Origin of the sequence: Pseudorhodoferax aquiterrae (assembly GCF_014652235.1) — a bacterium.
Classification (GTDB): Bacteria; Pseudomonadota; Gammaproteobacteria; order Burkholderiales; family Burkholderiaceae_C; genus Pseudorhodoferax; species Pseudorhodoferax aquiterrae.
In genome coordinates, this window is record NZ_BMYK01000014.1 from 1 (window position 1) to 55,005 (window position 55,005).

Sequence of the window (55,005 nt, forward strand, 5' to 3'; positions counted from 1 at the left end):
CTCTTGCTTCGCCAAGAGAAAGTAAGCAAAGAGAAGGCGACCCCGGTGCCCCTGTCCCTCCGCTTCGCTCCGGGCAACCTGCGGTGCTCGCGCCATGGGCTGCATTGCGCAACTCGCACCGTTCACTGCGTTCACTCAGCTCGAACAAGCGCAATGAGTCAGTTATTGAAGCGCAAGGTGCCCTTGCGCAGCCCATGGCGCTGCGCTCCTCGGCAGGGGCACAGGGGAAATTCCGATTCGGGCCATCGCTGCGCTTGGCCGCGGACTCGGGCCATTGCTGCGCTCCGCCTGGGGTCACTGCTGCGCTCACGGCGCGCCTCCGCGCGTGCGCTGGCGCATGCGCCACAGCAGGTAGGTGCCGCCCAGCACGGCCGTCAGCACGCCGACTGGCAGCTCCTGCGGCGCGATCAGCCCCCTTGCCAGGATGTCGGCCGCCAGCAGCAGAACGCCGCCCGTGCCGGCGGCCAGCAGGATCAGCCGGCCATGCGTGACCTTGACCAGCGAGCGCGCCAGGTGCGGCGCGGCCAGGCCCACGAAGGCCACCAGACCGGTCTGCGCCACGGCCGCGCCGGTGGCCAGGCCCAGCATGGCGACCAGGGCCATGCGCATGGCCGGCAGCGGCAGCCCCAGGCTGATGGCCGTGGCCTCGCCCAGCGCCAGCGCGTCCAGCGTGGGCGACAGCGCCCAGGCCACCAGCGCAGCCAGCGCCAGCGGCACGGCCATCAGCGCGCAGGCCGACCAGCCCACCGTGCTGGTGTTGCCCAGCATGAAGGCCTGCAGCGCCTGCATGATCTCGGGCGACAGCAGCATCAGGAGCGAGGTGAAGGCGCTCAGCACCACGCCCACGATCACGCCGGCCAGCAGCAGCCGCAGCGTGTGCTGCACGCCCTGCGCGAGCGCCAGCGTGAGCAGCACGCCGGCCACGGCGCCGACGAAGGCCGAACCGGCCAGACCCATGCGCGCGATCCAGGACAACGCGAATGGCGAGCCGCCCAGCGCCGCCATGCTGGCCGCCACGCCCAGCAGTGCGCCCGAGCCGCTGCCGAGCAGGTAGGGGTCGGCCAGCGGGTTGCGGAACAGGCCCTGCGCGATGGCGCCGGCCAAGCCCAGCAGCGCGCCGGCCAGCCAGGTTCCGAGCGTGCGCGGCAGCCGGATGTCCTGCACGATCTGCCAGCCCATGGGGTCGTCACCCAACCGCCAGGGCCAGTCGAAGCCGGTGCTGCCCACGCTGGCGCCCAGCAGCACGAGGGCCGCGGACAACAGTGCCAAGGCGAGCGCGAGCCAGGCGGCGCGGCGCTGGTTCATGGCGGCGCCTTCGCCTTCAGGCAGTCGGCCATCACGCGCGCGGCCTGGTCCATGCGCGGCCCAGGCCGCACCACGATCTCGGCGTCGTCCAGCGAGAACAGGCAGATGCGCTGCTCGCGCACCGCGCGCATGGCGCCCCAGCCCGGGTAGTCGACCTCGGCCTGCATGGTGCGGTTGGCCAGCATGATGAGGTCGGGGTCGGCGCGCACCACGTATTCGGGGTTGAGCTTGGGGAAGGGCCCCAGCTCGGCCGGCACCATGTTGGCCACGCCCAGGCGGGCCAGCGTCTCGCCGATGAAGGAGGCCGCGCTGGCCGCGTAGGGACCGCGGCTGACTTCGATGTAGACGCGGGCGCGCCGTGCCTGGTCGGGCAGCGTGGCGGCGGCCGCGCTCAGCCCCGCATCGATGCGCTGCCACACGGCCGCCGCCGCGCTGTCGGGCAGGCCCAGCAGCTGGCCCACGGTGCCCAGCACGCGGCGCACGTCGGCATGGTTCTTGGGCTCCAGCACCACGACCTTGAGGCCCAGGCCGCGCAGGCGTTCGGCGACGCGGCCGCTGTGCGATACCAGCACCAGATCGGGCCGCGTGCGCAGGATGGCCTCGATGTGAGGGTCCACGCCGCCGCCCAGTTGCGGCAGCTGGCGCACCTCGGGCGGCCAGTTGGAGAAGCGGTCCACGCCGACCAGGCGCGCACAGGCACCGAGCGCGCAGACGGTCTCGGTCAGCGAGGGCAGCAGCGAGACGATGCGCGCGGGCGGCGCGTCCAGCCGCACGCGCGTGCCGGTCTCGTCCACGGTCTCGGCCGCCGCGGCCAGCGTGCTCCAACAGCAGGCCCATGCCAGCAGCAGCGGGCGCAAAAGCTTCATGCGGTTTCGTCCTTCAGCACGAGCGGCAAGCCGGCCGCCATCAGCGTCACGCGCGCGCAGCAGGCGGCCATGCGCTGGTTCAGGCTGCCCAGCGCGTCGACGAAGGCGCGCACCTCGCGGCCCAGCGGGATCAAGCCCAGGCCGATCTCGTTGCCGACCAGCAGCAGCGGCCCGGGGGCCGCGCGCACGGCCTCTTCGAGGGCCCGCTGGGCAGCCTCCAGTTCCGCCGCCGTGCAGGCCGGCCCGGCCAGCGGCATCAGCCGGTTGGTGAGCCACAGCGTGAGGCAGTCCACCACCAACAGCGTGTGCGGCGTGCTGCACGCCCCGATGGTCTCGGCCAGCCGCAGCGGTTCCTCCACGGTGGCCAGGCCCGGCACGCGCGCGGCACGGTCGCTGCGGTGGCGGGCGATGCGCGCGCGCATCTCGTCGTCGTGGCCGGAGGCGGTCGCGATCAGCACGGCGCTGCGGCCGGGTGCGCCGGCCAGCCAGTCGCGCGCCGCCAATTCGGCGCGGCGCGACTTGCCGCTCTTCTGGCCGCCCAGGATCAGTTCGGCCATGTGAACAGGCTCGCGGTCGCCGCCGGGCTGGAGGCGAACCAGGCGTGGAAGTAGCTCGCGCGGATGCTGCCGTGCTGCAGCAGCGCCTCGCCGGCATCCGGCGCAGGCGCCAGGCCCGGACGCGCCGTGCGTGCCACGGGCGCCAGCGGCGTCTCGCAGGTGGAGTAGTGGAAGGTGTGACCGCGCAGCAGGCCGGCCGCCAGCGCCAGCTGCTGCGGGCCCAGCGCCGCGAGCCGCGGCTGCATGCACACGCGCCCGGGCAGCAGCCCCCACAGCGCATGTGCCCGGCCCTGGCCGTCCACCAGCGTGTCGAACAAAGCCATCATGCCGCCGCATTCTGCCCAGACCGGCTTGCCGGCCCGCGCGTGGGCGTGCAGGCTGGCCCGCAGTCCGGTGTTGGCCGACAGGCGTGCCGCATGCAGTTCGGGATAGCCGCCGGGCAGCCACAGCGCATCGCAGGCCGGCAGCGCGGCGTCCTGCAGGGGCGAGAAGAAGCGCAGCTCGGCGCCCAGCGCGCGCAGGCAGTCCAGGTTCGCCGCATAGACGAAGCAAAAGGCCGCATCGCGCGCGATGGCGATGCTGCGGCCGGCCAGCGGCCGCGCCGCCATGGGTGCCGGCTGCGGCGCGGCGAAGTCGACGGCCCAGCCCTGCAGCGCCGCCGCATCCATCCGGCCCAGCGGCGTGGGCGCCAGCGCATCGGCCGCGGCATCGAGCCGGGCCATGGCATCGTCCAACTCCGTCGCCACGGTCAGGCCCAGGTGGCGCTCGGGCAGCGTCAGGCCCGCCTCGCGCGGCAGGCCGCCCAGCCAGTCGGCGGGCGCACGCAGGCCGGCCTGGAGCAGCTGCGCATGGCGCGTACTGGCCACGCGGTTGGCCAGCACGCCGGCCCAGCGCAGACCGGGCTGGTAGTGCTGCAGGCCGAAGGCCAGCGCGCCGAAGGTGCCGGCCATCGCACTGGCGTCGACCACGGCCAGCACCGGCAGGTCGAACCGGCGCGCGAGATCGGCCGCGCTGGGCTCGCCGTCGAACAGGCCCATCACGCCTTCGACGATGACGAGGTCGGCTTCGCGCGCGGCCGCATGCAGGCGGGCGCGGCAGTCGTCCTCCCCCGTCATCCAGAGGTCGAGCTGGTGCACGGGCGCGCCGCTGGCCTGCGCGAGCCAGAACGGGTCGAGGAAGTCCGGCCCGCACTTGAAGGCGCGCACGCGCCGGCCCTGGCGCGCGTGCAGCCGCGCCAGCGCGCAGGCGACCGTGGTCTTGCCCTGGCCCGAGGCCGGGGCGGCGACCAGGAGGGCCGGGCAGCGCTGCGTCAGTGCGGCGCCCACTTGAGGCCGACCCACAGCATGCGGCCACCCGTGTCGTACAGGCGCGCGGTCTGGTAGTCCTTGTCGGTCAGGTTGTCCACGCGCGCGGTCAACAGGAAGTCGCGTGCGACCGGGGTGCTGGCGTACAGGTTCAGGAGCGTGTAGCCGCCCAGCACATTGGTGTTGGCGGCGTTGTCGTAACGCCGGCCCGTGGTCTGCACCTCGGCGCCCAGCGTCCAGCCGGCCAGCTGCGTGTCGGCCCCGAAGCTGGCGTAGCGCTTGGCGCGGCGTGCGAGCTGGCGGCCGGTGATGCGGTCCTTGGGGTCCTGCCAGTCGACCGAGCCGCGCAGCTGCACGTTGCCGACGGCGTGGCTGGCCGACAGCGTGACGCCTTCGTACTGCGCGCGGCCCACGTTCTCGTAGCAACCGTACTGATCGGCACAGGGCCCCGCTGCACCAAACAGGATCATGTTGCGCACGCGGTTGCGGTAGACCACCACGCCAGCGCTGCTGGCGCCCTGGGTCCAGCGCAGGCCGGCCTCCAGGTTGCGGCCTTCCTCGGGCTCCAGGCTGCCGATGCCGTATTCGCTGAAGCGCTGGTACAGCGTGGGCGCACGGAACGAGGTGCCGGCCGACACCGTGGCGCGCCAGGCCGGTGTGATGGCGTAGCCATAGGCCGCGCTGCCCGTGGTGTGGCCGCCGAACTCGCTGTCGTCGTCGCGGCGCAGGTTCAGCTGCAATGCGTGCGGGCCGGTGTTCAGGCCATAGCCCAGGGCCAGCGCGTTCTGGCTGCGGTCCCGGTCGATGCTGCCGTTGACCAGCGCGTCCTCGCGGCGCTCCAGCGTGGCGCTCAGCAGGTGCGCGCCGATGCGGTATTCGTTCTGCCACAGGTAGCCGCGCAGGTCGGTCTCGGTGCGGTAGACGGACGGCGTGGTGGCATAGCGCGAGTGCGAATCCGTGACCTGCAGGCGCGTGCTGTAGGCCTCGGTCCATTGGCCGGACCAGGTCAGGCCCGCCGTGCGCAGGCGGTTGTGGTTGCGGTCGTCGCGCGGATTGGCCGCGCTGTACGAACCGTCGTATTGCGATTCGAGCTGGCTGGCCAACAGCGTGGCGTCGATCCGGTGCGCCTTGTTGATCTGCAGGCCCAGGCGCGCGTTGCCCGACAGGCGCGCGTAGCCATCGTCATCCGGGTTCCGCGCAGCGTCGCTCGGGCCACGCAAGCGCGCAGGCTGGGCGTTGAAGCCATCGCTGCGCTCCTTGCTCACCCCCAGGGAATAGTCGATCGCATCGTCGGTGCCGGTGCGCCCGCTGATGCCGGCTTCGAGCTGCCAGCTGCGGTGGCTGCCCACGCCCACGCCGGCGTACGGCGCGGGCTTGCCCGCCTCGCCCTTCTTCGTGAACAACTGGATCACGCCGCCGACCGCGTCGGAACCATAGACGGCCGCGGCCGGGCCGCGCAGCACCTCGATGCGGTCGATCTGCGACAGCGGGATCTGCTCCCAGGCCACGCCGCCCGTGGCCTGCGAATCCAGGCGCACGCCGTCCAGGTAGACGGCGGTGTAGCGCGACTCGGTGCCGCGCACGAACACGCTGGCATTGGAGCCCAGGCCGCCGTTGCGGCTCATCTGGATGCCGGGCAGGCGGGCCAGCAGGTCCGGCACGCCGGTGGCGCCGCTGCGTTCGATCGCCGTACGGTCCACGATGGACACGTCGGCCACGAGATCGGCCAGCGGCTGCGCACTGCGCGTGGCGGTGACCACGGTGTCGTCCAGCCTGTGCGTGGTCTGCGCCAAGCCGGCCACAGGCCAGCAGGCAGACAGCGTCAGGGGCAGCGCAGCGAGGCGCCAGCGGGGTTTGCGAATCTTCATGGGATGGAGCACCCGAAAAACCGCCCGCGCCAGCTTCCCCGCCGGCGATGGGCACACAGGCCGCGCGCGCGCAGCCGCCTCGTTGGCCGGTATCCGGGCTGGCGGCGCACACTCCAATGCCTTCCCACGAGCAGGGCTCGCAGTGGCGTCGTGATGGAGGAGAAGCTTGTCGAAGGCTTCGGCCGCTTACCGTTGCGGGGGCAGCGCAGGTTAGATGGCCCGTGCGGGGCGGCACCCTCCTGCTTCCCGTTGAACCGCGGCGCGTGAACCACGCCGCGAGCACCAACGGCGCGGATTCTACGGGCGTGGCGCGCCGGCAGGCTCCTACAATGCGCGCGCCATGGACCAAGCCACGCAAATCCAGCAGATCGCCGAGCGCACCGAGCGGTTGCTGGTTCGCTACCGCGAACTGCAGCGCACCAACGCCTTGCTGAGCGAACAGGTGTCGCTGCTCACGCAGGAGCGCGACTCGCTCAAGTCGCGCCTGGGCGCGGCCCGCGCGCGCATCGACGCACTGCTGGAGCGCCTGCCCGACTCCATCACGGTCGCGCCCGCGCCGGCCTACCGCAAGGACGACAAGGGCCTGGAGGACACGCCATGAAGCAGATCGAAGCCAAGATCCTGGGCCAGAGCTACCTGCTCGGCTGCCCCGACGGCGGCGAGCAGCGCATGCTCGAAGCGGTGCAGCGCGTGGACAGCGCCATGTGCGCGATCCGCGACGCCGGCAAGGTCCGCGCGCGCGACCGCATCGCCGTGCTGGCCGCGCTGAACCTGGCCTTCGACCAGACCGAGCCGCCCGCGGCCGGTGCCGCCACGGCCCCGGGCCTGCCCGCCGATGCGCAGCTGGCCGCCATCCTCGCCCAGCTCGATGCGGCACTGGGTGACGACGGCCGGCTTTTGTAAAGCATCACCACTTCGGTCCGTGCGTCCTTTGCGCAGCCGGACCGGCGCATTCGTCCTAGAATGAAAGCGTCTGCGGTGCGCACCGGGCTTTTATGTCCTTGAACCAATGCTCATATGAGCACGGGCTTGGAACATTTCCTGGGGAGCGTGAACGTCTCGCGTCAGATGATCCCAACTTCAGGCTGACCTCGCCCACCTGAACCCCCGGTTCAGGCTGCGGCCCGGTGGCACTTGCAGACACCTTTTTCCGCCCCCTCTCCCCCTCCCCGCATCTTTTTCATGTCGCTTGTGCTGGTGATCGAGCTCGTGCTGCTGGGCGTGGGCAGCGGCTTCCTGGCCGGCCTGCTGGGCATCGGCGGCGGCATGCTGATGGTGCCGTTTCTGACCTTCCTGCTGTCCAAACAGGGCGTGGAGGCCGACCTGGCCGTGAAGATGGCGATCGCCACCTCCATGGCCACCATCATGTTCACGGCGATCGCCAGCGTGCGCGCGCACCACAAGCGCGGCGCCGTGCGCTGGGACATCGTCCGGACGCTGGCCCCCGGCATCGTGCTGGGCAGCCTGCTGGCCAGCCTCGGCGTGTTCGCACTGCTCAAGGGCAGCTACCTCGCCATCTTCTTCGGCTTGTTCGTCGGTTTCTCGGCCACGCAGATGTTCCTGGACAAGAAGCCCAAGCCCACGCGCCAGCTGCCCGGCACGCCGGGCCGGCTCGCAGCCGGCGTCGCCATCGGCTTCCTGTCCGGCCTGGTGGGCGCCGGCGGCGGCTTCGTCAGCGTGCCCTTCATGACCTGGTGCAACGTGGCCATCCACAACGCGGTGGCCACCAGCGCGGCACTGGGTTTTCCGATCGCCGTGGCCAACGTGGTGGGCTACGTGGTGGCCGGCCAGGGCGTGGCCGGCCTGCCAAGCGCCACGCTGGGCTATGTCTGGCTGCCCGCGCTGGCCGTGGTCGCGCTGGCCAGCTTCTTCACCGCGCCGTTCGGCGCCCGCGCCGCGCACGCGCTGCCAGTGGCCATGCTCAAACGCGTGTTCGCCAGCGTGCTGTACCTGCTGGCCGCCTACATGCTCTACAAAGGTCTGACCGCTTGAACGCCCTGCTCCGTTCCCGCACCGCGCTGGTCTGCGCGGCCTGGCTCGTGGCGTTGGCCACACCGGCCCGCGCGCTCGAGGAGGTACCCTTCGTCACCTCGCCCGACAACGTCACGCTGGAGATGCTGCGCATCGCGCAGGTCGGACCGCAGGACCGCCTGATCGACCTGGGTTCGGGCGACGGCCGCATCGTGATCGTGGCCGCGCAGCGCTTCGGCGCGCGCGGCCTGGGCGTGGAGATCGTGCCCGACCTGGTGCGCCAGAGCCAGGAGAACGCGCGCATCGCCGGCGTGGCCGAGCGCGCGCAGTTCCGTGTGGAAGACATCTTCCAGACCGACCTGTCCGGTGCCAGCGTGATTACCATGTACCTGCTGCCCGACGTGAACCTGGCGCTGCGCCCGCGCCTGCTCGCGCTCGAGCCCGGCACGCGCATCGTCTCGCACGACTGGGACATGGGCGACTGGAAGCCCGACCAGACCACGGTGCTGCCCGTGCCGGACAAGAAGGTCGGCCTGGAGAAGACCAGCAAGGTGCAGCTGTGGACCGTGCCGGCCCAGGTGCAGGGCCTGTGGTGCGGCGCCGGCATGCTGCAGGGCACGCAGTTCGCCGTGCAGCAGAAGTTCCAGGAATTCAAGGCGACCATGACGCGCGGCCAGCGCGTGCGCGAATACGAAGGCCGCATCCAGGGCGACACCCTGCATTCGCTGCCCGGCGCCCGCACCCAGATGCAGCTGCGGCTGCAAGGCGATCAGCTGGTGCTGGCGCAGGCCGATGGCGCCCTGGGCCTGCTCAAGGGCGCGGCCCTCACGCGCGCCAGCGGCACCAGCTGCGCCGACTGAGCGCGGCCGCTCGCCCGGCTGTTGCGTCCCAACCGCAGCACCAACTGTGACGTAGTTGCGCAAAACGCGGGCCATTCGCATCGCGCCGTGAAGTACTCGGCAGTTTTGCCGCGGGCCCGTACGAGGCGCCGAAACTTGCGCCAATTGCTGAACACAATCCTGCTCACTCGCTCAGTTTTACGCCGATTTCGGCGTGAGTTTCAGGATTCAGAATGTTCAAATCGTCCCGTTTTCTGCTCGGCTTCGCCACCCTCCTCGGCGCCTCGACGGCATTCGCGGCACCGGTCGAGCTGGGTCTGGCCAGCGCCTACAACCTGGTCAGCTTCGGCGACTTCAAGAGCAACAGCAACAGCATCGGCGGCAACGTCGCCGTCGCGGGGGACTTCTCGGCCAACGGCTTCGCGCTGAACGGCAAGAGCCTGGTCGTCGGCGGCGATCTCGCTTACCGCAACGGCTCCATCGCCGGCAATGCCTATGTCGGTGGCACCCGCAGCACCAAGGGCATGAGCATCAACGGCCAATGGCTGGACGGTGCGTCGCCGCTGGACTTCACGGCCCTGGCCCAGCAGATGGGCAAGCTGTCCAGCGGCCTGGCCGGGCTGGGTGCCACGGGCAGCAGCCAGAGCCAGTGGGGTGGCCTGCACCTGGCGGGCACGCAGAGCGCAGTCGAGGTGTTCCAGCTCACGGCCAGCGACTTCACGGGCAACGGCTGGAGCAATCTGTCCAACTTGGCGTACGGCAGCACGCTGATCTTCAACATCGGCGGCAGCCACCTGACGCTGTCCAATGGCATGCTGGGTGGCCTGTCCGGCTACAACGTGCTGCTGAACTTCTACGAGGCCGAGAGCATCACCTTCGCCGGCATCGCGCTGGACGCCAGCATCCTCGCGCCCCACGCGACCGTGAAGGGCGGCAACGGCACCATCGGCGGCAACGTGGTGGCCGCCGACTGGCAGGCGCAGCTGACGCTGCTGGGCACGCGCAGCTTCCAGGGCACCGAAGTGGCGGCCTACGGCGTGCCCGAGCCGATCCAGCCCGAGCGCCCCGACCTGGCGCCGCAGCTCACGCTGCCCGGCGAGGCCGCGGCCGAAGTGCCGGAACCCAGCCAACTGGCCCTGTTCGGGGTCGGCCTGGCCATGCTCTGCCTCGCCACGCGCCGGCGCAAGCTGGCGGCCTGAAGCCCTGGGGGGAGGCGTGCCCTAACATGGGGCCATGCGAACTCCCCTGGTTTCCCGCCGCACCGCCATGGCGCTGGCCGCGGCCAGCTGCCTGCCGGTGCACGCCGAGCGCAAGCGGCGCTGGCCCACACGCGACGGCGCAGCCCCGCTGGTGATCGCCCACCGCGGCGCCTCGGGCTACCTGCCCGAACACACGCTGGCCGCCTACGAGCTGGCCGTGCGCATGGGCGCCGACTGCATCGAACCCGACCTGCATCTCACGCGCGATGGCCAGCTGGTGGCCATGCACGACGCGACACTGGAGCGCACCACCGATGCCGCCACCCGCTTCGCGGCGCGCAACGGCGGCTGGCGGGTGGCCGATTTCTCGCTCGAGGAGATCCGCCAGCTGGAAATGCGTCCGCAAGGCACTGCGGCGCTCAGCGTTCCCGGCTTCAGGCCCAGCAGCGCCCACCCGCTGCGCGTGCCCACGCTGGAGGAGATCATCGGGCTGGCCCGCCGGCTGGAAGCCGAGGGCGCGCGCGCCATCGGCCTGTACCCCGAGGCCAAGCAGGCCGGCCCGCGCCTGGCCAGCCATTTGCTCAACGTGCTCTCGGCGGCCGGCTACGTGGGCAGCGACAAGGTCTTCCTGCAGTCCTTCGACCTCGACACCGTGCGCAACCTCGCGCGGCGCCAGCAGGCACTGGGCCTGGGCTACCGCCTGGTGCTGCTGAGCGGCTCGGCCAACCGCCTGCTGGCCATGGACCTGGACCGGATCGCCGGCTTCGCGAGCGGCGTCGGCGTCAACATCCGCGGCGAGGGCATGTCGCGCAGCTTCATCGCCATGGCGCATGCGGCCGGCCTCACGGTGCACGGCTACACCTTCAACGAAGCGCGCGCCGCCACCGCCCTGCCCGAGTACCGCAAGTTCATGGGATGGGGCATGGACGGCGTGTTCAGCAACTACCCCGACCTCGCGCTGCAGGCGCGCACAGCGCAGGCCCGGCTGCACTGAGCGGCTGTTGCGCAGGCGCCGAGCGGCCGGCGTTGGATCAGTACAACGATGCGTCTTTGTGCCACCGCGTGTCATGAAGGTGACTTAGGATGGCGCCTTTTTTACAAATGCGAGTGCTTCTTATTGACAGCAGCACTCTGGAAAAGTCCATGCAAGACCATCGTGCCGGCAAGACACGCCGCTTTCCCCTGAACCGCTGCGCAGGCGCCGCGGCGTTGGCGCTGGCGGCGGTCCCGCCCGCATCCTGGGCCCAGGATGCGGCCACGCTGGACTCGATCCAGGTCACCGGGAGCTGGCTCGGCACGGGGTTGCAGAACAGCGTGAAGAACTTCGCGGGGGCACGCACCGTGGTCGACCGCGCGGACATCGCCGATACCGGCGCCACCAGCATCGGCGATGTGCTGCGCCGCATTCCGGGCGTGCAGTCTTCCGACAACTCCGGCACCGCCGGCAGCGCGATCTCGCTCAACGTGGGCGTGCGCGGCCTGACCGGGCGCTACAGCCCCCGCTCCACCATCCTGCTGGACGGCATTCCGCTGGCGGTGGCGCCCTACGGCCAGCCGCAGCTGTCGTTCGCGCCGATCAGCCTGGCCAACATCGAATCGGTGGACGTGGTGCGCGGCGGCGGCGCCGTGCGCTACGGCCCGCAGAACGTGGGCGGCGTCATCAACTTCACGACCCGCCCCGTTCCGTCCAAGCGGGGCTTCAGCGGCGACGCCACGCTGCGGCTGAACCACTACGGCGAAGGCGGCGGCAGCGCGCAGTACAGCACGTACCTCGGCAGCCAGCTCGACAACGGCCTCGGCCTGGCGCTGCTGTACTCCGGCATGACCGGCCGCGGCTGGCGCGAAGGCAGCGACGAGCGTGTGAACGACCTGGCGCTCAAGTGGCGCTACGAGCTGACGCCCTCCTCCGAGCTGTACGGCAAGTTCGCCTACTACGACGTGCGCTCGGACACACCGGGCGGCCTGACGGTGGCACAGTACAACGCCAACCCGTTCCAGAACACGCGGCCCAGCGACTACTGGAGCGGCGAGCGCAAGAGCGTGGACGTGGGCTACGTGAACACGCTGTCCGACGACCAGGAATTCGAGATCCGCGCCTACTACAACGACAGCACGCGGACCAGCGCCCTCATCAACGCCGCCCGCACGCAGATCGGCATGCAGCCGCGCGACTACGAGGTGCTGGGCATCGAGCCGCGCTACACCCACCGGCTGCGCCTGGCCTCGACCACGCACGACGTGACCGTGGGCTACCGCTACCTGCGCGAGCGTGGCAACGACCGCGTCTACAACCTGGCCGTGGCCACCGGCCTGGCCGGCGCGACGACGCGCAACAACAATGCCACCGACGCGCATGCGCTGTACATCGACGACCGCATTGCGCTCGGCGCCTGGCGCATCACGCCGGGCCTGCGCTTCGAGCACATCACATCGGAGCGCGACACGCCGGCTACGGGCCAGGCCTTCGACATCACCAACAACAAGGGCCTGCCCTCGCTGAACGTGGCCTATCTGCTGACGCCGGCGGTCACGCTGTTCGCCAACTACAACACCTCCTACGGCCCGGTGCAGAACCTGCAGCTGAACTCGCAGTCGGCCACCAACCCGCTCAAGCCCGAGGTCGCCAAGACGCTGGAGGCCGGCGCGCGCTGGACGCAAAGCGCGAGCAGCGCCGAGCTGACCGTCTTCAAGATGAAGTTCGACAACCAGATCGCGTTGCTGCCGGGCTCATCGACGGATTTCCGCAACATCGGCGCGACCGACCACGAGGGCATCGAGTCCGCGTTCGAATACGCCTTCGACAAGGGCACGGCGCTGACCGGCATGGCGGTCTACGCCAACTTCACCTACACCCGGGCAATCCAGAAGTCCGGCGCCACGGCCGGCAAGGACGTGCCGTTCTACTCGCGCATCACCGACACGCTGGGGGCGCGCTACGAGCTGGGTGCCTGGCGCTTCAACCTGGCGACCACGCACCAGAGCAAGCAGTATTCCGACACCGCCAACACCGAGGCCGAGGCGGCCAACGCCGGCATCGGTCGCATCCCGGGCTTCCGCCTTTGGAATCTGCATGCCAACTGGAAGGTGCCGGCCGCCAAGGGCACGGAGATCGCGCTGGGCATCAACAACCTGTTCGACAAGCGCTACTACACGCGCAACGTGGACGGCAATGCCGGACGCATGGTCGGCGCGCCGCGCATGTTCTTCGTGCAGGGCCGCTACGCGTTCTGATGAAGCTGCGCCCGTTGTGGCTGAAGACCCACCGCTGGACGGCACTGTCCATCGGCTGGCTGCTGGTCATGTCCGGCTTCACCGGCGCCGTGCTGGTGGCGGCGTTGCCGCTGGACCAATGGTGGCGCGCAGACCTGTTCCAGGCCCGCACGCCGGGGCCGCCGTCCACGCCGCTTCAGCCGCTGGTCGACCGCGCCCGCGCCGAGTTCGGCCCGGCCGCCACTTTCACGGTCCGGCCTGTGCGCGCCAGCGGCGAGAGCCTGCGCATCATGGTGCGCGGCAACTGGAGCGGCACCCTGTTCATCGACCCCGTCACAGGCGAGGAACAAGGCCGGCGCGGCGAGACCGAGGGTTTCCTCAACACCGTGTTCAAGCTGCACAGCGCGCTGTGGCTGCAGGAGATCGGCAAGGCGATCCTGGCCGTCGCCGCGCTGGTCTACCTGCTGCTGCTGTTCACCGGTCTGGTGCTGTGGTGGCCCAAGCGCTGGCCGCCTTCCTGGCGCATCGCGCTGGACCGCGGGCTGCCGCGCGCGCTGTTCGACCTGCACCGCGTCGGCGGCGCCGCGCTGGGGCTGCTGATCGCGGTCAGCGTGGCCAGCGGCGCTTACATGGCCTGGCGGCCCTTGGGCGGCTTCGTCACCATGCTGGCGGGCCAGGACCCCACCGAGCCGCCCAGGCTGGCGAAGCTGCAAACTGCCGGCCCACGGCCAACGCTGGACCAGCTGGCCGCGACGGCGCAGGCCCGCTTTCCGGAGGGCGCCATCGGCTATCTGCAGCTGCCGGCACGGCCCGACCGGCCGGTGCGCATCCGGCTGCAGCTGCCCGATGACCCCCACCCCAACGGCCTGACCTCCGTCTGGCTGCACCCGCAGAGCGGCGAGGTGCTCGCCACCCACCGCTGGAACGAACTCGACCCCGGCGCCAGCGCCGTCGCCTGGGTCTACCCGCTGCACACCGGCGTGCTCGGCGGCGTCTGGCTCGAACTGGCGGTGGCCGGCGGCGGCCTGGTGCTGGCCAGCCTGGGCGTCACAGGCATCTGGCTCTGGTGGCGCCGGCGCAGCCCCCCCCGCGCTGCGCCTGCGGGGGCGCTGCGCCAGAATCCGTAAAAGAAAACTGTTTTTTCATACAGTATCATGGCGCTGCCATGGAACTGGACCGCAAGCTCGCCATCCTCGCCGACGCCGCCAAGTACGACGCCTCCTGCGCGTCCAGCGGCACCACCGCGCGTGATTCGGTCGGCGGGCGCGGCATCGGCTCCACCGAGGGCGCCGGCATCTGCCACAGCTACGCGCCGGACGGCCGCTGCATCTCGCTGCTCAAGGTGCTGCTGACCAACTGGTGCCTGTACGACTGCCTGTACTGCGTCAACCGCGTCAGCAGCAACGTGCCGCGCGCCCGCTTCACCACCGAGGAAGTGGTCCAGCTCACGCTGGATTTCTACCGGCGCAACTGCATCGAGGGGCTGTTCCTGTCCTCCGGCATCATCAAGAGCCCGGACCACACCATGGAACTGGTGGTCGAGGTGGCCCGCAGCCTGCGCGAAGACCATGACTTCCGCGGCTACATCCACTTGAAGACCATTCCGGAAGCCAGCCCGGACCTGCTGGCCCGCGCGGGCCGCTATGCCGACCGCCTGAGCATCAACATCGAACTGCCGACCAGCGAAGGTCTGGTGGCCCTGGCGCCCGAGAAGGACGGGCAGGCGATTCGCCGCTCCATGGCGCGGCTGCGCGTGCACATCGACGACGCCAAGGGCGAGCAGGCGGCCGTGCGGCCCACCACGCTGCCCGCGGCGCGCCCCCGGCCCGCCGCGGCGCCGCGCTTCGCGCCGGCTGGCCAGAGCACGCAGATGATCGTCGGCGCCGACGCCGCCAGCGACCGCAGCATCCTGGCCACGAGCGCCACGCTGTACGGCGCCTACAAGCTGCGCCGCGTGTACTACTCGGCCTTCAGCCCCATCCCCGACGCCTCGCGCCAGCTGCCGCCTGCCGCGCCACCCCTGGTGCGCGAGCACCGGCTCTACCAGGCCGACTGGCTGATGCGCTTTTACGGCTTCGCGCACGACGAGATCGCCGGCGGCAGCGACGGCATGCTGGCGCTGGACATGGATCCCAAGCTCGCCTGGGCGCTGGCGCACCGCGAGCGCTTCCCGGTCGACCTCAACCGCGCGCCGCGCGAGTTGCTGCTGCGCGTGCCGGGCCTGGGCGTGAAGTCGGTCGACCGCCTGCTGGCCGCACGCCGCCTGCGCGTGCTGCGCGTGGACGACCTCGGCCGCCTGGGCGTGCCGCTGCGCAAGCTGCTGCCCTTCGTGAGCGTGCCGGGCGCCACCGCGCGCGGGCTGGACAGCGCGCAGCTCGCCGCCCGGCTGCGCCCGCCGCCGCGCCAGGCCTCGCTGTTCGATGCCCATGCAGACGCTTGAGCGCCGGCACACCGTCCGGCTGGCCGCGCCCGACGACCTGGCCGGCTTCAAGGCCGCCGTGCGCCGCCTCGTGGCGCAGCAGGTGCCACCCGAGGCCGTGCAATGGCAGCTGGCCGATGCCGGCGACCTGTTCGACGACGCCCCCCCAGCGCCCGACGCCGACCCCGTTGCGCCGTTCCGCCTGCCGGCCGGCATGGTGGCGCTGCTCGAACGCGCCGCGCTGCACCGCGACCGCGGCCGTTTCGCACTGCTGTACCGCCTGGTCTGGCGCCTGCTGGCCGAGCCCGGTCTGCGCGACGACCCGCTCGATGCCGACCGCCTGTTGGCCGAACGCATGGCGCGCGCGGTGCGGCGCGACATGCACAAGATGACGGCCTTCGTGCGCTTTCGCCCCGTGCCCGGCGGCCGCCACATGGCCTGGTTCGAACCCGAACACCACACGCTGTGCGCCACGGCGCCCTTCTTTGCGCGCCGCTTCGCGCAGATGGAGTGGGCCATCCTGACGCCCGAGCGCAGCGCCCAGTGGGATGGCCATGCGCTGGCCTTCGGCCCCGGCGCGCGCCGCGAAGACGCGCCCGGCCCCGACGCCGGCGAGCAGCTCTGGCTCACCTACTACGCCCACATCTTCAACCCGGCCCGCCTCAAGCCCGCGATGATGCAAAAGGAGATGCCGCGCCGTTACTGGAAGAACCTGCCCGAGGCCCAGCTGATCACCCCGCTCATGCACGCGGCCGCCCAGCGCAGCGGCCGCATGGTCGAAGAGGCGGCGAGCGATCCGCAGCACCGCCGGCCGGCCGCCTCCATCGCGCTGCGGCTGGACCAGCGCCCGGCCGAAACCGCCGCCCCGGGCACGCTGGACGCGCTGCGCCTGGCCACGGCCCAGTGCCGCGCCTGCCCGATCGGCCAGCACGCGACCCAGGCCGTGCACGGCGAAGGGCAGCCGGGCGCGGCGCTGATGCTGGTGGGCGAGCAGCCCGGCGACCAGGAAGATCTGCGCGGCCAGCCCTTCGTCGGCCCCGCCGGCCAGCTGCTGCGGCGCGCGCTGGAGCAACTGGGCTGGTCCCGGGAGGCGCTGTACCTCACCAATGCCGTCAAGCACTTCAAGTACGAACTGCGCGGCAAGCGCCGGCTGCACAAGACCGCCGGCCAGAAGGAGGCCGCCATCTGCAGCCAGTGGCTGGAGCGCGAAATCGGCCTCGTGCGCCCGCGCGCGGCCGTGGCGCTGGGCGCCACCGCCGCCCGCGCGCTGCTGGGCCGTGCCGTGCCCATCGGGCAGACGCGTGGCCAATGGCTGCGCCGGGCCGACGGCCTGCCCGTGCTCGTCACGCTGCACCCCGCTGCGCTGCTGCGCATGGACACACCGGACCCCGAAGCGGCCTTCGCCGACTGGCTGGCCGACCTGCGCGCAGCCACGCCTATCATGGCCGCCCCATGAAGAAGGCGCTGCTGATCGTCCACCACAGCATGACCGGCGGCACCGCGCAGCTGGCCCAGGCCGCGCTGCGCGGTGCGCAGAGCGAACCCGGCGTGGCGGCGCGGCTGCTGCGCGCCGCGCAGGCCGGCCCCGCGGACCTGCTCGGGGCCGATGGCTACCTGTTCGCCACGCCCGAGAACCTGGCCGCCATCGCCGGCCTCATGAAGGACTTCTTCGACCGCTGCTACTACCCGGTGCTGGACCGCATCCAGGGCCGGCCCTATGCCACGCTCGTCTGCGCCGGCAGCGACGGCAGCAACGCGGCGCGGCAGATCGCGCGCATCGCCACGGGGTGGCGGCTCCGCGCCGCGGCCGAGCCGTTGATTGTCTGCACCCATGCGCAGACGCCCGCGCAGATCCTCGCGCCCAAGCAGATCGGCGCAGCCGACTTGCAGCGCGCCGAGGAACTCGGCGCGGGGCTGGCCGCGGGCCTGGCACTGGGCGTGTTCTGACCGTTCAGAACGTGTGAATGAACCGATCGCGCCCACGACGGGGCGCGGCGGGCCGCAGGCGTAGGCGCGGGCCGCAGCCCGGGCTCGTGCCCGGGCAAGGACCGCAACGCCCGCATGCGGCCTGGCGCGCCCCGGCCCGAAGGGCGAGGCCCCGAGCGCAACGAACATGATGGAAACGGGTGCTCGTCGGGGGCCTCGCGTGGGTGTGAGCGGTTCGTTCACACGTTCTCAGTCTTCGCCCAGCGCCTGGAACCGGTCCGCCAGGAAATCCACCAGCGCCCGGACCGCCGGCAAGAGCCCATGCCGCGAAGCGAACACCGCATGGATGATCTCGCGCCGCGGCGCCCAGCCCGGGATCACGTGGACCAGTTCACCGCGCGCGATCTGCGCGCGCACCATCGTCGAGGGCAGCTGCACCACGCCCACACCGGCGATGGCCGCCGAGCGCAATGCCACCATGCCGCGCGTGATGAGCCGCGGCCGGTGGCGCAGCGCCACCTGCGCGCCATCAGGGCCGACCAAATTCCACACATGCTCGTGCTGCGGCAACCCCAGGTCCATGCTCGGCAGACCCGCCAGGTCGGCCGGTACCGTGGGAACGCCACCGGACAGCAGCCGCGGGCAGGCCACCAGGCATTGACCGCGCTCTCCCAGCACGCGCATCACGAGCTCGCTGTCCTCGATCGGCGGCGGCCGCACGCGGATGGCCACGTCGATGCCCTCTGCCACCACGTCCACGCGGCGGTTGGTCTCCTCCAGATGCAGTTCCACGCGCGGATGGGCGGCGAGGAAGGCCGCCACCATGTCGGCCACGTGCAGGTCCAGCAGCGCCACCGGGCAGCTCATGCGGACCACGCCGCGCGGCTCCGCATGCGTCAGCGCGATCGCCTCGTCGGCCGCCTCGGCCTCCACCAGCATGGCCTTGCAATGGCCGTAGTAGGTCTGGCCGGTCTCGGTGACGGCGAAGCGCCGCGTCGAGCGCTGCAGCAGGCGCGTGCCCAGACGCGCCTCGAGCAGCGCGATGCGCCGGCTGAGCTTGGACTTGGGCATGCCCAGCGCCCGGCCCGCCGGCGCGAAACCGCCGTGGTCCACCACCTGCACGAAGTAATAGAGGTCGTTCAAATCCTGCATATCGTTCACGAAATGGAACGCTGATGGCGAATTTTGGCCACTCCCGGGATCGGCGTTCCGATCCTATTCTCTGCTCACAGGCTGGGACCGGTGTCCTGGCAACAAGGAGATGCACATGAAGAAGATCCTCGGCGTCTACAGCGCCCCCCGTCCGCACTGGGTGGGCGACGGCTTTCCGGTGCGTTCGCTGTTCGGTTACGACGGCCTGGGCAAGCACCTGAGCCCGTTCCTGCTGCTGGACCATGCGCCGCCCACGCCGTTCGGGCCGGCCGCGCAGCCGCGCGGCGTCGGCCAATCGTCTACCAGGGCGAGCTGGAGCACCGTGACTCCACGGGTGCCGGCGGCCTGATCGGCCCGGGCGACGTGCAGTGGATGACGGCCGGCGGTGGCATCCTGCACGAGGAGTTCCACTCGCGCGGCTTCACCGAGCGCGGCGGCACCATCGAGATGGTGCAGCTGTGGGTCAACCTGCCCGCCAAGGACAAGATGAGCGCGGCGCACTACCAGACCCTGCTCGACGCGCAAATCCCGTCGGTGGCGCTGCCGGTCGGCGCGGGCCGCGTGCGGGTGATCGCTGGCGCCTTCGACGGGCACCGCGGCCCGGCGCGCACCTTCACGCCCATGGACGTGTGGGACATCCGCATCGCCCAGGGCGCCGTGGCCCGCTTCGACGCCCCGCCGGGCCACACGCTGGCGCTGGTGGTGCTGCACGGCACCGTGCAGGTCAACGGCGACACCATCGCCCGCGAAGGGCAGCTGGTGCACCTGGACCGCGCCGGCAGCGCTGTGGCGATCGAAGCCAACGGCGACGCGAGCGTGCTGTGGCTGTCGGGCGAGCCCATCGACGAGCCCATCGTGGGCTACGGCCCGTTCGTGATGAACAGCGAGGCCGAGATCCACCAGGCCGTGGCCGACTTCAACGCCGGCCGCTTCGGCCGCATGGCGGCCTGAGCTGCGGCGGCCCGGCGACCGGGCCGACCGCGTGCATGGCCATGGCGCTGCGCCGAACTCAGCGCGCCGGCACGACATTGGCCCGGCCGTCGCGCGAGGGCACGGGATCGGCCGACGTCGGCGGTGGCGGCGCGCCTTCGGGCGTGACCACGGTGGCGCGGCCGTCCGGCGTGGCCTGCGGGATCTCCGGCGGCGGTCCCCCGCGCGCGGCATCGCGCCGACGGCCGGCTTCGCGCACGCAGGCCTCGCGCGCCGGGGCCGACAGCTGGCCGCTGTTGCAGATCGCCAGGTCGCTCTGGTAGATCTGCTCCACGGTGTTCGCCTGGGCCCAGGCCGATCCCGCACCCGCGAGCGGGCCGAGCAGTGCGGCAATGGCCAGATGCAAGCGCATGGCGTGAGCCTGCGCCGGACTGCCCAGGGCGCGTGTGGGCCGAGGCCGCGTGGCCGTGTAGTACCTCAGACCTCGGTGGGCACACGCGCCGGCAGCTGGTGCTCGTAGAAGCAGCGCACGCGCGAGACCGGCGCCAGGTAGGCGCGCGCACCCGCAGGCAGCTGCGAGGGCTTGAGGCTGCGGCGGATGCCCTGCTCCGGCGCGGTTTCCAGGTCCAGGATGAGGGCCTGGTCGGGCGGCACGGCCGGGTCGTGCACGAGCACGCGCGGCTTGAGCGGGCGCGTGGAGTTGACCGACACCACCAGCGCATAGCGCTCGTTGGCCAGCTGCACCACCGAGCCCGGCGGGTACACGCCCATCATGCGGATGAACGCGCCCAGCACCTCGGCGTCGAAACAGGCCTTGTGGCGCGCGAAGGTCAGCGCCAGCGCTTCGTGCGGAGTCAGGGCCTGCGCCATGGACGGGGGATTGCACAGGCGGTCGTAGCGGTTGACCAGCGCCAGCACCTTGCCGCCCGTGCTCATGTCGGCCCCCTGCAGGCCGGCAGGAAAGCCGCTGCCATCGGCCATTTCGTGGTGCTGGGCGATGGCCTGCAGCGCCCAGGCCGACAGGCCCATGCGCCGGCCGGTCTGCACGCTTTCGCGCACATGGCTGCGGTAGACGGCCAGGTCTTCGGCCTGGTAGCGCTCGTCGCGCATGCGCAGATGCGCGGGCAGCTGCTGCTTGCCCAGGTCGTGCAGCAGCGCCGCGATGCCCAGCTCGGCCAGGCCGTGCGCGGGCAGGCCCAGGGCCCGGCCCAGCAGCAGGGCCAGCACCATGGTGTTGGCCGGGTGCGTGGCCTGGCTCTCGCCCGCGCCCTCGGACAGCAGGCGGATGGTGGCCTCGCCCTCGACGAGGATCTCGGCCACGCAGCGCGCCACCAGGGCTTCGCACTGCTCGCGCATGGCGACGGGCCGCGCCGGCGTCTCCTCGACCACGCGCTGGTACAGGCGCACCACTTCGCCGAAGCGCTGTTCGCAGTGCTGCAGGCTGGCCTGCTGGGCTGCGAGCTGCTGCTGGCGCTGCGTCTGCAGCGCCCTGGCTTCCGCCTGCAACCGGTGCTGCGCGGCCTCGTCGGCGTGCACCTCGCCGCTGCCGGAGACCGCGCCGAAGTCCGACGGGGGCTCCTCCGGATCGCTGCGGTCGGGAAAGTAGCGCACCTGCGTCAGGCCCAGGGCGCGGATGGTGCGGATCTGGTCGCTCGAGGTGATCTTGAAGCTGCCGCGCGGGAACGGATGGTCCATCCAGCCGAGGTCGAGCTGGATGAACAGGCCTCGCCGGAGTTGACCGACATCGATCAACTGCGAGCTCTTGTCATCCATGGCGAAACGTCGCGCGGCCTGGCATCGGAACATTATGTCGTCACCATGGCATAGCGCGGCACCGTCTGCGCGACCTGCGCCACCGGCACCGCGACCGCGCCGAGCCGGAAGCGCTCGACCGCATGCTGCAGGTCGCCGGCCTGCGACTCCATGCTGCCGGCGGCCGCCGCGGCCTGCTCCACGAGGGCCGCGTTCTGCTGCGTCATCTGGTCCAGCTGCACGATGGACTGGTTCACGTCGGCGATGCCCTGGCTCTGCTCGCTGGATGCCGCCGTGACCTCGCCGATGATGTCGGACACGCGCTGCACGCTGGCCACGATCTCGTCCATGGTGGCGCCGGCGTCCTTGACCAGCGCAGCGCCCGAGCCCACGCGCGCCACGTTGGCGCCGATCAGCGCCTTGATCTCGCGCGCCGCCTCGGCGCTGCGCTGCGCCAGCGAGCGCACCTCGCTGGCCACCACCGCGAAGCCGCGGCCCTGCTCGCCCGCGCGCGCCGCCTCCACGGCCGCGTTCAGCGCCAGGATGTTGGTCTGGAAGGCGATGGAATCGATCACGCCGATGATGTCGCCGATCTTGCGCGAGCTGGCGCTGATCTCCTCCATCGTGCTGACCACCTGGCCCACCAGCGCGCCGCCCTTTTGCGCCACGCTGGCGGCCGAGCTGGCCAGCTGGTTGGCCTGGCGTGCCGCATCGGCGCTCTGGCGCACGGTCTCGGTCAGCTGCTGCATGTGGGCGGAGGTCTGCTCCAGCGAGCCGGCCTGGCGCTCGGTGCGCTCGGACAGGTTCTGGTTGCCTGCGGCGATCTCGCGCGAGGCGCTGGTCATCGCGTCGGTGCCGCCCCGGACATGGGCCACGATGGCAGCCAGGCCCTGCGCCATGTCGCGCACCGCCGCCAGCAGGCTGCCCTCGGCGCCGGGCGCCACGTCGATGGACTGCGACAGGTCGCCCTCGGCCATCTGGCGCATGACGTCGCGCGCATACTGCGGCTCGCCGCCCAGCTGGCGCCAGATGTTGGCGATCAGCAGCCACGAGCCCAGGGCCAGCACGGCCACCACGACCAGGCCGCTGGCCACGGTGGCCAGCACGCCCGAGCGCACGCCGGCCTCGGCGCCCGCCAGGTCGGTGTCGAAGCTGGCACGCGCCTCGCTGCGCATCTGCTCCAGCCCCGTCTCCAGCCGCTTGAGCGCTGCCTGCATGCGCGGGATGGCGCCAGCCTGGTCGCCCTGCCGGATGCCCAGGAACAGCTCGGCGGTCTGCACGGCCGCGGCATGGTAGGCCTCGAAGTCCCGCTCCAGCTGCGCGCCGGTTTCGGCCTTGCCGGCGATGGCCTTGATGCGCTCCAGCGTCTTGCGCATGGCCGCGGCACGCTCGGCGGCCTCCTCGAGCCGCTTCTTCTCGCCCTCGGCCACCGCGCTCTGCACCGTGTTGCCCAGTCCTTCGAGCTGGCTGGCGAAACGGTTGGCGGCGTCCAGGTAGGGGTAGGACACCGTGCCCACATGGTCGATCGCCCCTTGCGTGCGCGTGGCGAAGAACAGCACCACCGCGATGCCCAGTCCGAACAGCAGCGCCGCCATGACGGGCAACAGCGCGATGCGGGTCTTCAGATGCATGCCATCCTCCAGCGCGGCCGGCCAGGACCGTCAATCCACGTTCAACACCACCTTCACCGACCCGTCGACGGCCGATTTCTCGATGTAGCCGATGGCGTCCGGATTGGCCGCCACGAAGCTCTTCACCTCGGCCGCGCTGGCCAGTTCCTTGGGCGGCGTGGCCTTGCCCGAGAACACCAGCCGCGACCAGCCCGCCTTGACCTGGGCCGAGGACTTGCCCGTGACCTTGCTGTAGAACTGCTCGCGCACGGCGGCGCTCTCGGGCAGGTCGGCCGCAGCAGCGGCCGCGCCGCTGGGCAGCTGGTTGCTCTTGCCCAGGAAGATGCCGGCCACCTGCTCGGCCGTCATGGCCGCCGTGCCGCTCTTGGCGCCGACCACCACGGCCACCTGGGCGGATGCCGCGCCGGCCACGGCCGACAGGGCGGCCAGCAGGGCGAGGATTCTGGTGCTCGTCATGCTGCGTCCTCCTCAGAACACGAAGTCCACGGCCAGGCTGTAGACGTGGACGCGCTTGTTCCAGAAGCCCGCGTCGGCGTCGTAGAACTGACCGGCACCCGTGGTCTTGATGCGGTCGAACTGCGCCTTCACGGCCAGGTTGCGCATCGCATCCCAGCGCACGCCCACCGCAATGGTCTTTTGCGGCGTGCTCTGGGCCGCCGTCGCGCCATCGACATAGACCCGCAGCGGCGCCTGCATGCCGGGCAGCACCACCGAGGCCGGGATGGTGTTGTCGACGTTGCTGTCGTCGGTCTTCAAGCGCGACAGCGTGGCATAGGGCGTGAACTTGCCGACGCGGTAGCCCACCGTCGTGTACCAGCCCGTGGTGTCGGGAATGAAGGTCTTGGTCTTGCGCATGGTGTACTCGGCCAGCACGATCCAGTTGCCCTGGTCGTACGTCAGCCCCACGCCGCTGAAGCTGGCCCGCTTGTCGTTCGGATCGAGCTGGTCGCCGACCCCGGCGAAGGGCGTGCGGCGCAGCACCCCGACCAGGTCGTTGAGCGCGCCCGAGTGCACGGTCAGCTTGCCCGTCGCATGGCCCAGCCGCAGGCTCAGGCCGTCCAGCAGCTCGATGCTCGCGTTGACGCCGACCAGCGCATCGATCTCGACCTTGGTGTGCTCCACATGCGAGGAGCTCCTGCCGCCGAAGACCTGCAAGCCCAGCGCCTTGCCGGCCACGCTGGTCTGCCAGCTCAGGTCGGCACCGTCGAAGTGGCTCACCGGCACCTGGCCGTAGACGTCGATGGGCGGGCGCAGCCAGGTGTTGGCATAGCCCACGTCGCGGAAGTCCGATACGGCGAAGAACGGCCCGCCCATGCGGCCCGCGCGCAGCGCCAGGCCGGGCGTGGCCTGCCATTTGGCGAAGGCCCATTCGACCTGCGGCGTGAACTTGCCTTTGCCGTCCTGCTTGCTGAGCACCTGCAGCGTGGCCGAGAACTGGCGGTTGAACTTGGCGCCGAGCTGCAGGCCGAGCTTGCTGTCGACTTCGCCGCTCCAGGATTTGTCGGCGCCGCGGACCTGGCCGGGCACCACGTACTCGGCGCCATCCTGGTTGGTGCCGACCACGCCCAGGGTGCCGAAGCCGGACACGCTGAAGACGGATTCGGACTGCGCCTGGGCCTGGGCGCTGCTGGCCAGGCCCGCGAGTGCGGCGGCGGCCATCCGAAGCTGAAATCTCATGGCGAACTCCTTCGATGAACAGGGCGCTGCACGGCCTGCACGCGCCTGTGCAGGCAGCACCGGGAGCGGCGGCCGGCACCCGGTGGGCACCGCTGCGGCCTTGCGGCCGTCCCCTGCTCCCCGCGGATGGACCGACCGGCACGTTCGATGGAAAGCAGCAGGTGGTTTGTCTTCCGTTCGTTCAATCTCCTTTCGTGCATGCATACTAGAAGGAGAGATCGAACCGCAGACACGCATCCAGAGGCCGGCTGTCGCCTCCCGCATGCCGGTCGTAGACAAAACACGGCCGTCCCATACGCGGGACACGGTGCAGGCGGCGTGGTGAAGGTGCTGGTGAAGGAAGGGCTGGACGCCGGCCGCCTCAGCGCGGCAGGCACCAGGGCGCCTGTGCGTGCACGAGCCCGTGCCACAGCGCCCAGGAGGAACTGCCCAGCAGGGCCAGGCCAGCCAGGCGCGTGCCCCATGCGGACCACGCCTCGGGGCGGCCGGCCAGCATGCCGCGCGGCCCGCCGGCCAGGACCGGAAGGCGCAGCACCAGCCAGGGCGCGGCCCACAGCGACAGCGCCGAGCCGGCTGCGAAGGCCAGCATGGCGCCGGCGCCCCGGGCCGCGTCGCCGGCGAGCGCGGCTGTCAGCAGCGCCGCCTGCAGCAGGCCGCAGGGCATCAAGGCCCAGGCCAGGCCCACCACGAAACTGCCGCCGCGCCGTGGCACCAGCGTGCGCACGCGCTGCCACAGCGCCCGGCCGTGGCGCTCCAGCCAGGCCGGCTGGCGCGCCTGCAGCAACAGCACCAGACCCAGGGCGATCGCGGCCAGGTGCACGAAGCTCCAGAGCGGCCGCAGGGCCACGCTGGCGCCGCCCAGCCAGCCCAGGCCTTGCATGGACCAGGCGGCCAGCGCACCCATGGCCGCGTAGCCGGTGGCCCGCCCGGCGTGGAATTGCGCCAGCGCGCGGCCGCCCTGCGGCCCGGCGGCGCGGCCGATGCCGGCGCAGGCTGCGCCGCACATCAGCGCGCAGTGCGGGCCGCCGGCCAGACCCATCAGCAGCGCGGTCATGCCCAGCGCGGTGGCCATGCGCAGCTCAGAGAATCCGCGAGAAGCGTGCGCGTGCCCGGTCGGCCTGCACGTAGCGGTCGAACACCATGGCCACGGCGCGCACCAGGTACCAGCCCGTGGCCGTGAGCTGCAGGCCCTGGGCGTCGATCTGCACCAGGCCGTCGTCCTGCAGCGCGCGCAACTGCGCCAGCTCGGCCGCGAAGTACGCGCGGAAGTCGATCAGCCAGGCCAGCTCGATGGCCTCGAACTGCAGCGCACCCTGGCACATCAGCGCCATGATCACGCTGCGGCGCAACAGGTCGTCGCGCGTGAGCGCCAGGCCGCGCACCACGGGCAGCTGGCCCTGGTCCAGCAGGTCGCAGTAGTGCTCCATGGTCTTGGCGTTCTGCGCATAGCTTGCGCCGATCTTGCCGATGCCGGACACGCCCAGCGCGATCAGGTCGCAATCGGGCTGGGTGCTGTAGCCCTGGAAGTTGCGGTGCAGCCGGCCCTGGCGCTTGGCCACGGCCAGCGCGTCGCTGGGCAGCGCGAAATGGTCCATGCCCACGTAGACGTAGCCGGCGGCCTCGAAACGCGCCAGCGCCGCGCCCAGCATGGCCAGCCGCGCGGCGCCATCGGGCAATTGCCCGGCATGGATGCGGCGCTGCGGCTTGAAGCGCTCGGGCAGGTGGGCGTAGCCGTACAGCGCGATGCGCTCGGGCCGCAGCGCCACGACCTGCTCCAGCGTCTGCGCGAACGAGGCGGGCGTCTGCAGCGGCAGGCCGTAGATCAGGTCGACGTTGAGCGACTCGAAGCCCAGGCCGCGCGCGCCCTGCACGAGCTGCTCCACCTGCGCATAGGGCTGGACGCGGTGCACGGCCTTCTGCACGGCCGGGTCGAAGTCCTGCACACCGAAGGAGAGCCGGTTGAAGCCCAGGCCGGCCAGGTGCCGCAGCCGCGCGGTGTCCACGGTGCGCGGGTCGATCTCGATCGCGTACTCGCCGCCGGGCGCCAACGCGAAACGGCTGCGCAACAACTCCATGAGCCGCGCCAGCTCGGCGTCGTTCAGGAAGGTCGGGCTGCCGCCTCCCAGGTGCAGTTGCGAGACGGGCTGGCCTTCGCCGAGTGCGGCCACGTACAGGCCGATCTCGCGCGCCAGGTAGTCCAGGTAGGGCGCGGCCTTCTCATGGCGCTTGGTGATGATCTTGTTGCACGCGCAGTAGTAGCACAGCGACTCGCAGAACGGGATGTGCACGTACAGCGACAAGGGCAACGCCTGCCCTGCCCCGCCATGGCGGCGTTGTTGCAGTGCCCGCAGCAGATCTGCGGGGCCGAAGGCCTCGACGAAGCGGTCGGCCGTGGGGTAGGAGGTGTAGCGCGGGCCGGGCCGGTCGAAGCGCTGCAGCACGTCGGTGGGGATTGCGGAAGCCGCGGGGCTGGCCAAAGAAGTCGTCATGGGGAATCCTCTGCCTGCCACTGTGCCGCGTTCCATCTGTCCGGACCTTGACCCAGATCAAGTCTTCAGCCGCTCAGGTTTGAGACAATTTGCGCCACGTCATGAAAGGACGCCATGCACCCGCACACCATCAAAGTCGCCTGTTCCAACTGCAACCTGCGTGAGCTCTGCATGCCCATGCAGCTCGATCAGCAGGCGTTGGAGCGCATTGACGAAGTGGTGGCGACGCGCAAGTCCGTGAAGCGCGGCGCCACACTGTTCCGCAGCGGCGAGAAATTCACCTCGCTCTACGCGATCCGCACGGGTTTTTTCAAGACCCTGGTGGCGACCGACGACGGCCGCGAGCAGGTCACGGGCTTCCAGATGGCCGGCGAAATCATCGGCCTGGACGGCATCGTCAACGACAAGCACAGCTGCGACGCCGTGGCGCTCGAAGATGCCGAGGTCTGCGTGATGCCCTTCGACCGGCTCGAGGAGCTCTCGCGCGAGGTCAATGCGCTGCAGAACCACGTGCACAAGATCATGAGCCGCGAGATCGTGCGCGAGCACGGCGTCATGCTGCTGCTGGGCAGCATGCGCGCGGAGGAGCGCGTGGCGGCCTTCCTGCTGAACCTGGTCAAGCGCCTGCATGCGCGCGGCTTCTCGCGCAGCGAGCTCGTGCTGCGCATGACGCGCGAGGAGATCGGCAGCTACCTGGGGCTCAAGCTCGAGACCGTGAGCCGCACTTTCTCCAAGTTCGTCGAGGAAGGCATCGTCGAGGTCAAGCAACGGCATTTGCGCATCGTCGATGCCGACGCCTTGCAGCGCATCGTCAATCCCCAGGTCTGCCACTGACCATCTCCGGTGCCGCCAGCAGCAGCGTGAGCGCGCTGCCCGCCATGGCCACCGCCCAGAAGGCGAAGAAGCTCGCGGTGTAGACCGCCATCGCCGACCAGTCCAGCGCGCGGCCCAGCCAGTGCAGGTCGTGCGGATCGACGAGCGCGAACACCAGCATCTCCAGCATGCCGGCGGCCAGGAAGGCCGGCCAGGCGACCCACATCAGGCGGCGCGCCGCCATCGTGGCCACAGCGCCACCCTCAGCGCCGCGCCGGCACGGTGCCGGTCGCCGCGTGGTTGCGCCCGGCCATCGCGGGCTGCAGACCGAAGGCCTCTTCGGCAGCCACCTGGGCGGGCGCCGAGGCGACCACCGGGTCGGCGCCATGGAAGGCGATCACGGCCGTCGCGATGCCGGCGACGACGACCGCGAGCGGGCCGCCGATCACCATCCAGACCATGCCGTAGCGCCACCAGGGGCGCGCCACGCGCGCTTGTTGTTCTGCTTGCATCGTGGTTCTCCTCTACCGCGGAATCAGGAACACGGACTTCTCGCGCACATGGGCGTCGCCGTCCAGCATGCGCAGCTCGAAATGGATCGGGTGCGAGCCTCCCGCGGCCGCAGCTTGCTGCGGGACCTGCAGCCGCACGGCGACCCAGCGCGAGGCCGTGGCATCGACCTCGACCTCGGGCTCGGAGGTGACCACGAGGCCCGGCAGGCCGCTCGCCGCGATGGCGAAGCGCTGGTGCGCTTCGGTGGCGTTCATGATCTGCAGGCGGTAGACGTTCTCGATCGCGCCGCCGGCCACGATGCGGGCCATGGCGCCGCGGTCCCGCACCACGTCCACCTTGAACGGCGTGCGCAGCGCCAGGCTCAGGGCCAGGCCGAGCGAGATTGCCAGCAGCACAGCGGCATAGACCAGCACGCGCGGACGCAAGACCCTGCGCCAGATCTGCGCACGGCTCCAGCCGCGGGCCAGGCCCTGCTGCGTGGTGAACTTGACGAGCCCGCGCGCGTAGCCCATCTTGTCCATCACGCCATCGCAGACGTCGGCGCAGGCGCCGCAGCCGATGCATTCGTACTGCAGGCCGTTGCGGATGTCGATGCCGGTCGGGCAGACCTGCACGCACAGCGTGCAGGCTATGCAGGATCCCAGGCCGCGCGCTGCCGCATCGGCGTTGCGCGGGCGGCTGCCGCGCGGCTCGCCGCGCGCGCTGTCGTAGCTCACGATCAGCGTGTCGCGGTCGAACATCGCACTCTGGAAACGTGCATAGGGGCACATGTACTTGCAGACCTGCTCGCGCAGGAAGCCCGCATTGCCATACGTGGCCAGGCCGTAGAACAGCACCCAGAACACCTCCCAGGGCCCCATGCGCGTGGTGATGAAGGACATCGCCAGCGCGCGGATCGGCGTGAAATAGCCGACGAAGGTGAAGCCGGTCCACAGCGCGAACACGCCCCAGCAGACATGCTTGAACCACTTCTTGACCAGCTTCTCTGCCGAGAAGGGCGCCGCATCGAGCTTCATGCGCGCACCGCGGTCGCCCTCGATGCGCCGTTCGATCCACAGGAAGATCTCGGTGTAGACCGTCTGCGGGCACGAGAAGCCGCACCACAGCCGGCCCGCCACGGCCGTGAACAGGAACAGCGCCAGCGCACAGATGACCAACAGGCCCGCCAGGTAGATGAAATCCTGCGGGTACAGCACCAGGCCGAAGATGTAGAAGCGGCGCGCCTGCAGATCGAACAGCAAGGCCTGCCGCTCGCCCCACTGCAGCCAGGCGGTGCCGTAGAAGGCCAGCTGCGTGAGCCAGACCAGGGCCCAGCGCCAGTTCTGGAAGAAGCCGCCGACCGTGCGCGGGTAGACCGTCTTGTGGGCCTCGAACAGCGGGACCAGCGCGGGCTCGGCCTGGATGGGGATGACCTTGCGCTCGGCACTCATGGCAGGTTCAACGGTTGGAGAGGCCCCAGACGTAGGATGCCAGCACGCGGATCTGCTCCGCGCTGAACTTGCCTTCCTGCGCCGGCATCTGGTTGGTCTTGCCGTTGTTGACCATCGCGACGATGGCTTCTTCGCCCCAGCCGTGCAGCCAGATGTCGTCGGTCAGGTTGGGTGCGCCCAGCAGCGGGTTGCCCTTGCCGTTGCTGCCGTGGCAGGCCGCGCAGGCCGTGAACTTGGCCTTGCCCAGCGCAGCGCGCACCGAGTCGTGCGGGCCGCCCGACAGGCTCAGCACGTAGTGCGCCACGTTGCGCACGTCCTCGGGCGTGCCCACGGCCGCGGCCATGGGCGGCATGCTGCCGATGCGGCCCTTGGCGATGGTCTCGGCGATCCTCTCGGGCTCGCCGCCCCACAGCCAGTCGCCGTCCGCCAGGTTCGGAAAGCCCTTGCTGCCGCGGGCGTCCGAACCGTGGCACTGGGCGCAGTTGTTCATGAACAAGCGCTCGCCGATGGCATGGGCCTGCGGGTCCCGGGCGATCTCCGCCATGGGCATGTCCGCGTACTTCGCGTAGACCTGCGCCGTGGACGCCTTGTGCCTGGCCACGTCGGCCGCGTGCTCGCCCACCGAACTCCAGTTCAGCTTGCCGGGCTCGGCACCCAGGCCCGGGTACAGGACCAGGTACAGCACGCCGAAGACCACCGTGATGACGAACATCCAGACCCACCAGCGCGGCAGCGGATTGTTCATCTCGCGCAGGTCGCCGTCCCACACATGGCCCGTGGTGTTGTCGCCGGTCGGCGAGACGCGCGCCTTGCCGGCGCCCCACAGCAGCAGCACGCAGCCGAGGATGCCGCCCAGTGTCACGGCAATGATCGCGATGGACCAGAAGCCGCTTGTGAAATCGCTCATGTTGCCCTCTTACTCTTGGTCGAAAGGCAGCTGCGCCGCCTCGTCGAAGGACTGCTTGTTGCTCCGGGACCAGGCCCAGACCAGGATGCCGATGAAGGTGACGAACGACACCACGGTCGCCACGGCACGCAGGGTGTTGATGTCCATGTCAATGCCGCCCGGCCGCCCGAAGGCATTGACGCGCCCCCTCGGGGGGCAGCGATACACGAAGTGATGAGCGTGGGGGTGTCATGTCCAGCTCCTCACTTGACGGCCAGGCCCAGCGATTGCAGGTAGGCGATCGTGGCCTCCATCTCGGTCCGGCCCTTCACGTCGGCGGGTGCCTTGGCGATCTCCTCGTCCGTGTAGGGCACGCCCAGGCGGCGCAGCGCGCGCATGTTGGCCGCCAGCTGCTCGCCATCCACAGTGGCCTTGTCCAGCCAGGCGTAGGCCGGCATGTTGGACTCGGGCACCACGTCGCGCGGGTTCATCAAGTGGATGCGGTGCCACTCGTCGTTGTACTTGCCGCCCACGCGATGCAGGTCGGGGCCGGTGCGCTTGCTGCCCCACTGGAACGGATGGTCGTAGACGAACTCGCCGGCCAGCGAATGGTGGCCGTAGCGCAGCGTCTCGGCCTGCAGCGGGCGGATCATCTGCGAGTGGCAGTTGTAGCAACCCTCGCGCAGGTAGACGTCGCGGCCGGCCAGTTGCAGCGCGGTGTAGGGCTTGACGCCTTCGATGGCCACCGTCGTGGTGCGCTGGAAGAACAGCGGCACGATCTCCACGAGGCCGCCGACCAGCAGCACCAGCAGGATCAGCACGATCATCAGGAAGTTGTTGGTCTCGATGCGTTCGTGCGCACCGGGCTTGTCGAGGTTCTGCGACATGGTTCTTCTCGGTTCAGTGGGCCGCCGCGGCTTGCGGGACAGCCACGGTGGCAGGCCGCGCGTTGAGCATGGTCATGACCATGTTCCAGGCCATCACCAGCATGCCTCCCAGGTACAGCAGGCCGCCCAAGAGGCGCACGGCGTAGAAGGGGTAGGTGGCCTTGACGGATTCGGCGAAGGTGTAAGTCAGCGTGCCGTCGGCGTTCACGGCGCGCCACATCAGGCCCTGCATCACGCCGGCGATCCACATCGCGGCGATGTACAGCACGATGCCGATGGTGGCGCTCCAGAAGTGCAGCTCGATGGCCTTCACGCTGTACATCTGCTTCTGCCCGAACAGCCGCGGGATCAGGTAGTACAGGCTGCCCATGGTGATGAGGCCGACCCAGCCCAGTGCGCCCGAGTGCACGTGGCCCACGGTCCAGTCGGTGTAGTGGGAGAGCGCGTTGACGGTCTTGATCGACATCATCGGGCCCTCGAACGTGCTCATGCCGTAGAACGACAGGGCCACGATCAGGAAGCGCAGGATGGGGTCGTCGCGCAGCTTGTGCCAGGCGCCCGACAGCGTCATCACGCCGTTGATCATGCCGCCCCAGGACGGCGCCAGCAGGATCAGCGAGAACACCATGCCGACCGACTGCGTCCAATCCGGCAGCGCCGTGTAGTGCAGGTGGTGGGGGCCGGCCCACATGTAGGTGAAGATCAGCGCCCAGAAGTGCACGATGGACAGCCGGTAGCTGTAGACCGGGCGCTCGGCCTGCTTGGGGATGAAGTAGTACATCATCCCGAGGAAGCCGGCCGTGAGGAAGAAGCCCACGGCGTTGTGGCCGTACCACCACTGCACCATGGCGTCCTGCACGCCGGCATAGGCCGAGTAGCTCTTCCAGAAGCTCGCGGGCATGGCCGCGCTGTTGACGATGTGCAGCAGCGCCACGGCGATGATGAAGGCGCCGTAGAACCAGTTGGCCACGTAGATGTGGCGCACCTTGCGCGTGCCGATGGTGCCGAAGAACACCACCGCGAAGGCCACCCAGACCAGCGCGATCAGGATGTCGACGGGCCATTCCAGCTCGGCGTACTCCTTGCCGGTGGTGTAGCCCAGCGGCAGCGTGATGGCGGCGGCCACGATCACGGCCTGCCAGCCCCAGAACGTGAAGGATGCGAGCCAGCCGCCGAACAGCCGCGTCTGGCAGGTGCGCTGCACCACGTAGTAGGCCGTGCCGAACAGCGCGCAGCCGCCGAACGCGAAGATCACCGCATTGGTGTGCAGCGGCCGCAGCCGGCCGTAGCTGAGCCATGGGATGCCCAGGTTCAGTTCGGGCCAGGTCAGCTGGGCGGCGATCACCACGCCGACCAACATGCCCACCACCCCCCACACCACGGCCATCACGGAAAACTGGCGCACGACGGCGTCGTTGTAGACCGTGGCCGGGCTTCTCGATTGATTCATCGCTGCCTCTCTTGAACGCTTTTTCAGCACTGCGGGCAGTGTCGGACGGCGCCCGCAGGGGCGCTTTGATGCACGTCAAGCAGCCTGCAGGTGCCGCATGCACGCGGACCGCGCCCTACACTGCTGGCCCGATCCGGAGACCGACCGCATGCCCATGAACCACTCCGACCCACCGCGCTACCTCAGCGTGGGCGAGGTCGCACTGCGCAGCGGCGTGGCGGTGTCCACGCTGCACTTCTACGAGTCCAAGGGGCTCATCAGCAGCGTGCGCACCGAGGGGAACCAGCGCCGCTTCACGCCCGGCGTGCTGCGCTACATCGCCATCGTCAAGGTCGCGCAGCGCGCAGGCATTCCGCTGGAGGAGGTGCGCCAGGCGCTGGGCGAGTACCGGCCCGAGGTGCGCGTGACGGCGGCGCAATGGCGTGCGGTGGCCTCGCGTTGGCGTGCCGCCATGGACGAACGCATCCTCAAGCTGCAGCGCCTGCGCGACGAGCTGGACAGCTGCATCGGCTGCGGCTGCCTCTCGCTCAAGGACTGCCCGCTGCGCAACCCGGCCGACGCGCTGGCCCAGCAGGGGCCGGGGCCGCGCATCCTGGAACGCCCGCTGCGCTAGGTCGCCGCCGATCCCGCCTGGCCACGCGCCCCTGGCGCGGCGGCGCCACAGAGAACAACCCTGCCGCTTGACCTCAAGTTCACTTGAGGTCTTACAAACGCGATCGACCGCCAGGTGCCGGGCACGTCGCCCCATCTGCAGCGGCAGGGAGAAACGCATGCAAGAACCAATGCCGGACGCTGCGCACGTCCGCAGGCCGGCCGCGTGGAAAGCGCTGGCCAGCGTCGCGGTCGCGGCGGCGCTCGTGGCCGCCGGACTGGCCGCCTGGCGCGCCAGCCGCCCCGCTCCACCCGCCTGGACCGGCGGCGCCCCGGTCGACGTGGCGACCACCACGCTGCAACCGGAGACCGTGCCGCGCACGCTGCAGGCCCTGGGCGAGTTGCGCGCCGCGCGCCAGGTCATGCTGCCGGCCGAGGTGGCAGGCCGCGTGGCCGCGATCCACTTCGAGCCCGGCCGCACGGTGCAGGCCGGCCAGCTGCTGGTCCAGCTCGACGACGCGACCGAGCAGGCCGACCTCGCAGCCGCCCAGGCGCAGGCCGCCTTCGCGCGCCAGCAGCTCGCGCGGGCCCATGCGCTGGCGGCCACGGGCGCGCTCGCGCAGGAAGTGCTGCAGCAGCGCCAGGCCGAGCACGACCAGAGCGCGGCCCGCGTGCTGCAATTGCAGGCGCGCATCCGGCAAAAGCGCATCGAGGCGCCGTTCGCGGGCGCACTCGGCCTGCGCCGCATCGACCTGGGCCAGTACCTGCAGCCCGGCGACACGGCCGTGAGCCTGACCGACCTGTCCAGTCTGCAGGTGAACTTCGACCTGCCGCAGCAGGAGCTGGCCCACGTGCGCGTGGGCCAGTCGCTGCTGCTGCACAGCGGCGCGCCCGACGCCGCGCCCGTGCGGGCCCGTGTCAGCGCCATCGAGCCCCAGGTCGGCCGCGACACGCGCAGCCTGACCGTGCAGGCCACCGTGCCGCGCGCGGCCGATGCGCACCAAGGCCTGCGGCCCGGCATGTACGTCACGGTGGCGCTGGAGCTGGCGCCCGAGGCCGGCGCCCTGCTGCTGCCGGCCACGGCCGTCATGACCTCCTCCTCGGGCGACCAGGCGCTGCGTGTGCGCGCGCCCTCGGCCGAGGGCATCGGCCAGGCCGAGTTCGTGCCCATCACGCTGGGCCGGCGCATCGGCGACCGCGTGGTCGTGGCGCAGGGCCTGGCGGCTGGCGACGTGGTCGTGACCGAAGGCCAGCTGCGCGTGCAAGCCGGCAGCGCCCTGCGCGTGGTGGCGGCGCCGTCGGCGCCGCGCGCACCAGCGGCTGCGGCGACCCACGGGGCAGGCCAGCCATGAGCACCGCCCACCCGCCCCAAGGCGCCGAGTACCGCAGCGCGCAGCGCGCAGCGTCGTCCACCGGCTTCACCGACCTGTTCGTGCGCCGGCCCATCCTGTCCGTCACGCTCTCGGCGCTGATCCTGCTGACCGGCCTGGCCGCGCTGTTCTCGTTGCCGATCCGCCAGTACCCGCAGATGGAGAGCGCCACCATCGTCGTGGCGACCAGCTACCCGGGCGCCTCGCAGGAGGTCATGCAGGGCTTCGTCACGACGCCGCTGGCCCAGGCCATCGCGAGCGCCAGCGGCATCGAGTACCTGTCGTCCACCTCCACGCCGGGGCGCAGCGAGATCAAGGCCAAGCTGGTGCTCAATGCCAACGCCGACCGCGCCATGACCGAGGTGCTGGCCAAGGTGCAGCAGGTCAAGTACCGGCTGCCGCAGGGCGCCTTCGACCCGGAGATCCGCAAGATCACGGACGGTGTCTCGGCCGTGCAGTACCTGGACTTCTCGAGCCAGCAGCAGAGCATTCCCGAGATCACCGACTTCATCGCGCGCGTGGTGCAGCCCATGGTCACGGCCGTGCCGGGCGTGGCCTCGGCCGAGATCCTGGGCGGCCAGACCTATGCCATGCGGTTGTGGGTGGACCCGGTGCGGCTGGCCGCCCACGGGCTCACGGCCGCGGACCTGGCCTCCGCGCTGCGTGCCAACAACGTGCAGGCCGCGCCGGGCGCCCTGCGCGGCGCGGACACGCTGGTGCCGATCACGGCCGCCACCGATCTGCGCAGCGTGCAGGACTTCCGCGACATGGTGCTCAAGCGCGGCCCTGCCAGCGTGGTGCGGCTGGCCGACGTGGCCACCGTGGAACTGGGCGGCCAGAACGACGACAGCAGCTTCCTGGGCGACGGCAAACGCTCGGTTTCGCTCGGCATCGCGCCCACGCCCGACGGCAACCCGCTCGAGATCGTGCGCGGCGTCAACGCGCTGCTGCCCGAGCTGCAGCGCGCCGCGCCGGCCGGGCTCACGGTCGGCAACGTGTTCGACACGGCGCGCTTCGTCAACGCCTCGATCGACGAGGTCCTGCAGACGCTGCTGGAGGCCGTGCTCATCGTGGTCGCCGTGATCTTCCTGTTCCTGGGCTCGCTGCGTGCGGTCCTCATCCCCGTGGTCACGATCCCGCTGTCGCTGGTCGGCACGGCCGCGCTGATGCTGGCCTTCGGCTTCTCGCTGAACCTGCTGACGCTGCTGGCCATGGTGCTTGCGATCGGGCTGGTCGTGGACGACGCCATCGTCGTGGTGGAGAACATCCACCGCCACATCGAGGAGGGGCTGTCGCCTGCGCACGCGGCGCTGGTGGGCGCGCGCGAGATCGTCTGGCCCGTGGTCGGCATGACGGTCACGCTGGCTGCCGTCTACGCGCCCATCGGCCTCATGGACGGACTGACCGGCGCGCTGTTCAAGGAGTTCGCGTTCACGCTGGCCTGCGCGGTCATCGTCTCGGGCGTGGTAGCGCTCACGCTGTCGCCGATGATGAGCAGCTTCCTGCTGCGCCGTGATCTGGCGACGGGCCGGCTCGCACACCGCATCGAGCAGGCCATGCAGGCACTGTCGGCCCGCTACGGGCGGCTGCTGGGCCATGCGCTGGCGGCGCGCGCGGCCGTGCTGCTGGCCTGCGTGCTGGTGTGCGGCGGCATCGTGGTGATGTTCCTGGGCGTGCAGCGCGAGCTCGCGCCGGCCGAGGACCAGGGCTATGTGTTCGTCGCGGCGCGCGCGCCGCAGTACGCCAGCAAGGACTACACCGAGCGCGCCGGCCATGCGCTCGAGGCCCTGTTCCGCCAGTTGCCGGACTACCAGAACAGCTTCTTCACGAGCGGCACGAACGGACAGAACAACGGCTTCGGCGGCGTGGTGCTCAAACCCTGGGCGCAGCGCACGATGGCGGCCAGCCAGGTCGAGGCACAGCTCAACGCCCAGGCCGGCAGCGTCACGGCAGCGGCCGTCACGGCCTTCCAGGCCGCGCCGCTGCCGGCCGGCAGCGACGGCCTGCCCGTGCAGATGGTGCTGCGCGCGCCGCTCGCCTTCGCCGAGCTGCACCAGGCCATGGAGACGCTCCAGGCCGCGGCCCGCAACAGCGGCCTGTTCGCCTACGTGGACAGTGACCTGGCGTTCGACAGCGCGCAGGCGCGCCTGACGGTGGACGCGGCCAAGGCCGGCGAGATGGGCGTGACCATGGGCGACATCGCCGACACGCTGGCCGTGCTGGTCGGCGAGAACGTGATCAACCGCTTCAACTGGTTCGACCGCTCCTACGACGTGATCGCGCAGGTGCCGCGCGCGCAGCGCCGCAGCCCTGGCGACCTCACGGGCTACTACGTGCGCGCGGCGTCGGGCCAGCCCGTGCCGCTGGCCACGCTGGTGCAGGTGCAGGTCCGGCCCCAGGCCAACCGGCTGCCGCAGTTCAACCAGATGAACGCGGTCACGCTGTCGGCCGTGCCCATGCCCGGCGTGACCATGGGGCAGGCCGTGGACTTCCTGCGCAAGCAGCCGCTGCCCGCGGGCGCGCAGATCGACTGGCTGTCCGACAGCCGGCAGTTCGTGCGCGAAGGCAACCGGCTGCTGCTGTCCTTCGGCTTCGCGCTGGTGGTGATCTTCCTCGTGCTGGCCGCGCAGTACGAAAGCCTGCGCGACGCGCTCGTGATCCTGGTCACGGTGCCGCTGGCCATCGGCGGCGCGCTGCTGCCGCTGTGGCTGGGCTATGCCACGATGAACATCTACACGCAGATCGGCATGGTCACGCTGATCGGCCTGATCTCCAAGCACGGCATTCTGATGGTCTCGTTCGCCAACGACATCCAGCGCCAGGAAGGCCTGGCACCGCCGGCGGCCATGCACAAGGCCGCCGTGATCCGGATGCGGCCCGTGCTCATGACCACGGCCGCGATGGTGGCCGGCCTGCTGCCGCTGCTGGCGGCCAGCGGCGCCGGCGCGGCCAGCCGCTTCGCGATCGGCGTAGTCGTGGTGTCCGGCATGCTGGTCGGCACGCTGTTCACGCTGTTCGTGCTGCCCACGGTTTACGCGCTGCTGGCGCGCGACCATGGCGCGCAGGCGGCCGCGCCGCGCGCCCGCGCGCTGGCGCAGGCATCCACGTCCGCGGAGGTGCGCCATGTCTGAGCACCCGCTGCTGCGCTGCGCCGCGCTGGCGCTCGCGCTGCTGGCCACCGGCTGCTCCCTCGTGCCGGCCTACGAGCGCCCGGCCACGCCGCTGCCCGCGCACTGGGACACGCAGGCGGCGGCCGCAGCCTGTGCACCCGGCTCTGCCTCCACGGCCACGCCCGGCTGGCAGGACTTCGTGGCCGACCCGCAGCTGCGCGCGCTGGTCGCGCGGGCGCTCGCGAACAACCGCAGCCTGCGCCAGACCCTGCTGGACGTGCAGGCGGCCCGCGCGCTGTACCGCGTGCAGCGCGCCGAGCAGCTGCCCGGCCTGCAGGCCGAAGCCGGGGGCCAGCGCCAGCGCCTGCCCGAAGACCTGCGCGCGCCGGGCACGCCCGCCGTGCAGAGCAGCCTGCAGGCCGGCGTGGGCCTGGCCGCGTTCGAGCTGGACCTGTTCGGCCGCGTGCGTGCGCTGTCCGAGGCCGCGCTGCAGGAGGTCCTGGCCACCGAAGAGGCCGCCCTCGCCGCGCGCGTGAGCCTCGTGGCCGAAGTCGTCCAGGCGGCTGCGGCGCGCCAGGGCGCACGACAGCGCCTGCAGCTGGCCCGCCAGACGCTGCTGGCGCGCGAGCGCGCGCTGGACCTCGTGCTGCAGCGGCATTCGGCAGGCGCGGCCACCGCGCTCGATGTGCAGGAGGCCCGTGGCCTCGTGCACGCGGTCGCGGCCCAGCACGAGCGCATCGCGCGCGAGGAGCGCCAGGCCGGCCATGCGCTTGCGCTGCTCGTGGGCGACCCGGCCGGCGAGCCGGCCACCGGAGACGGCCCGCTGCTGCGGCAGGATCTTGGCGCAGGCCTGCCCTCGGAGCTGCTCGCGCGGCGGCCCGACATCCGCGCGGCCGAGCACCGGCTGCGCGCGCGCCACGCCCACATCGGTGCGGCGCGTGCGGCCTTCTTCCCACGCATCGCGCTGACCGGCCTGTTCGGCAGCGCGAGCGCCGACCTGTCCGGCCTGTTCGGCGCGGGGCAGCGCAGCTGGTCGTTCGCGCCGCAGCTCACGCTGCCGCTGTTCGACGGCGGCCGCAACGCCGCGAACCTGGACCTCGCGCTGCTGCGCAAGGACCAGGCCGTGGCCGCCTACGAACTGAGCATCCAGACGGCCTTCCGCGAAGTGGCCGACGCGCTGGCGGCCACCGAGACGCTGCGGCGCGAGGAAGCCGCGCAGCGCGCGCTGGCCGACACCAGCGGCGAGGCCCTGCGCCTGGCCCAGGCGCGCTGGGAGGCCGGCGCCGACGACCACCTGCGCTACCTCGATGCCCAGCGCAGCGCGCTCGCGGCGCAGATGGACTGGATCGCGGTGCGCACCGCGCACCAGGTCGCGCTGGCCACGCTGTTCCGCGCGCTGGGTGGCGGCTGGCAGGCCACGCCCCCTTCCTGAACCCCTTGGCCACCACGCACCACGCGGCCTGTGCCATGCACGGAAGATCCGGTCTGCAAGCCAGCGCGTCCCGCCCGCCATGCGACCGGGCGCTATTCGCGCAGGATGCGCTCGCCCTCGGCCTCGATGTCCTCGAACTGGCCGCGCTGGATGGCCCACCACAGCCCGCCCAGGATGCAGAAGACCAGCACGACGGACAGCGGAATCAGCAGGAACAGGATGTCCATCAGGGGCTTTCGGTAGCCAGCCGCGCTGCGACAGGCACTGCGGAATCGGCCGCTGGCGCAACCGACAGGCGCAGCGCGTTGAGCACCACGAGCAGAGAACTCGCTGCCATACCCAGGCCGGCCAGCCAGGCCGGCATCCAGCCCGCCACGGCCAGCGGCACGCTGACGGCGTTGTAGAGCGCGGCCCAGGCCAGGTTCTGGCGCACCACGGCCATGGTCCGGCGGGCGAGCGCCAGCGTGTCGGCCACGGCCATGAGCCGGCCACCGGGCACCACGAAGTCGGCCTGCGCCTGCGCCAGCGGCACGGACTGGCCGAACGCGAAGGACACGTCGGCGCCGGCCAGCACCGGCCCGTCGTTGAGGCCGTCGCCGACCATGGCGCTGTGCCGACCCTCGCGCTGCAGTGCGCGCAGGGCCTGCAGCTTGTGCTGCGGCGAGCAGCCGCCGCGCGCCGCGCCGATGCCCAGCTGCGCGGCCACGCGCGCCACGGCCGCATCCGCGTCGCCCGACAGCAGCTGCACCGCCACGCCCATCTGCGCGAGCCGCCGCACGGTGGCCGCGGCATCGGCGCGCAGGTCCTCCAGCAGCACGAAGGAGGCCAGCATGCCCTGCTCGTCGGCCAGCCAGACCATGGTCTGGGCGCCGGGCGGCGCTGCCACGCCGCAGTGCGCGGCCGAACCCAGGCGCAGCGCGCCGGGCCAGGGCCAGCCGTTGCGCAGCAGGCGCGCGCGCAAGCCCAGGCCGGGCTCCTCGACGAGCTCGGCCACCTCCCACTGCTCCGCATGCGCGCCGCCCTGCCCGGCTGCCGCGAGTGCGCGCGAGGCCGGGTGCAGCGAGTGCGCGGCCAGCGCCGCGGCCATGGCCAGCGCCTGCGCGCGGTCGATGCCGGCACGGGTCTGCACCGGCCCCAGCACGAGTGCGTCGCGCGTGAGCGTGCCGGTCTTGTCGAAGACCACGGTGTCGACCCGGGCCAGCGCCTCCAGCGCCTGCAGCCGGCGCACCAGCACGCCACGGCGCGCCAGCGCGCCGGCGGCCGCCAGCATCGCGGCCGGCGTGGCCAGCGAGAGCGCGCAGGGGCAGGTCACGATCAGCACGGCCACGCCCACCATGAGCGCGTGGCCGGGGTCGTGCCGCCACCAGAACCATGCGGCGCCCAGGGCCGCCAGCAGCACGAGCAGCAGGAAGGGCCGCGCGATGCGGTCGGCCAGCTGCGCCAAGCGGGGGCGCGAGCGCGCCGCTTCGTCCATCAGCGCGGCGATCTCGGCGAAGCGCGTGTCGGTGCCCGCGGCAGTCACGCGCACGCGCACGGCCGCCGCCAGGTTGTAGCTGCCGGCCAGCACATGTGCGCCCGGACCGCGCGCCACGGGGCGCGACTCGCCGGACAGCAGGGCCTCGTCGACCAGCGTCTCGCCGTCCAGCACCAGCGCGTCGGCCACGAAGGCCTCGCCGGGCCGCACATGCAGCACGTCGCCCACCGCCACGCGGTGCGCGGCGACCTGCTCGCGCCGGCCATCGGCGCCTTCGCGCTCCACGCCTTCGGGCAGGCGTTGCAGCAGCAGGTCGAGCGCGCCGCCCGTGCGCTCGCGCAGGCGCGACTCCAGCCAGCGGCTGCTGAGCAGGAAGAACACGAACATGGTCAACGAATCGAAATAGACCTCGGCGCCGAAGAGGCCGTCCGGCTCGAAGGTGCCCCAGCTGCTAATGACGAAGGTGATGAGGATGCCCAGCGTGACGGGCAGGTCCATGCCCACGCGCCGGTGCCGCAGGTCGCGCAGCGCCGCCTGGAAGAACGGCCCGCACGAGAACAGCATGACAGGCAGGCTCAGCACCCAGGAGGCCCAGCGCAGCAGGGCCTGCGCGTCGGCCGAGATCTCGCCGGGGGCCGCGGTGTACGCGGGCCAGGCGTACATCATGACCTGCATCATGCACAGCCCGGCCACGAGCCAGCGCCACAGCACCAGCCGGGCTTCGCGCCGGCGCTCGGCACGCAGCGCGAGGTCGGCCAGCGGAAGGCCGCGGTAGCCGGCGCGGCGCACGGCTGCAAGCCATTGCGAGGGCAGCGCCTGGCCCGCGCGCCAGACCACGCGCGCGCGCCGGCTGGCCGCGCCGACCTCGGCCGCCAGCACGCCGGGCACGGCGCGCAGCGCGTCCTCGATGGACAGCGCACAGGCCGCGCAGGTCATGCCCTCGATGGCCAGGCTGGATTCCCAGGCCCCGCTGCCATGCGCGGCTGACGGGCGGCTGAACGCGGCCCATTCGTCGGGATCGTCGATCCAGTCCAGGCCGCGCGGAACCGCTGGCGGCGCGGGATCCGCGGCGAACGTGGGGAGGGATGGCATGGCTGAAGCGTAGCCAGCGCCGATTCCCCATGCCTTGACGTACATCAACCCATTCCGGCGAAGCCGACCTATGCTGAACCCACCGCTTCAAAAGGAGAAACGCCATGTACCAACGCATCCTGGTTGCCACCGACGGTTCGGAGCTCTCGCAAAAGGCCGTCGACAGCGCGCTCGACCTGGCCGCCAAGCTCGGCGCCACCGTCGTCGCCGTGAAGGTGGTGCCGCCCTACCCGCACAGCTACTTCGACGGGTCCATGGCCATCGACCTCAAGGAGATCGAACGCACCGAGGCCAGCTGGAGCGCGGCCGCGCACAAGGAGCTGGAGGCCGTGCAGTCCGCCGGCCTGTCCCGCAAGGTCACCGTGACGCCCGTCGTCGTGCGCGGCGACCAGGTGTCCGAGTCGCTGATCGCCACCGCGCACAAGCACCATTGCGACCTGATCGTGATGGCCTCGCACGGGCGCCGCGGCGTGAGCCGGCTGCTGCTGGGCAGCGAGACGCAGCACGTGCTGACGCACTCGCACATCCCGGTGCTAGTGCTGCGCTGAGCGGCGCGGCAGCCGGCGGGGGCCCTCACTGCGCCAGAAAGCCCCCGTCCACCGCGAGCACATGGCCCGTGACCATGGAGGCCGCGGGGCTGGCCAGGAACAGCACGGCATGCGCGACCTCGTCAGGCTCGGCCAGCCGGCCCAGCGGCGTGACGGCGCGGATGCGGTCCATCAGCGCGGGCGTGGACGCGAGCGGGCCGATGAAGCCCGTGCGCGTCCAGGTCGGCGCGACCGCATTGACGCGGACGCCCCGCCCGGCCCATTCCACGGCCAGCGCACGCGTCATGTTGACGAGGCCGCCCTTGGTGGTCTGGTAGGAGATGTTGGGGTACAGGCCACCGCCCGACATGCCCATGATGGACGCCATGTTCACGACGCTGCCGCCGCCGGCCGGCATGAAGCGCGCGGCCTCGCGCGCGCAGACGAAGGCGCCGGTGAGGTTGACCGCGACGACCTGGTTCCATTCCTCCAGGGCCAGCTCCTGCGTGGACTTGCGGATCGCCGTGCCGGCGTTGTTGACGAGGATGTCGATGCGGCCCGTCTGTTGCGCGATGACGGCCATGGTGTGCGCCAAGGCCGCCGCGTCGGCCACGTCCAGCCCGAAGGCCAGCGCGCCGGCGATGCCGCCCGCCACCGCCGCGGCGGCCTCGGCATCGCGGTCGACCACCACCACCCGCGCGCCGGCCGCGGCCAGCAGTTGCACGCAGGCCAGGCCGATGCCGTGGGCACCGCCGGTCACGACGGCCACCTGGCCGTCCACGCGGAATCGATCGAGGCTGGCTGGCGCGTTCATCGCACTCCCTGCTGTCCGAGGTGGCGGCGATGATAGCTACGCAGCCTCGGCCAGCGCCGGCGCGATGTGGCGCATCGCGCGTTCCACGTACGCCTCCTTCTCGCCGACCGGCGCGACGTAGTGCATGGCCTCGCGCGCGGCGGTCTCGCTCTCGAGCCGCGCGATCAGCCAGCAGGCCAGGTACTGCGAGGCCAGGCAGCCGCCGGCCGTGGCCACGTTGCCGCGTGCGACGAAGGGCTGCTCCAGCACGGCGATGCCGGCCTCCTGCACCCAGGGCCGCGTGGTGAGGTCGGTGCAGGCCGGCAGGCCCTGCAGCAGGCCCAGCCGTGCCAGCACCAGCGTGCCCGAACACTGCGCGGCCAGCAGCTGGCGCGCCGGGTCCAGCCGCAGCTGTGCCATCAGGCCGGCATCGGCCACCACGGCGCGCGTGCGCAGGCCGCTGCCGACGACGACGGCGTCGGCCGCGCAGGCCTCGGCCAGCGTGGCCTGCGCCTGCAGCACCACGCCATTCATCGAGCGCACCGTGGGCGTGGGGCTCGCGATGGACACGCGCCAGCCCGGCACCTTGACGCGGTTCAGGATGCCGAGCGCGACCAGCGAATCGAGTTCGTTGAAGCCGTCGAAGGTCAGGATGGCGATGTGCATGGTGGGCCCTGTGGTGTGGTGGAGGCCGGCATGCTAGGCCTGTCACTCAATACAATCAAAAAATTGTATTGAATACATTGCGCACGCCACGATGGCACGAGCCCGCTACAAGCCCCTGGTCGACCGGCTGGCCGCCGACATCCGCAGCGGCCGGCTCGCCCCCGGAACACGCCTGCCCACGCACCGGCAGCTGGCCGCGCGCGAGGGCCTGGCGCTCGTGACGGCCACGCGCGTCTACGCCGAGCTGCAGGCCATGGGCCTGGTCGCGGGCGAGGCGGGGCGCGGCAGCTTCGTGCGCGAGCCCGCGCTGCCGCCCGGCCTGGGCATCGACCAGCCGGCCACGGCGGCCGGCCTGGTCGATCTCAACTTCAACCACCCGGCCCTGCCCGGCCAGGCCGAGCTGTTGCGTGCCGCGCTGCGCCAGCTGGCCGCGGCCGGTGACCTGGACGCGCTGCTGCGTTACCAGCCGCACGGCGGCCGGGCACACGAGCGCGCCACGGTGGCGCGGCACCTGGGTGTCCGCGGACTGGTGGTCGCGCCCGGGCAGGTGGCCATCGTCGACGGCGCCCAGCATGGCCTGGCGGTCACCGTGATGGCCTTGCTGCAGCCCGGCGACGTGGTGGCCGTGGACGCGCTGACCTACCCGGGCTTCAAGCTGCTGGCCCAGGCGCACCGGCTGGAACTGGCGCCGCTGCCGGCCGCCGGCGCCGGCCCCGACCTGGACGCGCTCGAGGCCTGGTGCCGGCGCCGCCGCGTGCGCGCCGTCTACGCCATGCCGACGCTGCACAACCCGCTGGGCTGGGTCATGGGCCTGGCGCGGCGCCGGCAGCTCGTGGCGATCGCGCGCCGCCACGGGCTGCTGCTGATCGAGGACGCGGCCTACGCCTTCCTCGCACCCAGCCCGCCCGCGCCGCTGGCCGCGCTGGCACCCGAGTGCACGGTCTACGTCTCGGGCCTGTCCAAGAGCGTGGCCACGGGCCTGCGCGTGGGCTTCGTGGCCGCGCCGGCCGAGGCCATGCCGCGCATCGAGCGCGCGATCCGCGCGACGACCTGGAACACACCCGGCGTGATGACGGCGATCGCCTGCGGCTGGATCGAGGATGGCACCGTGCTGCGGCTGGAGGCCGGCAAGCGTGCGGACGCCGCGGCGCGCCAGGCGCTGGCCGGCCAGGCCTTCGCCGGGCTGCAGCCGGTGCGGCATCCGAACGGCTACTTCGTCTGGCTGCCGCTGCCTGCGGAGCTGCGGGGCGACCAGGTGGCGCAGGCGCTGCTGCACGCCGGCGTGGCCGTGTCCACGGCCGCGCCCTTCGCCGCTGCGGAACAGGTGCCGCACGCGCTGCGCGTGGCCCTGGGTTCGGTGCCGCTGGACGCGCTGGGCACGGCCCTGGCCACGGTGCGCCGGGTGATCGACGCGCAGCCGCCTTGACCGTAGCGTCCGTTCAGGCCGCATCCGGCAGCAGCAGGATCTTGCCCACGCTCTGCCCCGACTCCATGCGCCGGTGCGCCTGGGCGGCCTGCGCCAGCGGGAAGCGGCTGTCGATGACGGGCCGGATGCGGCCGTCCGCCAGCGCCGGCAGCCAGCGCGCGGCGAAGCGCTGCACCATGGCCTGCTTCACCGCGGGCGGGCGCGACTTCATGACCGTGCCGAAGATCTGCAGGTGGCGGAACAGCAGCAGGTCCATCGGCAGCGGTGCGGGCTCGGCGCCCCCGAGCAGGCCCACGACGACCAGACGGCCGCCCAGCGCGAGCGATCGCAGGTTGCGCTCCAGGTAGGGCGCACCGATGAAATCGACCACCACGTCCACGCCCTGGCCCCCGGTCTCGCGCGCCACGATGGCCTGGAAGTCCTCGCAGCGGTGGTCGATGAAGACATCGGCGCCCAAGCCCGCCACCGCCCCGCGCTTGTCGCCGCTGGCCGTGGCGAACACGCGTGCGCCGGCCGCATGCGCCAGCTGCACCGCGGCAGAGCCGACGCCGCCGGCCGCCGCATGCACCAGCACCGACGCGCCGGCCTGCAGCCGGGCCAGGTGGAACAAGGCCTCGTGCGCGGTCACGAAGACCTCGGCCACCGCGCCCGCATCGGCCAGCGGCAGGCCGGCCGGCACCGGCATGGCCATGCGGTGGTCGATGCGCGAATACTCCGCATAGGCACCGCCGCCCACGATGCCCATGACGCGGTCGCCCACGGCGAAGCCCTGGACCTGCGGCCCCGCTTCCACCACGGTTCCGGCGATCTCCAGGCCCATAGTGTCGGCGTCGCCGAAATGGGCGCGTCCGTAGGCACCCTTGCGGTGCGCGATGTCGGCACGGTTCACGCCGATGGCGGCATTGCGCACGAGCAGGTCGTGCGGGCGCAGCGCGGGGCGTGCGACGGTGCGGGCCTCGAGCACCTCGGGGCCGCCGAATGCGTCGAAGACGATGGCTTGCATGGTGGGGTGTGTCATGGGGCGCCAGCATAGGCCCGCTCGGTGCCTGTAAAGTGCAGCGATTTCGCTTCATTGCGATGCAGAAATGCACCACCCGCCGCGCATGAACTGGGACGACGCCCGTATCTTCCTTGCCTTGACGCGCCAGCCCTCGCTGCGCGCGGCGGCACGCAGCCTGGCCGTCGACCAGGCCACCGTGGGGCGGCGCCTGAATGCGCTGGAGGCCGAACTCGGTGCGCGGCTGTTCCTGCGCGCGCGACGGCTGGCTGCTCACGCCCGCCGGGGAGGCCGCACTGCACGCGGCGCGGCGCATGGAGGCGGCGGCGCTGGACTTGCGCAGCAAGATCGAGGGCCAGGACGAGAGCCCGGCCGGGCTGGTGCGCGTGACCAGCTCGGACAGCATCGCGATCGAGTACCTGCTGCCGGCCATCGCCGGCCTGCAGCAGCGCTGGCCGCAGATCCGCGTGGACCTGGAAGTCTCGAGCGCGCTGCTCAACCTCGGCCGCCGGCAGGCCGACATCGCCTTGCGCAATGTGCGGCCCGACACGCCGGACCTCGTCGTGCGCCGTGTGGCCGCGTGGCCGGTCGGCCTGTTCGCGAGCCCCGCCTACCTCGCCCGCTGCGGTGAGCCTTCGCCCGAAGACGGACTGCGCGGCCACCAGCTCGTGGCCTATGGTCCCTACCTGGCCCAGGATGCCCTGCCCACCGTGGCCGACCTGCCGGCACGGCATGCCCGCATCGCGCTGGCCGTCAACTCCAGCCTGCTGCTGCGCAAGGCCGTGGCGGCCGGCATCGGCATGGGCGAGATGCCGGTGCAGATGGGCGAGCGCGAGGGCCTGGTGCGCATCTGGCCCGCGCGGCAGCGTGCGCGCGCGCACGAGGTCTGGCTGGTCATGCACCCGGACCTGCAGCGCACGGCACGCGTGCGCGCGACCGCGCAGTGCCTGACCGAGGCGCTGGCCGCACCGTGGGCATGAGCCGGTTCGATGGCCCGTCACCCTCTCGGGCGCAGGCGATTGCGGCTCTGGCTAGACTGCGGCAGACGGTGGTACCGCGCGCCCGCGCGTACCACCCCACAAGGATGCGAAAGGACGACAGCCTGGCATGCACCTGAACTACAACCCCGATGACCTGGACGTGAGGATCTGCGAGCTGCTGGTGGCCACCTGCGACGGGGCCGACCCGGCGCTGCCGGCGGCCGTGCAGGAGGTGCTGCAGCTTCTGCGCGTGCGCCTGGGCATGGACGTGGCCTTCGTGTCGCGGCTCGCCGATGGCCTGCGCACGCTGCAGGCCGTGGACAGCGCGCCGGATTTCCAGCTGCTGCAGCCCGGCATGTGCGACCCGATCGAGGAAAGCTGGTGCCAGCGCGTGGTGGACGGCCGGCTGCCGCAGCGCATGGACGACGCCGCGCCCTACGTCGCCGCAGGCCGCGCGCCCGATCCCGGTTTCACCATCGGCACGCACCTGAGCACGCCCGTGCGCCTGGCCGACGGACGCGTGTACGGCACGCTGTGCTGCTTCAGCCGCGGCGTGCAGCCCGGCGCGGACATCGACCGCCTGCGCTACACGGCCCGCCTGCTCGCGGACCGGCTGTCGGCCCGCGGCGCGACGCTCTAGGAAGCGAACAAGCCCTTGTGCTGCTCGCGCAGCAGGTTCTTCTGCACCTTGCCCATGGTGTTGCGCGGCAGGCTGTCGACGACGAAGGCGCGCTTGGGGATCTTGAAGTTAGCCAGTTGCTGCTTGAGCGCGGCCAGCAATGCCTCGCCGTCCAGCGCCGCGCCCGGTTTGCCGATCAGCACGGCCACGCCGACCTCGCCGAAATCCGGGTGCGGCACGCCGACCACGGCGCTCTCGGCCACGCCCGGCATCTCGTTCAGGAAGCCCTCGATCTCGGCCGGGTAGACGTTGTAGCCGCCGCTGATGATGAGGTCCTTGCTGCGGCCCACGATGGTCACGTAGCCCGCGGCATCGACGCGGCCCACGTCGCCGGTCTTGAAGAAGCCGTCGGCGGTGAACTCCTCGGCCGTCTTCTCGGGCATGCGCCAGTAGCCCTGGAACACGTTGGGGCCGCGCACCTGGATGCCGCCGATCTCGCCCTGCGGCACGGCCTGGCCCGCGTCGTCGACCACGCGCAGTTCCACGCCCGGCAGGGGGAAACCCACGGTGCCGCCGCGGCGCTCGCCATCCTCGGCGCGGTAGGGATTGGAGGTCAGCATGGCGGTTTCGCTCATGCCGTAGCGTTCCAGGATGGTGTGGCCCGTGCGCGCCTGCCAGTCCTTGAAGGTCTCGATCAGGAGCGGCGCGGAACCCGAGATGAACAGGCGCATGTTGCGCACCGCCTCCTTGGTGAGCGCGGGCTCGGCCAGCATGCGCACGTAGAGCGTGGGCACGCCCATGAACACGGTGGCCTCGGGCAGCTTGGCGATGGCCGCCTTGGGGTCGAACTTCGCCATCCAGAGCATCTTGCTGCCGTTGAGCAGCGCGCCGTGGAGCGCGACGAACAGGCCGTGCACGTGGAAGATGGGCAGCGCGTGCAGCAGCACGTCGCCGTCCTGCCAGCCCCAGTAGTCCTTGAGCACGCGCGCGTTGCTGAGCAGGTTGCCATGGCTCAGCATGGCGCCCTTGCTGCGGCCCGTGGTGCCGCTGGTGTACAGGATGGCGGCGAGGTCGTCGGCCGCGCGCTGCACCGGCGTGTGCTGGTCGCTGCAGTGCGATGTGCGCTCGAGCAGCGTGCCGCTGCGGTCTTCGCCCAGCGTGAACACGTAGCGCGTGCCGGCCTGGAACGCGATCTTGCTGACCCAGCCATGGTTGGCCGGGCTGCAGACCACCACGGCCGGCTCGGCGTTGCCGACGAAGTAGCCGATCTCCGCGCTCTGGTAGGCCGTGTTGAGCGGCAGGAACACGTGGCCGGCGCGCAGCGTGGCCAGGTACAGCAGCACGGCTTCGACCGATTTTTCCACCTGCACCGCGATGCGCGAGGCCGGCGGCAGCTCCAGCGATTCCAGCAGGTTGGCGATCATGGCGCTGGCGCGCTCGAGGTCGCGCCAGCTGTAGCGCAGGGGCTGGCCACCAGGTTCGGTGGCGTCGATCGCGGTGGCGTCCAGGTCGGCGGGGAACGCCGCGCGCAGGGCGGCGTAGAGGTTCTGGTTCTCGGTGGCGGTGCTCATGGTGAGGGGAAGAAAAAGCTCATTCGAGTTTTGCGCCGGATGCTTGCACGACGGCGGCCCAGCGCTTGATCTCGGCCGAAACGAAACTGCCGAACTGCGCGGGCGTGAGGGTACCGAATTCCGCACCGTTGCTGGCCCAGACCGTCTTGATCTCGTCGGCCGCGGCCGTGCGCTGGAAGGCCTGGACGATCTGCGCCTGCACATCGGCCGGCGTCCCCTTGGGCGCCCACAGCCCGTACCAGGTGGTCACGGTGTAGTCGGGCAGACCGACCTCGGCGGCGCAGGGCACGTCCGGCAGCGAGGGATTGCGCTTGCCGCCCGACACCATGAGCGGCTTGATGCGCCCGCCCTTGATGTGCGCGGCAGACGATCCCAGGCCGTCGAACATCACGTCCACGTTGCCGGCGATCAGGTCGGCCAGCGCCGGGCCCGCGCCGCGGTAGGGAATGTGGGTGATGAAGGTGCCGGTCTGCTGCTTGAACAACTCGCCCGCCAGGTGGTGCGAGGTGCCGGCGCCGGCCGAGGCGTAGTTGTAGCGCGCGGGGTTGCGCTTGACGAGCGCGAGAAAGCTCTTGAGGTCGTTCGCCTCCACGCGCTTGGGGTTGACCACCACCACCTGCGGCACGTTGGCCAGCAGCGCGAGCGGCACGAAGTCCTTCTCGAGGTCGTAGTCGAGCTTGGGGTACATCGAGGGCGCGATGGCATGGTGCACCGCGCCCATGAAGAGGCCGTAGCCGTCGGCATGCAGCTTGGCCGCGACGCTGGCGCCCAGGGTGCCGCCAGCACCGCCGCGGTTGTCGATGACCAGCGTCTTGCCCGTGAGCTTGGCGAACTGCGCGGCCAGCGGCCGCGCGAAGGCGTCGGTGCCGCCGCCGGCCGGGAACGGCACGACCAGCGTGACGGGTTTGCTCGGCCAGCCCGACTGGGCCCGGGCCGCCAGCGCAGCCGGCAGCAGGCCGGCGCCAGCCAGTTGCAACGCGCCGCGGCGCGTGATGGGGATCGGCATGTCTTGTCTCCTGTCGTTGTGGAAAGAAAGGCGGTCTGCGCCGCTCCGGTGTCTGTCGCTCAGAGCAGCAGCCGCTCGACCTCGGACGACAGCGGGATGCGTCCCGCCACCGTCATGGCCCGGTGCTTGTCGAGCCGGCGCAGATCGTACAGATAGTTGACCATGAGCCCGCAGGACTGCTTGAGCCCCTTGGGCGAAGGGTCGCCGGCCCAGTTGAGCCGCTCCACGCGCGCGCCGTTGCCCAGGTGGAAGCGCGCCACCGGGTCGAGCGGGCGGCCCTGGTCGAGTTCGCGGCCCAGGTACTCGGCCGCGCAGCGCAGCAGGAACTGGCGCGCGGGCGACTTCTCCTCCAACGTCAGCACGCGCTCGGTGGCGGCCAGCACATGCTCGGCCTCGGGCGCCTTGGTGCCCAGCGCGCGGCCGAGTTCGGCGCGCGCCTTGTCGGGCATGCGCGCGAGCATGCCGCCCGCGTTCTTGGTCAGCCAGGCACGAAAGCCCGGGATCGGCGAGAGCGTGGCGAACTGCTTGAGCTTGGGGAATTCGGCACGCAGCGTCTCCACCACGCGCTTGATCAGCGAGTCGCCGAACGAGACGCCGCGCAGCCCGGTCTGGGTGTTGCTGATGGAGTAGAAGATCGCCGTCGTGGCCTTGCCGATGTCGTGCACGGCGGCCTGTTCGTCCAGCAGCGGCCCGATGCCGCCGGCCAGGTGGTCGATCAGCGCCACCTCGACGAAGATCAGCGGCTCGTTCGGCATCCGCGGGTGGAAGAAGCCGTAGCAGCGGCGGTCGCTGTCGAGCCGGTTCTTCACGTCGGCCCAGCTGCGGATGTCGTGCACGGCCTCGTACTTGATGAGCTTTTCGATCAGCGAGGCCGGCGAGTCCCAGCTGATGCGGCGCAGCTCCAGGAACGGCAGGTCGAACCAGGTGGAGAACAGCGCGGCCAGCTCGGCGTCCAGCGGCTGCAGCCGGCGCTCGGACTTGAGCTGCGGCAGCAGCTCGGCGCGCAGGTCCACGAGGAAGTGCAGGCCCTGCGGGTCGACCGCGAAGCGCTGCAGCATGCGCGTGCGCGGCGAGACGAAGGCGCTGCGCAGCCGGATCTCGGCGGCGCCCTGCTCGGGCGTGCCGTGCACGGCGTCGTAGTGCTCGCGCGCGGCGCGCACCTCGTCGGCGTCGGGCGCGAACTGCTCGACCAGCAGCAGCCAGAGGTCGCGCCGCTCGGCGGCCGTGGCCGTGCCGTACCAGGCCATGACCTGCTGGGCGCGGCGGCCGGCCTCGGCCTCGCTGACATGCGGGTCGACCACGGCCTGCAACTGCGCCAGCAGGCGGCGCAGCGCGCTGGGCGTCAGCGCTTCGGGCTCGCGGCGCAGCGTGGCGCGCAGGCGCTCGGCCATGGGGCGGGGCGCGTCCGGGGTGACGGCCGGCGGCTTGGCGGCCGGCTTGAGCAGCGCGAGGCTGCGGGCAATCCAGTCGGTGGCATTCATGGTGGATCCTTGGAAGGCAGGTTCAGGGAGCGATCCGGTTGGCCTGGCTGCGCGCCACCTCGCGCAGCGCCTCGCGCTGGCGCAGCAGGTGCTCGTGCATGGCGGCCTGCGCGGCCGGCGCGTCGCGCGCCTGCAGCGCGGCGAACAGCGCGAGATGTTCGGCGCAGCTCTGCTCCAGCCGACCCGGGGCCTGCAGCTGCTGCAGCCGGGCGAGCTTGGCCAGCTTGCGCAGGTCGCCGATCACGCGGGCCAGCCAGGGGTTGTCGGCCAGCGCGATGATGGCCTCGTGGATCGCCAGGTTGGCGGCGTAATAGTCGGCAATGCGCCTGGCCCTGGCATGGCGCTGCAGCCGTTCGTGCAGCGCCTGCAGCGCCTGCAATTCGGCGTCGCTGGCCTGCTGGGCGGCCTCGAACGCGGCGCGGCCCTCCAGCAATGCCAGCACCGGGAAGATCTGGTCCAGGTCCTGCGCCGTCACCTGGTTCACGAAGCTGCCCCGGCGCGGCTCGTGGCGCACCAGGCCTTCGGCGGCGAGCACCTTGAGCGCCTCGCGCAGCGGCGTGCGGGAGATCGCCAGGCTGGCGCACAGCGCGGGCTCGTCGATGAAGCTGCCGGGCGCGAGCTCGCCCGCGAAGATCAGCTGGCGCAGGCGCTCGGCGACTTCGTCGTGCAGGGAACTTCGGACCGGGCGCATGGCGTGGGGGGGCAGTTGGGGTGCGCCGCCGACTGCGCGAGCGGCTCTGTAATTTCCAATAATTACAGCTAATTATTCTGCCGGCACGCCCATCCCGCAATGCCCGTCGAACGCCGAAAGCTCCACGCGGCGCGGCTGACACAATCGCGGCCCATGTCCGCCTCCACCGAACTGCCCACCCTGCCCGATCTGGCCGCCCGCGTGGCCGCGCGTCTGCGCGAACGCCGCGACACCGTGGCCGTGGCCGAGTCCTCGGCCGGCGGCCTGGTCGCCGCCGCGTTGCTGGCCGTGCCGGGGGCGTCCGCCTACTTCCTGGGCGGCGCCGTGGTCTATTCGCGCCGTGCCGGCAAGGCCCTGCTGGGCCTGGCGCCGGCCGACATGGAAGGCCTGCGCGCCGAGACCGAGCCCTATGCGCTGCTGCTGGCGAGCAAGGTACGCGCCAGCCACCGCGCCAGCTGGGGCCTGGGCGAGACCGGGGCGGCCGGCCCGTCCGACAGCCCCGCCGGCGACCCGGCCGGCCGGGCCTGCCTGGCCGTCGTCGGTGCGACGCAGCACAGCCGCACCGTGCTGACCGGCAGCACCGAACGCGCCACCAACATGGACCTGTTCGCCCGCCAGCTGCTGGCGCTGTTCGACGACGTGCTCGCCGAGGCGCCATGACGCTGGCACCGCCCACCGACGCCGCCTCGGCACGCGCCGCCATCGACGCGATCGCGGCACGCCTCGCGGCCCGCGGCATCGCCGGCATGCGCGCGCCGCCGCCCGAGCCCACCACCTGCTGCGGCCGCGGCTGCAACGGCTGTGTCTGGGAGGGCTACCTGGGCGCGGTGGTCTGGTGGTGCGAGGACGCCCAGGCCCTGCTGGCCGAGGCCGCCCCGGCATGACGTCCGAGACCCGGGCCGCGCTGCGCGCCAATCTCGAGAAGCTGCTGGCCGGCGGCCGCGACGGCGCGCTGCTGCGCTTCGGGCTGGGCCAGGCGCTGTTGCAGGAGGGCCAGCCGCAGCAAGCCGCCCCGCACCTGCAGCAGGCCACGGTCCAGGATCCGCACTACTCAGCGGCCTGGAAGCTGCTCGGCAAGGCGCTGGAGCAGCTGGGCCGCACCGACGAGGCCGAAGCGGCCTGGACCCAGGGCCTGGCCGTCGCCCGTGAGCGCGGCGACATGCAGTCCGTCAAGGAGATCACCGTGTTCCTGCGGCGCCTGCAGCGCGCGCGGGGCGGCTGACGCTCAGGCGCGGGCCGGCAGCGCAGCGGCACGCCGCCCGCACCAGACCCACATCACGATGCCGGCCAGCACCATGGGCACGCACAGCCACTGGCCCATGCTCATGCCCAGCGACAGCAGGCCCAGGAAGGCATCGGGCTCGCGGAAGAACTCGGCCGTGAAGCGCAGCAGGCCGTAGCCGATCAGGAAGGCCGCAGCGACCTGGCCCTCGGCGCGGCGCTTGCGCGCGTACAGCCACAGCAGCACGAACAGCAGCAGGCCCTCCAGCAGGAACTGGTAGACCTGCGAGGGGTGGCGCGGCAGCATGGAGCCGCTCTGCGGGAACACCATGCCCCAGGGCAGGTCCGGGCTGGAGAAGCGGCCCCACAGCTCGCCGTTGATGAAGTTGCCGACGCGGCCGGCCGCCAGCCCGGTCGGCACGCAGGGCGCCACGAAGTCAGCCACCTGCATCCAGGGCCGCTGTCGCGAGCGCGCGAACCAGACCATGGCCACGATCACGCCCAGCATGCCGCCGTGGAAGGCCATGCCGCCCTGCCACACGTAGAGGATCTCCAATGGGTGGGCGACGTAGTGGCCGGGCTTGTAGAACAGGCAGTAGCCCAGCCGCCCGCCGACCACCACGCCGACCACGCCCAGGAACAGGATGTCCTCCACATCCTTGCGCGTCCAGGGCGGCACCACCGAGGCGAAGGGCTCGTGGCGCAGGCGCAGGTTGCCCAGGAACATGAACAGGCCGAAGGCGACCAGGTAGGTGATGCCATACCAGTGGATGGCGACAGGCCCGATCTGCAGCGCGACCGGGTCGATCTGGGGGTACATGAGCATCGGGCGATTGTGCCCGCCGGCCGCGGCTCAGCCCGAAAAGCCCCCCTCGGCCAGGAAG

The 55,005-nt window shown here is 71.4% G+C and carries 53 protein-coding genes, 2 pseudogenes and 1 riboswitch (1 of these 56 only partly in view); of the genes and pseudogenes, 24 read left to right on the plus strand and 31 right to left on the minus strand.

Translation table 11 applies throughout. The features are described 5' to 3' along the window. Positions 1-306: 306 nt before the first annotated feature. The 5 genes from IE209_RS19790 to IE209_RS19810 are packed head-to-tail and all read right to left on the minus strand — an operon-like array spanning position 307 to position 5,900. Positions 307-1,305 carry a FecCD family ABC transporter permease gene (locus IE209_RS19790; protein ID WP_189688636.1) on the minus strand — a complete coding sequence of 333 codons (999 nt, stop codon included), beginning with the start codon at positions 1,303-1,305 and terminating at the stop codon, positions 307-309. Then, complete coding sequence (locus tag IE209_RS19795; protein WP_189688637.1) at positions 1,302-2,171, minus strand: ABC transporter substrate-binding protein; 870 nt, start codon at positions 2,169-2,171, stop codon at positions 1,302-1,304. Before IE209_RS19795 ends, IE209_RS19790 begins: the two co-directional genes overlap by 4 nt. Further along, on the minus strand, positions 2,168-2,728 hold the full coding sequence (locus IE209_RS19800) for a bifunctional adenosylcobinamide kinase/adenosylcobinamide-phosphate guanylyltransferase (protein WP_189688638.1): 561 nt from the start codon (positions 2,726-2,728) through the stop codon (positions 2,168-2,170). Before IE209_RS19800 ends, IE209_RS19795 begins: the two co-directional genes overlap by 4 nt. Continuing rightward, the gene (locus IE209_RS19805) at positions 2,716-4,053 is read right to left on the minus strand and encodes a cobyrinic acid a,c-diamide synthase CobB (RefSeq protein WP_229882951.1); all 1,338 of its coding nucleotides are present in this window, start codon (positions 4,051-4,053) and stop codon (positions 2,716-2,718) included. The genes IE209_RS19800 and IE209_RS19805 overlap by 13 nt, the downstream gene beginning before the upstream one ends. Continuing rightward, a complete protein-coding gene (locus IE209_RS19810) occupies positions 4,038-5,900 on the minus strand; it encodes a TonB-dependent receptor domain-containing protein (protein ID WP_189688639.1) in 1,863 nt (620 codons plus the stop codon). The genes IE209_RS19805 and IE209_RS19810 overlap by 16 nt, the downstream gene beginning before the upstream one ends. Positions 5,901-5,967: 67 nt before the next feature. Then, positions 5,968-6,202: riboswitch (cobalamin riboswitch) on the minus strand. A 38-nt stretch (positions 6,203-6,240) separates the two neighbouring features. On the opposite strand from IE209_RS19810, the gene IE209_RS19815 reads away from it, so the two are divergent. From IE209_RS19815 to IE209_RS19865, 11 genes are all read left to right on the plus strand, one after another. Next, on the plus strand, positions 6,241-6,501 hold the full coding sequence (locus IE209_RS19815; RefSeq protein WP_145545600.1) for a cell division protein ZapB: 261 nt from the start codon (positions 6,241-6,243) through the stop codon (positions 6,499-6,501). Continuing rightward, positions 6,498-6,803 (plus strand): cell division protein ZapA, encoded by a 306-nt coding sequence (locus IE209_RS19820; protein WP_189688640.1) that lies wholly within the window; start codon positions 6,498-6,500, stop codon positions 6,801-6,803. Before IE209_RS19815 ends, IE209_RS19820 begins: the two co-directional genes overlap by 4 nt. Positions 6,804-7,082: 279 nt before the next feature. Then, entirely contained in the window at positions 7,083-7,892 is an 810-nt protein-coding gene (locus tag IE209_RS19825; RefSeq protein ID WP_189688641.1) for a sulfite exporter TauE/SafE family protein, read from the plus strand. Beyond that, the gene (locus IE209_RS19830) at positions 7,889-8,731 is read left to right on the plus strand and encodes an SAM-dependent methyltransferase (RefSeq protein WP_189688642.1); all 843 of its coding nucleotides are present in this window, start codon (positions 7,889-7,891) and stop codon (positions 8,729-8,731) included. Before IE209_RS19825 ends, IE209_RS19830 begins: the two co-directional genes overlap by 4 nt. A gap of 212 nt (positions 8,732-8,943) precedes the next feature. Next, the gene (locus IE209_RS19835) at positions 8,944-9,909 is read left to right on the plus strand and encodes a choice-of-anchor A family protein (protein WP_189688761.1); all 966 of its coding nucleotides are present in this window, start codon (positions 8,944-8,946) and stop codon (positions 9,907-9,909) included. Positions 9,910-9,943: 34 nt separating this feature from the next. Next, positions 9,944-10,903, plus strand: a complete 960-nt coding sequence (locus tag IE209_RS19840) for a glycerophosphodiester phosphodiesterase family protein (protein ID WP_189688643.1) — start codon at positions 9,944-9,946, stop codon at positions 10,901-10,903. A 149-nt stretch (positions 10,904-11,052) separates the two neighbouring features. After that, a complete protein-coding gene (locus tag IE209_RS19845) occupies positions 11,053-13,140 on the plus strand; it encodes a TonB-dependent receptor family protein (RefSeq protein ID WP_189688644.1) in 2,088 nt (695 codons plus the stop codon). Further along, positions 13,137-14,246: a PepSY-associated TM helix domain-containing protein gene (locus tag IE209_RS19850; RefSeq protein ID WP_189688762.1), complete on the plus strand. Its 1,110-nt coding sequence runs from the start codon at positions 13,137-13,139 to the stop codon at positions 14,244-14,246. Before IE209_RS19845 ends, IE209_RS19850 begins: the two co-directional genes overlap by 4 nt. A gap of 38 nt (positions 14,247-14,284) precedes the next feature. Further along, the gene (locus IE209_RS19855; protein ID WP_189688645.1) at positions 14,285-15,559 is read left to right on the plus strand and encodes a putative DNA modification/repair radical SAM protein; all 1,275 of its coding nucleotides are present in this window, start codon (positions 14,285-14,287) and stop codon (positions 15,557-15,559) included. Continuing rightward, complete coding sequence (locus IE209_RS19860) at positions 15,546-16,994, plus strand: UdgX family uracil-DNA binding protein (RefSeq protein ID WP_189688646.1); 1,449 nt, start codon at positions 15,546-15,548, stop codon at positions 16,992-16,994. Before IE209_RS19855 ends, IE209_RS19860 begins: the two co-directional genes overlap by 14 nt. Next, entirely contained in the window at positions 16,991-17,485 is a 495-nt protein-coding gene (locus tag IE209_RS19865) for a flavodoxin family protein (RefSeq protein WP_189688647.1), read from the plus strand. The genes IE209_RS19860 and IE209_RS19865 overlap by 4 nt, the downstream gene beginning before the upstream one ends. Positions 17,486-17,713: 228 nt before the next feature. Here the strand turns inward: IE209_RS19865 and IE209_RS19870 are convergent, their stop codons facing one another. After that, on the minus strand, positions 17,714-18,616 hold the full coding sequence (locus tag IE209_RS19870) for a LysR family transcriptional regulator (RefSeq protein WP_189688648.1): 903 nt from the start codon (positions 18,614-18,616) through the stop codon (positions 17,714-17,716). Between the two features lie 115 nt (positions 18,617-18,731). Between IE209_RS19870 and IE209_RS19875 the strand changes: the two are divergent. Continuing rightward, positions 18,732-19,567, plus strand: a pseudogene (locus tag IE209_RS19875) (pirin family protein). Positions 19,568-19,625: 58 nt separating this feature from the next. Here IE209_RS19875 and IE209_RS19880 read toward each other — a convergent pair. The 7 genes from IE209_RS19880 to hemN form a co-directional block, all read right to left on the minus strand. Beyond that, positions 19,626-19,958: a hypothetical protein gene (locus IE209_RS19880; protein WP_189688649.1), complete on the minus strand. Its 333-nt coding sequence runs from the start codon at positions 19,956-19,958 to the stop codon at positions 19,626-19,628. A 65-nt stretch (positions 19,959-20,023) separates the two neighbouring features. Beyond that, positions 20,024-21,319, minus strand: a complete 1,296-nt coding sequence (locus IE209_RS19885) for a cyclic di-GMP phosphodiesterase (protein ID WP_189688650.1) — start codon at positions 21,317-21,319, stop codon at positions 20,024-20,026. A 32-nt stretch (positions 21,320-21,351) separates the two neighbouring features. Next, entirely contained in the window at positions 21,352-22,929 is a 1,578-nt protein-coding gene (locus IE209_RS34350) for a methyl-accepting chemotaxis protein (RefSeq protein ID WP_189688651.1), read from the minus strand. A gap of 30 nt (positions 22,930-22,959) precedes the next feature. Continuing rightward, positions 22,960-23,385: a hypothetical protein gene (locus IE209_RS19895; RefSeq protein WP_189688652.1), complete on the minus strand. Its 426-nt coding sequence runs from the start codon at positions 23,383-23,385 to the stop codon at positions 22,960-22,962. A gap of 12 nt (positions 23,386-23,397) precedes the next feature. Further along, positions 23,398-24,606, minus strand: coding sequence for a porin (locus IE209_RS19900; protein ID WP_189688653.1), 1,209 nt, complete (start codon positions 24,604-24,606; stop codon positions 23,398-23,400). A 361-nt stretch (positions 24,607-24,967) separates the two neighbouring features. After that, entirely contained in the window at positions 24,968-25,678 is a 711-nt protein-coding gene (locus IE209_RS19905; RefSeq protein ID WP_189688654.1) for a sulfite exporter TauE/SafE family protein, read from the minus strand. 7 nt (positions 25,679-25,685) lie between these two features. Next, positions 25,686-27,095: an oxygen-independent coproporphyrinogen III oxidase gene (hemN, locus tag IE209_RS19910; RefSeq protein WP_189688655.1), complete on the minus strand. Its 1,410-nt coding sequence runs from the start codon at positions 27,093-27,095 to the stop codon at positions 25,686-25,688. Between the two features lie 114 nt (positions 27,096-27,209). On the opposite strand from hemN, the gene fnr reads away from it, so the two are divergent. After that, positions 27,210-27,929, plus strand: coding sequence for a fumarate/nitrate reduction transcriptional regulator Fnr (gene fnr / locus IE209_RS19915; RefSeq protein WP_189688656.1), 720 nt, complete (start codon positions 27,210-27,212; stop codon positions 27,927-27,929). Here the strand turns inward: fnr and IE209_RS19920 are convergent. From IE209_RS19920 to ccoN, 7 genes are all read right to left on the minus strand, one after another. Continuing rightward, complete coding sequence (locus tag IE209_RS19920) at positions 27,907-28,152, minus strand: hypothetical protein (RefSeq protein ID WP_189688763.1); 246 nt, start codon at positions 28,150-28,152, stop codon at positions 27,907-27,909. The genes fnr and IE209_RS19920 overlap by 23 nt on opposite strands. A gap of 19 nt (positions 28,153-28,171) precedes the next feature. Continuing rightward, positions 28,172-28,420, minus strand: a complete 249-nt coding sequence (locus IE209_RS19925; RefSeq protein ID WP_189688657.1) for a nitrogen fixation protein FixH — start codon at positions 28,418-28,420, stop codon at positions 28,172-28,174. Positions 28,421-28,432: 12 nt separating this feature from the next. Then, complete coding sequence (gene ccoG / locus IE209_RS19930; RefSeq protein ID WP_189688658.1) at positions 28,433-29,851, minus strand: cytochrome c oxidase accessory protein CcoG; 1,419 nt, start codon at positions 29,849-29,851, stop codon at positions 28,433-28,435. Between the two features lie 7 nt (positions 29,852-29,858). Then, positions 29,859-30,758, minus strand: coding sequence for a cytochrome-c oxidase, cbb3-type subunit III (gene ccoP / locus IE209_RS19935; RefSeq protein ID WP_189688659.1), 900 nt, complete (start codon positions 30,756-30,758; stop codon positions 29,859-29,861). Between the two features lie 9 nt (positions 30,759-30,767). Further along, positions 30,768-30,905 carry a cbb3-type cytochrome oxidase subunit 3 gene (locus IE209_RS19940; protein ID WP_189688660.1) on the minus strand — a complete coding sequence of 46 codons (138 nt, stop codon included), beginning with the start codon at positions 30,903-30,905 and terminating at the stop codon, positions 30,768-30,770. Positions 30,906-31,000: 95 nt separating this feature from the next. Then, the gene (ccoO, locus tag IE209_RS19945) at positions 31,001-31,624 is read right to left on the minus strand and encodes a cytochrome-c oxidase, cbb3-type subunit II (protein WP_189688661.1); all 624 of its coding nucleotides are present in this window, start codon (positions 31,622-31,624) and stop codon (positions 31,001-31,003) included. Between the two features lie 13 nt (positions 31,625-31,637). Further along, complete coding sequence (ccoN, locus tag IE209_RS19950) at positions 31,638-33,074, minus strand: cytochrome-c oxidase, cbb3-type subunit I (RefSeq protein WP_189688662.1); 1,437 nt, start codon at positions 33,072-33,074, stop codon at positions 31,638-31,640. A 154-nt stretch (positions 33,075-33,228) separates the two neighbouring features. On the opposite strand from ccoN, the gene soxR reads away from it, so the two are divergent. The 4 genes from soxR (at position 33,229) to IE209_RS19970 (ending at position 39,577) form a co-directional block, all read left to right on the plus strand. Beyond that, the gene (gene soxR, locus IE209_RS19955) at positions 33,229-33,687 is read left to right on the plus strand and encodes a redox-sensitive transcriptional activator SoxR (RefSeq protein WP_189688764.1); all 459 of its coding nucleotides are present in this window, start codon (positions 33,229-33,231) and stop codon (positions 33,685-33,687) included. 157 nt (positions 33,688-33,844) lie between these two features. After that, positions 33,845-35,017, plus strand: a complete 1,173-nt coding sequence (locus IE209_RS19960; protein ID WP_229882952.1) for an efflux RND transporter periplasmic adaptor subunit — start codon at positions 33,845-33,847, stop codon at positions 35,015-35,017. Beyond that, the gene (locus IE209_RS19965) at positions 35,014-38,166 is read left to right on the plus strand and encodes an efflux RND transporter permease subunit (RefSeq protein WP_189688663.1); all 3,153 of its coding nucleotides are present in this window, start codon (positions 35,014-35,016) and stop codon (positions 38,164-38,166) included. The genes IE209_RS19960 and IE209_RS19965 overlap by 4 nt, the downstream gene beginning before the upstream one ends. Further along, positions 38,159-39,577, plus strand: coding sequence for an efflux transporter outer membrane subunit (locus IE209_RS19970; protein WP_189688664.1), 1,419 nt, complete (start codon positions 38,159-38,161; stop codon positions 39,575-39,577). The genes IE209_RS19965 and IE209_RS19970 overlap by 8 nt, the downstream gene beginning before the upstream one ends. A gap of 92 nt (positions 39,578-39,669) precedes the next feature. On the opposite strand, the gene ccoS is transcribed toward IE209_RS19970, so the two are convergent. Together ccoS and IE209_RS19980 are read right to left on the minus strand one after the other, a co-directional pair. Continuing rightward, positions 39,670-39,804 carry a cbb3-type cytochrome oxidase assembly protein CcoS gene (gene ccoS / locus IE209_RS19975; protein WP_189688665.1) on the minus strand — a complete coding sequence of 45 codons (135 nt, stop codon included), beginning with the start codon at positions 39,802-39,804 and terminating at the stop codon, positions 39,670-39,672. Further along, positions 39,804-42,143, minus strand: coding sequence for a heavy metal translocating P-type ATPase (locus IE209_RS19980; protein WP_189688666.1), 2,340 nt, complete (start codon positions 42,141-42,143; stop codon positions 39,804-39,806). Before IE209_RS19980 ends, ccoS begins: the two co-directional genes overlap by 1 nt. Positions 42,144-42,247: 104 nt before the next feature. Here IE209_RS19980 and IE209_RS19985 point away from each other — a divergent pair, with 104 nt between their 5' ends. Further along, positions 42,248-42,691 carry a universal stress protein gene (locus IE209_RS19985; protein WP_189688667.1) on the plus strand — a complete coding sequence of 148 codons (444 nt, stop codon included), beginning with the start codon at positions 42,248-42,250 and terminating at the stop codon, positions 42,689-42,691. A gap of 25 nt (positions 42,692-42,716) precedes the next feature. Here IE209_RS19985 and IE209_RS19990 read toward each other — a convergent pair whose 3' ends face one another. Beyond that, positions 42,717-43,484, minus strand: a complete 768-nt coding sequence (locus IE209_RS19990; RefSeq protein ID WP_189688668.1) for an SDR family NAD(P)-dependent oxidoreductase — start codon at positions 43,482-43,484, stop codon at positions 42,717-42,719. Between the two features lie 36 nt (positions 43,485-43,520). Beyond that, positions 43,521-44,129 (minus strand): DJ-1/PfpI family protein, encoded by a 609-nt coding sequence (locus tag IE209_RS19995; RefSeq protein ID WP_189688669.1) that lies wholly within the window; start codon positions 44,127-44,129, stop codon positions 43,521-43,523. 91 nt (positions 44,130-44,220) lie between these two features. Between IE209_RS19995 and IE209_RS20000 the strand changes: the two genes are divergently transcribed. Beyond that, entirely contained in the window at positions 44,221-45,555 is a 1,335-nt protein-coding gene (locus IE209_RS20000; RefSeq protein WP_189688670.1) for an aminotransferase-like domain-containing protein, read from the plus strand. Between the two features lie 13 nt (positions 45,556-45,568). On the opposite strand, the gene IE209_RS20005 is transcribed toward IE209_RS20000, so the two are convergent. Next, positions 45,569-46,558 (minus strand): NAD(P)H-quinone oxidoreductase, encoded by a 990-nt coding sequence (locus IE209_RS20005; RefSeq protein WP_189688671.1) that lies wholly within the window; start codon positions 46,556-46,558, stop codon positions 45,569-45,571. 100 nt (positions 46,559-46,658) lie between these two features. Between IE209_RS20005 and IE209_RS20010 the strand changes: the two are divergent. Together IE209_RS20010 and IE209_RS20015 are read left to right on the plus strand one after the other, a co-directional pair. After that, positions 46,659-47,532: pseudogene (locus tag IE209_RS20010) on the plus strand (LysR family transcriptional regulator). 127 nt (positions 47,533-47,659) lie between these two features. Next, positions 47,660-48,172, plus strand: coding sequence for a GAF domain-containing protein (locus IE209_RS20015; RefSeq protein WP_189688672.1), 513 nt, complete (start codon positions 47,660-47,662; stop codon positions 48,170-48,172). On the opposite strand, the gene IE209_RS20020 is transcribed toward IE209_RS20015, so the two are convergent. The 4 genes from IE209_RS20020 to IE209_RS20035 are packed head-to-tail and all read right to left on the minus strand — an operon-like array spanning position 48,169 to position 52,900. Then, on the minus strand, positions 48,169-49,722 hold the full coding sequence (locus IE209_RS20020; protein WP_189688673.1) for a malonate--CoA ligase: 1,554 nt from the start codon (positions 49,720-49,722) through the stop codon (positions 48,169-48,171). The two genes, IE209_RS20015 and IE209_RS20020, sit on opposite strands and share 4 nt — an antisense overlap. 19 nt (positions 49,723-49,741) lie before the next feature. Further along, positions 49,742-50,728 carry a Bug family tripartite tricarboxylate transporter substrate binding protein gene (locus IE209_RS20025; protein ID WP_189688674.1) on the minus strand — a complete coding sequence of 329 codons (987 nt, stop codon included), beginning with the start codon at positions 50,726-50,728 and terminating at the stop codon, positions 49,742-49,744. A 59-nt stretch (positions 50,729-50,787) separates the two neighbouring features. Beyond that, positions 50,788-52,209, minus strand: a complete 1,422-nt coding sequence (locus IE209_RS20030) for a malonyl-CoA decarboxylase (RefSeq protein WP_189688675.1) — start codon at positions 52,207-52,209, stop codon at positions 50,788-50,790. A 22-nt stretch (positions 52,210-52,231) separates the two neighbouring features. Beyond that, the gene (locus IE209_RS20035; RefSeq protein ID WP_189688676.1) at positions 52,232-52,900 is read right to left on the minus strand and encodes a GntR family transcriptional regulator; all 669 of its coding nucleotides are present in this window, start codon (positions 52,898-52,900) and stop codon (positions 52,232-52,234) included. A 153-nt stretch (positions 52,901-53,053) separates the two neighbouring features. Here IE209_RS20035 and IE209_RS20040 point away from each other — a divergent pair, with 153 nt between their 5' ends. The 3 genes from IE209_RS20040 to IE209_RS20050 are packed head-to-tail and all read left to right on the plus strand — an operon-like array spanning position 53,054 to position 54,122. Beyond that, positions 53,054-53,560: a CinA family protein gene (locus tag IE209_RS20040; RefSeq protein ID WP_189688677.1), complete on the plus strand. Its 507-nt coding sequence runs from the start codon at positions 53,054-53,056 to the stop codon at positions 53,558-53,560. Continuing rightward, positions 53,557-53,784 (plus strand): oxidoreductase-like domain-containing protein, encoded by a 228-nt coding sequence (locus IE209_RS20045; RefSeq protein WP_189688678.1) that lies wholly within the window; start codon positions 53,557-53,559, stop codon positions 53,782-53,784. Before IE209_RS20040 ends, IE209_RS20045 begins: the two co-directional genes overlap by 4 nt. Then, positions 53,781-54,122, plus strand: a complete 342-nt coding sequence (locus IE209_RS20050; RefSeq protein ID WP_189688679.1) for a tetratricopeptide repeat protein — start codon at positions 53,781-53,783, stop codon at positions 54,120-54,122. Before IE209_RS20045 ends, IE209_RS20050 begins: the two co-directional genes overlap by 4 nt. Positions 54,123-54,125: 3 nt before the next feature. Here the strand turns inward: IE209_RS20050 and lgt are convergent, their stop codons facing one another. Continuing rightward, positions 54,126-54,947: a prolipoprotein diacylglyceryl transferase gene (lgt, locus tag IE209_RS20055; RefSeq protein ID WP_189688680.1), complete on the minus strand. Its 822-nt coding sequence runs from the start codon at positions 54,945-54,947 to the stop codon at positions 54,126-54,128. Positions 54,948-54,974: 27 nt separating this feature from the next. Further along, positions 54,975-55,005: the final stretch of a DUF924 family protein gene (locus tag IE209_RS20060; RefSeq protein WP_189688681.1), read on the minus strand. 548 nt of this gene lie beyond the right edge of the window; the window shows 31 of its 579 coding nt (coding positions 549-579); the start codon falls outside the window, past its right edge — the gene reads right to left on this strand; it ends in the stop codon at positions 54,975-54,977.

Coding starts and splice junctions, on each gene's coding strand:
- IE209_RS19790 (WP_189688636.1), bottom strand. CDS start 1,305: ATGAACCAGCGCCGCGCCGCCTGGCTCGCGCTCGCCTTGGCACTGTTG.
- IE209_RS19795 (WP_189688637.1), bottom strand. CDS start 2,171: ATGAAGCTTTTGCGCCCGCTGCTGCTGGCATGGGCCTGCTGTTGGAGC.
- IE209_RS19800 (WP_189688638.1), bottom strand. CDS start 2,728: ATGGCCGAACTGATCCTGGGCGGCCAGAAGAGCGGCAAGTCGCGCCGC.
- IE209_RS19810 (WP_189688639.1), bottom strand. CDS start 5,900: ATGAAGATTCGCAAACCCCGCTGGCGCCTCGCTGCGCTGCCCCTGACG.
- IE209_RS19815 (WP_145545600.1), top strand. CDS start 6,241: ATGGACCAAGCCACGCAAATCCAGCAGATCGCCGAGCGCACCGAGCGG.
- IE209_RS19820 (WP_189688640.1), top strand. CDS start 6,498: ATGAAGCAGATCGAAGCCAAGATCCTGGGCCAGAGCTACCTGCTCGGC.
- IE209_RS19825 (WP_189688641.1), top strand. CDS start 7,083: ATGTCGCTTGTGCTGGTGATCGAGCTCGTGCTGCTGGGCGTGGGCAGC.
- IE209_RS19835 (WP_189688761.1), top strand. CDS start 8,944: ATGTTCAAATCGTCCCGTTTTCTGCTCGGCTTCGCCACCCTCCTCGGC.
- IE209_RS19840 (WP_189688643.1), top strand. CDS start 9,944: ATGCGAACTCCCCTGGTTTCCCGCCGCACCGCCATGGCGCTGGCCGCG.
- IE209_RS19845 (WP_189688644.1), top strand. CDS start 11,053: ATGCAAGACCATCGTGCCGGCAAGACACGCCGCTTTCCCCTGAACCGC.
- IE209_RS19855 (WP_189688645.1), top strand. CDS start 14,285: ATGGAACTGGACCGCAAGCTCGCCATCCTCGCCGACGCCGCCAAGTAC.
- IE209_RS19860 (WP_189688646.1), top strand. CDS start 15,546: ATGCAGACGCTTGAGCGCCGGCACACCGTCCGGCTGGCCGCGCCCGAC.
- IE209_RS19865 (WP_189688647.1), top strand. CDS start 16,991: ATGAAGAAGGCGCTGCTGATCGTCCACCACAGCATGACCGGCGGCACC.
- IE209_RS19870 (WP_189688648.1), bottom strand. CDS start 18,616: ATGCAGGATTTGAACGACCTCTATTACTTCGTGCAGGTGGTGGACCAC.
- IE209_RS19880 (WP_189688649.1), bottom strand. CDS start 19,958: ATGCGCTTGCATCTGGCCATTGCCGCACTGCTCGGCCCGCTCGCGGGT.
- IE209_RS19885 (WP_189688650.1), bottom strand. CDS start 21,319: ATGGATGACAAGAGCTCGCAGTTGATCGATGTCGGTCAACTCCGGCGA.
- IE209_RS34350 (WP_189688651.1), bottom strand. CDS start 22,929: ATGCATCTGAAGACCCGCATCGCGCTGTTGCCCGTCATGGCGGCGCTG.
- IE209_RS19895 (WP_189688652.1), bottom strand. CDS start 23,385: ATGACGAGCACCAGAATCCTCGCCCTGCTGGCCGCCCTGTCGGCCGTG.
- IE209_RS19900 (WP_189688653.1), bottom strand. CDS start 24,606: ATGAGATTTCAGCTTCGGATGGCCGCCGCCGCACTCGCGGGCCTGGCC.
- IE209_RS19905 (WP_189688654.1), bottom strand. CDS start 25,678: ATGGCCACCGCGCTGGGCATGACCGCGCTGCTGATGGGTCTGGCCGGC.
- hemN (WP_189688655.1), bottom strand. CDS start 27,095: ATGACGACTTCTTTGGCCAGCCCCGCGGCTTCCGCAATCCCCACCGAC.
- fnr (WP_189688656.1), top strand. CDS start 27,210: ATGCACCCGCACACCATCAAAGTCGCCTGTTCCAACTGCAACCTGCGT.
- IE209_RS19920 (WP_189688763.1), bottom strand. CDS start 28,152: ATGGCGGCGCGCCGCCTGATGTGGGTCGCCTGGCCGGCCTTCCTGGCC.
- IE209_RS19925 (WP_189688657.1), bottom strand. CDS start 28,420: ATGCAAGCAGAACAACAAGCGCGCGTGGCGCGCCCCTGGTGGCGCTAC.
- ccoG (WP_189688658.1), bottom strand. CDS start 29,851: ATGAGTGCCGAGCGCAAGGTCATCCCCATCCAGGCCGAGCCCGCGCTG.
- ccoP (WP_189688659.1), bottom strand. CDS start 30,758: ATGAGCGATTTCACAAGCGGCTTCTGGTCCATCGCGATCATTGCCGTG.
- IE209_RS19940 (WP_189688660.1), bottom strand. CDS start 30,905: ATGGACATCAACACCCTGCGTGCCGTGGCGACCGTGGTGTCGTTCGTC.
- ccoO (WP_189688661.1), bottom strand. CDS start 31,624: ATGTCGCAGAACCTCGACAAGCCCGGTGCGCACGAACGCATCGAGACC.
- ccoN (WP_189688662.1), bottom strand. CDS start 33,074: ATGAATCAATCGAGAAGCCCGGCCACGGTCTACAACGACGCCGTCGTG.
- soxR (WP_189688764.1), top strand. CDS start 33,229: ATGAACCACTCCGACCCACCGCGCTACCTCAGCGTGGGCGAGGTCGCA.
- IE209_RS19960 (WP_229882952.1), top strand. CDS start 33,845: ATGCAAGAACCAATGCCGGACGCTGCGCACGTCCGCAGGCCGGCCGCG.
- IE209_RS19965 (WP_189688663.1), top strand. CDS start 35,014: ATGAGCACCGCCCACCCGCCCCAAGGCGCCGAGTACCGCAGCGCGCAG.
- IE209_RS19970 (WP_189688664.1), top strand. CDS start 38,159: ATGTCTGAGCACCCGCTGCTGCGCTGCGCCGCGCTGGCGCTCGCGCTG.
- ccoS (WP_189688665.1), bottom strand. CDS start 39,804: ATGGACATCCTGTTCCTGCTGATTCCGCTGTCCGTCGTGCTGGTCTTC.
- IE209_RS19980 (WP_189688666.1), bottom strand. CDS start 42,143: ATGCCATCCCTCCCCACGTTCGCCGCGGATCCCGCGCCGCCAGCGGTT.
- IE209_RS19985 (WP_189688667.1), top strand. CDS start 42,248: ATGTACCAACGCATCCTGGTTGCCACCGACGGTTCGGAGCTCTCGCAA.
- IE209_RS19990 (WP_189688668.1), bottom strand. CDS start 43,484: ATGAACGCGCCAGCCAGCCTCGATCGATTCCGCGTGGACGGCCAGGTG.
- IE209_RS19995 (WP_189688669.1), bottom strand. CDS start 44,129: ATGCACATCGCCATCCTGACCTTCGACGGCTTCAACGAACTCGATTCG.
- IE209_RS20000 (WP_189688670.1), top strand. CDS start 44,221: ATGGCACGAGCCCGCTACAAGCCCCTGGTCGACCGGCTGGCCGCCGAC.
- IE209_RS20005 (WP_189688671.1), bottom strand. CDS start 46,558: ATGCAAGCCATCGTCTTCGACGCATTCGGCGGCCCCGAGGTGCTCGAG.
- IE209_RS20015 (WP_189688672.1), top strand. CDS start 47,660: ATGCACCTGAACTACAACCCCGATGACCTGGACGTGAGGATCTGCGAG.
- IE209_RS20020 (WP_189688673.1), bottom strand. CDS start 49,722: ATGAGCACCGCCACCGAGAACCAGAACCTCTACGCCGCCCTGCGCGCG.
- IE209_RS20025 (WP_189688674.1), bottom strand. CDS start 50,728: ATGCCGATCCCCATCACGCGCCGCGGCGCGTTGCAACTGGCTGGCGCC.
- IE209_RS20030 (WP_189688675.1), bottom strand. CDS start 52,209: ATGAATGCCACCGACTGGATTGCCCGCAGCCTCGCGCTGCTCAAGCCG.
- IE209_RS20035 (WP_189688676.1), bottom strand. CDS start 52,900: ATGCGCCCGGTCCGAAGTTCCCTGCACGACGAAGTCGCCGAGCGCCTG.
- IE209_RS20040 (WP_189688677.1), top strand. CDS start 53,054: ATGTCCGCCTCCACCGAACTGCCCACCCTGCCCGATCTGGCCGCCCGC.
- IE209_RS20045 (WP_189688678.1), top strand. CDS start 53,557: ATGACGCTGGCACCGCCCACCGACGCCGCCTCGGCACGCGCCGCCATC.
- IE209_RS20050 (WP_189688679.1), top strand. CDS start 53,781: ATGACGTCCGAGACCCGGGCCGCGCTGCGCGCCAATCTCGAGAAGCTG.
- lgt (WP_189688680.1), bottom strand. CDS start 54,947: ATGCTCATGTACCCCCAGATCGACCCGGTCGCGCTGCAGATCGGGCCT.